Source organism: Leeuwenhoekiella marinoflava DSM 3653, assembly GCF_900129005.1.
GTDB classification, from domain to species: domain Bacteria; phylum Bacteroidota; class Bacteroidia; order Flavobacteriales; family Flavobacteriaceae; genus Leeuwenhoekiella; species Leeuwenhoekiella marinoflava.
Genome location: NZ_FQUN01000008.1, coordinates 1 through 57,671, shown reverse-complemented (window position 1 = coordinate 57,671; position 57,671 = coordinate 1). Strand labels below are relative to the sequence as shown.

The 57,671-nt window shown below is 35.9% G+C and carries 55 protein-coding genes; 37 read left to right on the top strand and 18 right to left on the bottom strand.

Going from position 1 to position 57,671, the window contains the following annotated elements:
* Window positions 1-284 precede the first annotated feature (284 nt).
* From BUB91_RS07680 to BUB91_RS07655, 6 genes are all read right to left on the bottom strand, one after another.
* Window positions 285-1,196 carry a helix-turn-helix domain-containing protein gene (locus tag BUB91_RS07680; RefSeq protein ID WP_073098656.1) on the bottom strand — a complete coding sequence of 304 codons (912 nt, stop codon included), beginning with the start codon at window positions 1,194-1,196 and terminating at the stop codon, window positions 285-287.
* Between the two features lie 125 nt (window positions 1,197-1,321).
* Window positions 1,322-2,245 carry an aldo/keto reductase gene (locus tag BUB91_RS07675; protein WP_449543906.1) on the bottom strand — a complete coding sequence of 308 codons (924 nt, stop codon included), beginning with the start codon at window positions 2,243-2,245 and terminating at the stop codon, window positions 1,322-1,324.
* Window positions 2,246-2,635: 390 nt separating this feature from the next.
* Entirely contained in the window at window positions 2,636-3,532 is an 897-nt protein-coding gene (locus BUB91_RS07670) for a helix-turn-helix domain-containing protein (RefSeq protein WP_073098654.1), read from the bottom strand.
* A gap of 37 nt (window positions 3,533-3,569) precedes the next feature.
* Window positions 3,570-4,556 carry an MBL fold metallo-hydrolase gene (locus BUB91_RS07665; RefSeq protein ID WP_073098653.1) on the bottom strand — a complete coding sequence of 329 codons (987 nt, stop codon included), beginning with the start codon at window positions 4,554-4,556 and terminating at the stop codon, window positions 3,570-3,572.
* Window positions 4,557-4,565: 9 nt separating this feature from the next.
* A complete protein-coding gene (locus tag BUB91_RS07660; protein WP_073098652.1) occupies window positions 4,566-5,531 on the bottom strand; it encodes an SDR family NAD(P)-dependent oxidoreductase in 966 nt (321 codons plus the stop codon).
* Window positions 5,532-5,928: 397 nt separating this feature from the next.
* A complete protein-coding gene (locus BUB91_RS07655; RefSeq protein ID WP_073098651.1) occupies window positions 5,929-6,936 on the bottom strand; it encodes a zinc-dependent alcohol dehydrogenase family protein in 1,008 nt (335 codons plus the stop codon).
* Between the two features lie 87 nt (window positions 6,937-7,023).
* Here BUB91_RS07655 and BUB91_RS07650 point away from each other — a divergent pair, with 87 nt between their 5' ends.
* From BUB91_RS07650 to BUB91_RS07480, 35 genes are all read left to right on the top strand, one after another.
* Entirely contained in the window at window positions 7,024-7,389 is a 366-nt protein-coding gene (locus BUB91_RS07650) for a winged helix-turn-helix transcriptional regulator (protein ID WP_073098650.1), read from the top strand.
* Between the two features lie 18 nt (window positions 7,390-7,407).
* Entirely contained in the window at window positions 7,408-7,530 is a 123-nt protein-coding gene (locus tag BUB91_RS21480; protein ID WP_262490540.1) for a hypothetical protein, read from the top strand.
* 737 nt (window positions 7,531-8,267) lie between these two features.
* A complete protein-coding gene (locus BUB91_RS07640) occupies window positions 8,268-9,074 on the top strand; it encodes an SDR family oxidoreductase (RefSeq protein ID WP_073098648.1) in 807 nt (268 codons plus the stop codon).
* Between the two features lie 155 nt (window positions 9,075-9,229).
* On the top strand, window positions 9,230-10,132 hold the full coding sequence (locus tag BUB91_RS07635) for a helix-turn-helix domain-containing protein (RefSeq protein ID WP_073098647.1): 903 nt from the start codon (window positions 9,230-9,232) through the stop codon (window positions 10,130-10,132).
* Between the two features lie 30 nt (window positions 10,133-10,162).
* Window positions 10,163-10,708 carry a DNA-3-methyladenine glycosylase I gene (locus BUB91_RS07630; RefSeq protein WP_073098646.1) on the top strand — a complete coding sequence of 182 codons (546 nt, stop codon included), beginning with the start codon at window positions 10,163-10,165 and terminating at the stop codon, window positions 10,706-10,708.
* A gap of 11 nt (window positions 10,709-10,719) precedes the next feature.
* On the top strand, window positions 10,720-11,055 hold the full coding sequence (locus tag BUB91_RS07625; RefSeq protein WP_073098645.1) for a nuclear transport factor 2 family protein: 336 nt from the start codon (window positions 10,720-10,722) through the stop codon (window positions 11,053-11,055).
* Window positions 11,056-11,123: 68 nt separating this feature from the next.
* Window positions 11,124-11,441, top strand: coding sequence for a MazG-like protein (locus tag BUB91_RS07620; protein WP_073098644.1), 318 nt, complete (start codon window positions 11,124-11,126; stop codon window positions 11,439-11,441).
* Window positions 11,442-11,443: 2 nt separating this feature from the next.
* Window positions 11,444-11,926 (top strand): hypothetical protein, encoded by a 483-nt coding sequence (locus tag BUB91_RS07615; RefSeq protein WP_073098643.1) that lies wholly within the window; start codon window positions 11,444-11,446, stop codon window positions 11,924-11,926.
* Between the two features lie 50 nt (window positions 11,927-11,976).
* On the top strand, window positions 11,977-12,555 hold the full coding sequence (locus BUB91_RS07610) for a TetR/AcrR family transcriptional regulator (protein ID WP_073098642.1): 579 nt from the start codon (window positions 11,977-11,979) through the stop codon (window positions 12,553-12,555).
* A 38-nt stretch (window positions 12,556-12,593) separates the two neighbouring features.
* Complete coding sequence (locus BUB91_RS07605) at window positions 12,594-13,223, top strand: hypothetical protein (RefSeq protein WP_073098641.1); 630 nt, start codon at window positions 12,594-12,596, stop codon at window positions 13,221-13,223.
* A 51-nt stretch (window positions 13,224-13,274) separates the two neighbouring features.
* Window positions 13,275-14,057: an SDR family oxidoreductase gene (locus BUB91_RS07600; RefSeq protein WP_073098640.1), complete on the top strand. Its 783-nt coding sequence runs from the start codon at window positions 13,275-13,277 to the stop codon at window positions 14,055-14,057.
* A gap of 115 nt (window positions 14,058-14,172) precedes the next feature.
* On the top strand, window positions 14,173-14,958 hold the full coding sequence (locus tag BUB91_RS07595) for an SDR family oxidoreductase (protein ID WP_073098639.1): 786 nt from the start codon (window positions 14,173-14,175) through the stop codon (window positions 14,956-14,958).
* Between the two features lie 77 nt (window positions 14,959-15,035).
* Window positions 15,036-16,040 carry a saccharopine dehydrogenase family protein gene (locus tag BUB91_RS07590; RefSeq protein ID WP_073098638.1) on the top strand — a complete coding sequence of 335 codons (1,005 nt, stop codon included), beginning with the start codon at window positions 15,036-15,038 and terminating at the stop codon, window positions 16,038-16,040.
* 26 nt (window positions 16,041-16,066) lie between these two features.
* The gene (locus BUB91_RS07585; RefSeq protein ID WP_073098637.1) at window positions 16,067-16,531 is read left to right on the top strand and encodes a nuclear transport factor 2 family protein; all 465 of its coding nucleotides are present in this window, start codon (window positions 16,067-16,069) and stop codon (window positions 16,529-16,531) included.
* Window positions 16,518-17,246, top strand: a complete 729-nt coding sequence (locus BUB91_RS07580) for an SDR family NAD(P)-dependent oxidoreductase (RefSeq protein ID WP_073098636.1) — start codon at window positions 16,518-16,520, stop codon at window positions 17,244-17,246. Before BUB91_RS07585 ends, BUB91_RS07580 begins: the two co-directional genes overlap by 14 nt.
* Before the next feature lie 158 nt (window positions 17,247-17,404).
* Window positions 17,405-18,001, top strand: coding sequence for a DUF2652 domain-containing protein (locus tag BUB91_RS07575; protein ID WP_073098635.1), 597 nt, complete (start codon window positions 17,405-17,407; stop codon window positions 17,999-18,001).
* A gap of 212 nt (window positions 18,002-18,213) precedes the next feature.
* Window positions 18,214-18,915, top strand: coding sequence for a helix-turn-helix domain-containing protein (locus tag BUB91_RS07570; RefSeq protein WP_128759332.1), 702 nt, complete (start codon window positions 18,214-18,216; stop codon window positions 18,913-18,915).
* 86 nt (window positions 18,916-19,001) lie between these two features.
* The gene (locus BUB91_RS07565) at window positions 19,002-19,472 is read left to right on the top strand and encodes a nuclear transport factor 2 family protein (RefSeq protein WP_073098633.1); all 471 of its coding nucleotides are present in this window, start codon (window positions 19,002-19,004) and stop codon (window positions 19,470-19,472) included.
* Window positions 19,473-19,527: 55 nt separating this feature from the next.
* Window positions 19,528-19,911 (top strand): VOC family protein, encoded by a 384-nt coding sequence (locus BUB91_RS07560; RefSeq protein ID WP_073098632.1) that lies wholly within the window; start codon window positions 19,528-19,530, stop codon window positions 19,909-19,911.
* A gap of 52 nt (window positions 19,912-19,963) precedes the next feature.
* Window positions 19,964-20,851 (top strand): SDR family oxidoreductase, encoded by an 888-nt coding sequence (locus BUB91_RS07555; protein WP_073098631.1) that lies wholly within the window; start codon window positions 19,964-19,966, stop codon window positions 20,849-20,851.
* A gap of 148 nt (window positions 20,852-20,999) precedes the next feature.
* Window positions 21,000-21,827 (top strand): alpha/beta hydrolase, encoded by an 828-nt coding sequence (locus tag BUB91_RS07550; RefSeq protein ID WP_073098630.1) that lies wholly within the window; start codon window positions 21,000-21,002, stop codon window positions 21,825-21,827.
* Window positions 21,828-21,830: 3 nt separating this feature from the next.
* Window positions 21,831-22,295, top strand: a complete 465-nt coding sequence (locus tag BUB91_RS07545) for a peroxiredoxin (protein ID WP_073098629.1) — start codon at window positions 21,831-21,833, stop codon at window positions 22,293-22,295.
* 64 nt (window positions 22,296-22,359) lie between these two features.
* Complete coding sequence (locus BUB91_RS07540; protein ID WP_073098628.1) at window positions 22,360-22,965, top strand: Crp/Fnr family transcriptional regulator; 606 nt, start codon at window positions 22,360-22,362, stop codon at window positions 22,963-22,965.
* A 1,106-nt stretch (window positions 22,966-24,071) separates the two neighbouring features.
* Window positions 24,072-24,641, top strand: a complete 570-nt coding sequence (locus BUB91_RS07535) for an RNA polymerase sigma-70 factor (RefSeq protein ID WP_073098627.1) — start codon at window positions 24,072-24,074, stop codon at window positions 24,639-24,641.
* Window positions 24,642-24,823: 182 nt separating this feature from the next.
* Window positions 24,824-25,972, top strand: a complete 1,149-nt coding sequence (locus BUB91_RS07530; protein WP_073098626.1) for a FecR family protein — start codon at window positions 24,824-24,826, stop codon at window positions 25,970-25,972.
* A 167-nt stretch (window positions 25,973-26,139) separates the two neighbouring features.
* Complete coding sequence (locus BUB91_RS07525) at window positions 26,140-29,484, top strand: SusC/RagA family TonB-linked outer membrane protein (RefSeq protein ID WP_073098625.1); 3,345 nt, start codon at window positions 26,140-26,142, stop codon at window positions 29,482-29,484.
* A 2-nt stretch (window positions 29,485-29,486) separates the two neighbouring features.
* Entirely contained in the window at window positions 29,487-30,962 is a 1,476-nt protein-coding gene (locus tag BUB91_RS07520; RefSeq protein WP_083557876.1) for a RagB/SusD family nutrient uptake outer membrane protein, read from the top strand.
* Window positions 30,963-31,013: 51 nt separating this feature from the next.
* On the top strand, window positions 31,014-31,748 hold the full coding sequence (locus BUB91_RS07515; protein ID WP_073098623.1) for a DUF4843 domain-containing protein: 735 nt from the start codon (window positions 31,014-31,016) through the stop codon (window positions 31,746-31,748).
* Window positions 31,749-31,792: 44 nt separating this feature from the next.
* The gene (locus tag BUB91_RS07510; RefSeq protein ID WP_073098622.1) at window positions 31,793-33,253 is read left to right on the top strand and encodes a PKD-like family lipoprotein; all 1,461 of its coding nucleotides are present in this window, start codon (window positions 31,793-31,795) and stop codon (window positions 33,251-33,253) included.
* A gap of 25 nt (window positions 33,254-33,278) precedes the next feature.
* Window positions 33,279-34,445 (top strand): TlpA disulfide reductase family protein, encoded by a 1,167-nt coding sequence (locus BUB91_RS07505; RefSeq protein ID WP_073098621.1) that lies wholly within the window; start codon window positions 33,279-33,281, stop codon window positions 34,443-34,445.
* A 246-nt stretch (window positions 34,446-34,691) separates the two neighbouring features.
* Window positions 34,692-36,191: a TlpA disulfide reductase family protein gene (locus tag BUB91_RS07500; protein WP_073098620.1), complete on the top strand. Its 1,500-nt coding sequence runs from the start codon at window positions 34,692-34,694 to the stop codon at window positions 36,189-36,191.
* Window positions 36,192-36,394: 203 nt separating this feature from the next.
* Window positions 36,395-38,359: a protein-disulfide reductase DsbD family protein gene (locus BUB91_RS07495; protein ID WP_073098619.1), complete on the top strand. Its 1,965-nt coding sequence runs from the start codon at window positions 36,395-36,397 to the stop codon at window positions 38,357-38,359.
* A 9-nt stretch (window positions 38,360-38,368) separates the two neighbouring features.
* Window positions 38,369-41,164, top strand: a complete 2,796-nt coding sequence (locus BUB91_RS07490; protein WP_073098618.1) for a M16 family metallopeptidase — start codon at window positions 38,369-38,371, stop codon at window positions 41,162-41,164.
* A 194-nt stretch (window positions 41,165-41,358) separates the two neighbouring features.
* Complete coding sequence (locus tag BUB91_RS07485; RefSeq protein WP_073098617.1) at window positions 41,359-42,840, top strand: aminotransferase class V-fold PLP-dependent enzyme; 1,482 nt, start codon at window positions 41,359-41,361, stop codon at window positions 42,838-42,840.
* Between the two features lie 362 nt (window positions 42,841-43,202).
* Window positions 43,203-43,499, top strand: a complete 297-nt coding sequence (locus tag BUB91_RS07480) for a hypothetical protein (protein ID WP_128759333.1) — start codon at window positions 43,203-43,205, stop codon at window positions 43,497-43,499.
* Window positions 43,500-43,710: 211 nt separating this feature from the next.
* On the opposite strand, the gene BUB91_RS07475 is transcribed toward BUB91_RS07480, so the two are convergent.
* The 4 genes from BUB91_RS07475 to BUB91_RS07460 form a co-directional block, all read right to left on the bottom strand.
* Complete coding sequence (locus BUB91_RS07475) at window positions 43,711-44,106, bottom strand: hypothetical protein (protein ID WP_073098615.1); 396 nt, start codon at window positions 44,104-44,106, stop codon at window positions 43,711-43,713.
* Between the two features lie 83 nt (window positions 44,107-44,189).
* Window positions 44,190-44,633 (bottom strand): hypothetical protein, encoded by a 444-nt coding sequence (locus tag BUB91_RS07470; protein ID WP_073098614.1) that lies wholly within the window; start codon window positions 44,631-44,633, stop codon window positions 44,190-44,192.
* Window positions 44,630-46,303 carry a hypothetical protein gene (locus tag BUB91_RS07465; protein ID WP_073098613.1) on the bottom strand — a complete coding sequence of 558 codons (1,674 nt, stop codon included), beginning with the start codon at window positions 46,301-46,303 and terminating at the stop codon, window positions 44,630-44,632. Before BUB91_RS07465 ends, BUB91_RS07470 begins: the two co-directional genes overlap by 4 nt.
* 259 nt (window positions 46,304-46,562) lie before the next feature.
* Window positions 46,563-47,030 (bottom strand): hypothetical protein, encoded by a 468-nt coding sequence (locus tag BUB91_RS07460; RefSeq protein ID WP_073098612.1) that lies wholly within the window; start codon window positions 47,028-47,030, stop codon window positions 46,563-46,565.
* 651 nt (window positions 47,031-47,681) lie between these two features.
* Between BUB91_RS07460 and BUB91_RS07455 the strand changes: the two genes are divergently transcribed.
* Window positions 47,682-47,990, top strand: a complete 309-nt coding sequence (locus tag BUB91_RS07455; protein WP_073098611.1) for a hypothetical protein — start codon at window positions 47,682-47,684, stop codon at window positions 47,988-47,990.
* 347 nt (window positions 47,991-48,337) lie between these two features.
* On the opposite strand, the gene BUB91_RS07445 is transcribed toward BUB91_RS07455, so the two are convergent.
* The 7 genes from BUB91_RS07445 to BUB91_RS07420 form a co-directional block, all read right to left on the bottom strand.
* Entirely contained in the window at window positions 48,338-49,069 is a 732-nt protein-coding gene (locus BUB91_RS07445) for an HNH endonuclease (protein ID WP_073098609.1), read from the bottom strand.
* A 264-nt stretch (window positions 49,070-49,333) separates the two neighbouring features.
* Complete coding sequence (locus BUB91_RS07440) at window positions 49,334-50,293, bottom strand: HaeIII family restriction endonuclease (protein ID WP_073098608.1); 960 nt, start codon at window positions 50,291-50,293, stop codon at window positions 49,334-49,336.
* 3 nt (window positions 50,294-50,296) lie between these two features.
* Window positions 50,297-51,346 (bottom strand): DNA cytosine methyltransferase, encoded by a 1,050-nt coding sequence (locus tag BUB91_RS07435; RefSeq protein WP_073098607.1) that lies wholly within the window; start codon window positions 51,344-51,346, stop codon window positions 50,297-50,299.
* The gene (locus BUB91_RS07430) at window positions 51,343-51,657 is read right to left on the bottom strand and encodes a helix-turn-helix domain-containing protein (protein ID WP_073098827.1); all 315 of its coding nucleotides are present in this window, start codon (window positions 51,655-51,657) and stop codon (window positions 51,343-51,345) included. The genes BUB91_RS07435 and BUB91_RS07430 overlap by 4 nt, the downstream gene beginning before the upstream one ends.
* Window positions 51,658-51,999: 342 nt before the next feature.
* Window positions 52,000-52,776 carry a toll/interleukin-1 receptor domain-containing protein gene (locus tag BUB91_RS07425; protein ID WP_073098606.1) on the bottom strand — a complete coding sequence of 259 codons (777 nt, stop codon included), beginning with the start codon at window positions 52,774-52,776 and terminating at the stop codon, window positions 52,000-52,002.
* Between the two features lie 654 nt (window positions 52,777-53,430).
* On the bottom strand, window positions 53,431-53,580 hold the full coding sequence (locus BUB91_RS20985; RefSeq protein WP_164917849.1) for a hypothetical protein: 150 nt from the start codon (window positions 53,578-53,580) through the stop codon (window positions 53,431-53,433).
* A 482-nt stretch (window positions 53,581-54,062) separates the two neighbouring features.
* On the bottom strand, window positions 54,063-54,695 hold the full coding sequence (locus BUB91_RS07420; RefSeq protein ID WP_073098605.1) for a LysE family translocator: 633 nt from the start codon (window positions 54,693-54,695) through the stop codon (window positions 54,063-54,065).
* A 2,148-nt stretch (window positions 54,696-56,843) separates the two neighbouring features.
* Here BUB91_RS07420 and BUB91_RS07410 point away from each other — a divergent pair.
* Entirely contained in the window at window positions 56,844-57,410 is a 567-nt protein-coding gene (locus BUB91_RS07410) for an AraC family ligand binding domain-containing protein (RefSeq protein WP_139250532.1), read from the top strand.
* A 31-nt stretch (window positions 57,411-57,441) separates the two neighbouring features.
* On the opposite strand, the gene BUB91_RS07405 is transcribed toward BUB91_RS07410, so the two are convergent.
* Window positions 57,442-57,671, bottom strand: a 230-nt coding sequence (locus tag BUB91_RS07405; RefSeq protein WP_175551003.1) for an ATP-binding protein, incomplete at its 5' end; no start/stop codon positions are given.

The following is a 57,671-nucleotide window of genomic DNA, read 5'->3' as shown; positions in this document are numbered from 1 at the left end:
AAGGGATACTATTTCAGTATCCTACTTTTTCTCAATTGTGTTTTTTATTTAAGAATTTTCATTCTTTTCTTGTTAAAACCATGAATAATGAAATATTTACAGCTGGTTCAATTTTTTTAGAGAGTTAAGTTGATGGGATTCGAACCTTATGGAGTAAACTATTTTAAGTCAAAATTGGTGCGATAAATAAGGTATATTGATTATATAAAAGTTGATTCAATCCTAAATGATTTCATAGATTTAATATATAAGGACTTTTTAAAAAAATTAAGATATAAGAACAATCAATTAAACCTTGCCCGAAACTCTAATGGACTTAATTCTGTTTTGGCTTTAAACAGTTTGTTGAAACTCTGTGAATGCTCGAAACCTAATTCGTAAGCAATTTCTGAAACGGAAAGATTGGTGGTTGATAATTTTTCTTTGGCTCTTTCTATAACCGCGTTCTGAATGTATTGTTGTGTGTTTAATCCTGTTAGTGAACGTAGCATATCGCTTAAATAGCGTTGAGATAATTTTAATTCGGTGCTGATATGTTTAACAGACGGTAAGCCATCTTGCAAACTATCTTTTTCAAAATAGTTATTTAAAAGTTTATCTAAAGAATTTATGATATCGTGATTGACTACTTTTCGTGTAATAAATTGCCTGTTGTAAAAACGATTACTGTAATTCAGAAGTAGTTCTATTTGTGAAACCAGGACATCTTGGCTAAAATTGTCAATATTGTTATCCAATTCGTTGGCTATTGAAGAAAATAGATTAGCTATAACCTCTTTTTCTTTTGCTGATAAACATAGGGCTTCAGTAACATTATAAGAGAAAAAGCCATATTGATTGATGGTTTTACCTAAAGGATAATTACGTATAAAGTCCGGATGGAAATACAAAGCGATTCCTTCATAGCTTTCTGCCTCTTCGGGTGAAAAAACAATTTGTTTTGGCTTCAAAAATGCCAATCCACCTTCTTCAAAATCGTAATGTCCCTGTCCGTATTTTAGGTGTCCTGTGAAGGTAGGTTTAAAGGAAATTTTATAAAAATCAAAACTCACTTTTTGCCCTCTTGGAAACACTTTAATCGGAACATTAGTGTAATCAACCAAAGTAACCAGTGGATGCAATGGTGCAGGAAGTCCCAATATTCGCGCAAGCTGCGATATACTTTTAATGGGGTTGATGTTCAACTGTTGTTGCATAGTTTATGAATTTAATCAATTTTATTTCGACAGAGGTAACCTTTCGTTTACCGTATAAAGTGTTGTGTGCAAAGTAATTAAATACTTTGCACACGCTTTATAGTTGCTTACACTTTTTTTGCTTATTATTTGTCTATTTGTTTTGCTAAAACTTTAGGATAGCGGTCTCCCACAAGTGTAATTGCACTTACTGTTTTGTTTATTAAGGCAAGCTCATCGACTGTTAATACAATATTTGTGCTTTCTATGTTTTCTTCTAAACGATGCAATTTTGTAGTCCCTGGAATTGGTGCCATCCAAGGCTTTTGAGCCAGAAGCCAAGCTAATGCTAATTGTCCTGTTGTAATATTTTTTTGATTGGCAATTTCTGAAAGTTCATCTACTAAAACCTGATTGGCTTTTCTATTTTCTTTGCTGAAACGAGGAATGATATTTCTGCGATCGATATCCTCTAATTTTGTGTCCGCATTTATTGCCCCAGTAAGAAAACCTTTGCCCAAAGGACTGAACGGAACGAAACCAATACCTAACTCTTCTAAAGTTGGTATGATTTCATTTTCGGGTTCACGCCAAAACAAAGAATATTCGCTTTGTAATGCTGTTACAGGTTGAATTGAATGTGCCTTCCGAATAGTTTTTGCACCAGCCTCCGATAAACCAAAATGTTTTACTTTCCCTTCTTGTATCAAGTCTTTTATTGTTCCTGCAACATCTTCTATTGGAACATTAGGGTCAACTCTATGCTGATAAAGTAAATCAATGTAATCTGTTTTTAATCTTTTTAAAGATGCTTCGGTTACTGCTCTGATAGTTTCAGGTCTACTGTCTAAACCTGCTGATGGTATGGCATCTTTAAAACCAAATTTTGTTGCGATAACTACATCTTTGCGTACTGTTTGAAATGCCTCGCCAAGAATTTCTTCGTTGGTGAAAGGACCATATGCTTCTGCTGTATCAAAAAATGTGATTCCTTTTTCAACTGCGTTGCGTAGCAGTGTTATTGCTTCTTTTTTCTCAATTCCTTTGCCGTAAGAAAAGTTTAAACCCATACAGCCAAAGCCTAATGCGGAAACTTCTAATCCACTACTTCCTAATTTTCTCTTTTGCATAATTACTATTAATTGTTTCTAAAATAAGTTCATTTTCAAGTACAAAATTCTTCAAAGTTATTCTATGAAATGTATCCGAATTGGTAGTTGTTGTAGTAAAATTGTAAGGGTTTAAGACATTATTGATTCCTTCAGTAGTTTGTTTTTAGCCTTGCTGCCAATGGCAAATTGTATATTACTTAGCGGATTACGGGGCGATTTGCTGTCTCCAAGGATAAAGACAATCCGGGCGAGAATCCGCATCACGTATTCTACTACAAAAGCTATATTATACACTGGAATTTTTATTCTCCGTTACCAGTAAGTAGGATAAAAAAACAGCAGATAATTCTAATTAAATGACTGCCGAAACTCTATTGGGGAGAGATTGGTTTTGGCCTTAAATAATTTACTAAATGACTGCAAGTGTTCAAAGCCCAATTCGTAAGCAATTTCCGAAATGGAAAGCTCTGTGGTAGACAGTTTTTCCTTGGCCTTTTCAATCAGCTTTTCATGGATGAGTTGTTGGGTAGAAAGTCCGGTCAAATTTTTTAGCAAGCTTCGTAGATAACTTTTAGAAACATTCAGCTTTTCAGAGATAAATTGTACGCTTGGCAGGCCTTTTGTTATTAAGTCTTCTTGATTAAAATAATCATTCAACAAGAATTCCAGTTGATCTAAAATTTGACAATTACTTCGCTCTCTTGTTAAAAATTGTCGGTGGTAAAACCGGTCGGAATAACTCAAAAGACTTTCAATCTGAGTGATGATAATCTGCTTGCTGAACTTGTCAATATTAGATTGGTATTCCGTTTTAATGTTGTGAATCATTCCTTCCAAAATACGTTCTTCTTTTTCTGAAAGAAACAAGGCTTCATTCACTGCATAATCAAAGAATTCATATGTGTTAATGGTATTTGCTAACGAAGTTCCCCAGATAAGATCCGGATGGATAAGCAAAGACCAACCTGTACTGTTACCATCAGGATTTTCTTCTCCTCTCAGAACCTGATTAGGAGCAACAAATATCATTAAACCTTCATCAAAATCATAGTGTTGTTGTCCATAATACAATTTATTTTGACAACCTCTTTTTAAGGAAATAGTATAGAAGTCAAATAGTACATTATGTACTTCAAGAGCTCCTACTGTAGCCAAATCAATGACACTAATCAGGGGATGTTCAGGTTGTGGCAATCCAAAAACCCGATGTGCTTCTGAAATTGTTTTTACTCTTAATGGCTTCATAGTTAAAAGTTTAATTTAGTTGGTTGTAAATTACAACCTAAAAGATAATTCTTTCTCCAATTTTCATCCATAAAATTTGCTCAAGTTCTTTCGAATGCTGCTTCTTTAAAACCTGTTCTGGATAGAAGACAGGTTCTTGACTTAAATCGAAAGTGCCATAATGCATAGGCATCCACCGTTTCGCTTTCAAATCTTTGAATGCTTTTAAGGCATCGGTTGGTCCGGTATGGGCGGAACTCATAAACCATTGTGGTTCATAGGCACCTACTCCAATCATCGCGATATCAATGTCATATTCATTGCCAATCTCAGAAAAATGGTTCTGATAACCACTATCACTGGCAAAATAAATATTTTTCCCCGAAACTTTATCTTGTACCATAAAAGAACCCCAAAGATTGATATTGGTATCCGTCAGCCAACGTCTTGACCAATGATGACTGGGTAAGTAATCGATATCTATTTCTTTGGAAGTCTCATAACGTTGATACCAACCCGCTTCCTGAATTTGGTTTTTGATGCTCCACTTTCTTAAAAGCTTGCCGATTTCTAATCCTGTTAAGATTATAGCTCCCGGATTATACTTACATACTTGAATAATACTTTTTTTATCAATATGATCACGATGATTATGTGATAAAAGAAGATAATCGACATTGTTTAATTCAGGAATATCAAATGGGACTTTTGTGTATCGTTTCAAAAATTTATTTGGTACAACAACCGGATCTATGAGTAAGCGGATTTCATTTAAATCGAAGATGAAAGAAGCATGTCCTAGTGGTATAATAGCATTTTGACTTTTGTTTGAAATATCTTCAACAGTTTGCCAAATTAAAGGAGATTTTTGCCCTTTTTTTAGTTTTGAAAGAGGGCTGGGATTGCGTAACATGCGCCATGCATCCCTAAATCCCTTGATATCATCACCGTGAATATTGGTATACAAACCTTTTTCATTTAGTTTATTTCCAGTCCATCCGGCTTTCACAAAGGATAAATTTGGATTGTGCTTCTTTAAAGCCATAATATTTCTTTAAAAATTCAAAATTGTTTCACTAGGTTTAATATGAATCAGCTTTTGAGTATCCTTCCAAAGTTTAGCTGCTCTTTTTTCGTCATATGATAACTTTGATGAAGGTCTTTCAATCAATTGACTATTATTGGCTTGAAAATATTTTCCAGAAGCAGTATCGTAAGCTGGTTCAACAGTAATTTTGGCCAATGATGCTCCTGAAAAGTCCGCTGTACTTTTTGTTATCCCCATTTGCTTCATCACCCAATTCATAAATGAAGTATTTGCTAACCATGCTACTAATGGAGGCATATTTCTTAAAAAACCTGTGCCAGGTGTTGCTCCAGGATCAAACGCAATAATAGTAATTGGAATATTAGCTTTTTTCAATCTCCGGTTCAATTCATAAGCATATTGTATGATATCCAGTTTTGAAGTAGCATACATTTTGCCTAAATTAATTGGTTTTTCACCATTCTTTCCGGTATTTGCCAAATCTACAGCTGTTGCTTTATCGGCCACACCCATCATTTTTCCATCCGCAGTGTCAGGATCGTGTGTTCCACTCGAAGTAAATACAATTCGCCCCTTTTTTGAAACTAGGTCTATTAACAATTCAACCAATAAAACATGTCCCAAATAATTGGTCGCGTAGGTGGTTTCGTATCCATCATCGGTATAGGTAACTTGCCCATTCAAACGCACTCCTGCATTACAAATAATTCCATTGAGAGATTCGATCTCCCCAGATTTTAGCATTTTCTTGCATTCGGAAACACCTGCTCTTACGGATGCAAAAGATGAAGTGTCCATTTTTAGTAAGTGAACTTTCACCTCATAATCGTTCTCTAATGCTTGTGAAAAGTCTTGCATTTTTTCCGGGCTTCTACCTGCCAAAATCAGGTTGCATTGATGCTTGGATGCCAATAGCCTAGAGCAGTACACCCCAAGTCCACTGTGTCCGCCTGTGATTAGTATTGTAGCCATGATATAACTGTTTTTATTTTCCGGGTAATTTTCCTGATGATGCAAAGTTGCTTCAACCTTTAAAAACAGATTTAGCCGAAACGACTTTTGTGTTAGTCAAAAGCTATTATGTGATTAACGAGATACAGAATTTACTGATACAATGGTTTAAACTTTAAATATAATTGGACAAAAAAGAGATTATTAATACTCTGTTAGTAGATAAAACTGCTTTTATCAGTTTTGAATCAATTATGAGAAATTTCAAGAAATGGACATACAAAGCAATAACTACTAAACCTTGATTCATGATGAATTAAGTTGTTCATAGTGTAGAAAAGTGTCTGAAGCTGATTGCAACAGACACTTATTTTCTTTTCAATTTTTATGACTTACAGATCATGATTGAAAAAGGATTTTAGTCTATCTCTAGTATCACTTTACCCACTTGACTGTTCTCTTCCATAAAACGATGGGCTTCACTCACTTTTGCTAAAGGAAATGTTTTGCTAATTGTTGGTGTTAAACTTCCTGAAGTTACTCCTTCTTCAATAAACGCTACTGCGGCCTTTACTTTATCTTTGACCATCAATAATTCGGTCATGTCAAAGCCACGGATAGTTAGCTTTTTAGAAAGTACCTCAATTGTTGACCAACTTGAATATTCTCGGCTTAGCGCACCGTAAACTATTAGTTGACCTGTTATCGCAGTGGCGGCAATCAGTTTTTCGAATTGAGAGCCACCAACAGCATCAAGTACAAGTTCCACACCGTTACCTGTTATGGAAAGTAATTCAGCCGTAATGTCTTGTTCACTGCTAATAATTACGTGCGATGCGCCAGCATCCAGAAGGGCTTTCTTCTTATGGCTTGAGGTAGTAATGGCTATTGGTATCCCGCCTATTTTTTTAACCGTTTGTATAATAGCCAAACCAGTGCTGCTCGAAGCTGCATTAATTGCAACATATTGCCCTTTTTTTAAACCTCCTACGTCCATTAGTAAGCCATAGGCAGCCAGATAACTAACCCATAAACCTGCCGCTTGCTGAAAGGACAATCTTTTGGGGTGTCTTTGAACAGCATAAGCGGGCAACAGTATTAGATTACCATAGGTGCCATAATCGTCATTTGAAAAAGCACCGATTACACTCACTTCATCGCCTGGAGACAAGTGCTGAACATCACTGCCAGTAGATTCCACTATCCCGGCTGCCTCAAATCCTATCTTTGAAGGGAAATTAGGTTTTTTGCTATATACACCCTGACGATAAGAAAGGTCAACTCGGTTCAATCCTATTGCTTTAACCAATATTCTTACCTCATTTGAAGCGGGAGCTGGAACATTGATATTTGTTAATTGCAGTACCTCTGGGCCACCAACTTGATTAAACATTACCATTTTTCCTGATTTTGTTTGCGTATCCATATATTGTTATTTTTCACAATAGTAATTTAAAATGGCTATTTTTACAGGTAAAGTGGTAAATGTGCGAAACATACAATAAAGTGCGTAATGGCTAAACTAAAAGAAAATTCAACTAATAATCATAACAGGAAATTAATGGCCGATTGTGATATGACCTATGCATTACAAATGATTGGGGGTAGATGGAAATTGCTGATTTTGACAAGTCTTAATAAAGGTCCTATACGCTATGGAGAGATAAAAAATAGCATTAGTCAGATTACTGAACGTATGCTAACTTTACAGCTCAAGGAGCTGGAACAAGACGGTTTAATTATTAGAACAATCTTTCCTGAGGTACCACCTAAAGTTGAATATGAATTGACGGAACTTGGTAAGGCATTAATTCCAATAGTTAAGGATTTAAGTGCCTGGGGTAGCTTTGTTCGTGCATACCACAAAGTAACATCATAAAATGCTCAAAAACTGCGTATGATCTACTGTGTGGATTATTCCGGTACTTATACTTTTCTTCGAGTATACGATGATCGATTACATTTATGGAATCCGGGAACACTGCCAGAAGAATTGACGATTTACAAACTAAAACAATAACATTCATCCTGTCCCCGAAATCGAAATATAGCCATTGCTTTTTTAAAGCTGGCTATATTGAATCTTGTGGGCGGGGAATAAACAAAATCATTGATGCCTTTAAAGAAGCTAGATTGCCTGTTAAGCTTTGTTATTTATAAAAGAGAATGGTCGGATTAATAATGAACAATACCAAGAACTTTTTGAAATCTCCAAAAGGATGGTGTCTTATGATTTAAAAATACTTGTTGATAGGAATTTTATAACCAAAATAGGTTCTACCGGAAAGGGAACCTACTATATTCTCCAAAGGGGCAATAAAGGGGCAAAATCACCTCTAAAGGGGCAATAAAGATGCAATTGCCCCAAAATGAACTGTTTAACCATTGATAAATAAGTGATTTGAATTTTTTCAAGCAGCCAATATATCAGCTAAAAGCTTTAAATCCTCTATTAATTGGTTCGAGTTTTGTACCATATCGTTCACAAAAGGGATACTATTTCAGTATCCCTTTTTAACTTAATTCTCGATTTTATTGAGAAATTCTTATTTTTTTCTTTTAAAACTGTAAATACTAACAAATTTACAACCGGTTCGATTTTTTTAGAGAGTTAACTTGATTGGATTCAAACCTTATTATTTTCTTATTATTTTATTTATTAAAACGTCAATAAGGAAACAACATCAACCAATTCAGAAACATTTTCACCTTAATATTGAATGACATTTGTGGTATAGAAATTTAAAAACTATCACAATGAAAACTATTTTTATTACAGGAGCCTCATCCGGCTTAGGAAAAGCAACCGCTAAATTATTTCAAGAAAAAGGATGGACAGTTATTGCAACGATGCGCAATCCGAAAAAAGAAACCGAACTTCGAGAGCTTAAAAATGTTCACTTATATCCTTTAGATGTCACTAATTCTCAGCAAATAACAGATACTATTTCGCAAATTCTTATACAATTCGAAGTGGATGTGGTTTTTAATAATGCGGGTTATGGTTTAGTAGGAGGATTTGAAGCGTATTCACAAGAAGATATTCAGCACCAAATCGAAACTAATCTTCTAGGAGTGCTTAAAGTGGCCCAGCCTTTTATCACCTATTTTAGAGAGAACAAAAAGAAAGGGATTCTCTTAACCACTACTTCAGCAGCAGGAATTGCAGCAAATCCTTTAGCTTCTGTTTACAGTGCAACCAAATTTGCATTGGAAGGCTGGAGTGAAGCTGTAAATTATGAGGTAAACCCATTTGGGATTCAATTAAAAACCATCGCACCCGGAGGAATGGCTACAGACTACGCGGGTCGTTCTTTAAATTATGTCCAAAAGGATGCTTATACCTCACTATGGAATAAAATGATTGCGGGTTTTGAAGATGGAAGTACTGAAGTCCATTTTTCTTCGGCAGAAGATGTGGCAAATGTAGTATATGAAGCTGCTACCGATAATAGTCCAAAATTACGTTATATAGTTGGGCCCGACGCGGAGAAGTTAGCCAATGACCGACAAAATTTAGGTCAACAAAAACAATTTGAACAGATCAGTAAATTGTATTACTAATAAACACCCTTTTTATTTCCAGATTTAATGCCTATGCTTCACTAAATTAAGTATGGAAAAATAATTTCAGAAAATAAAAGCAATGTTCATTTAATCCTAACCTTTTACCTTTATCTCTTTATTTTAGATATGGAAAAGTCTAAAAACCTATCATTATGACTCCATTTATTTTTAATTCCATTTCAGCGTTACATACAGCTTTAGGGGTATCTAAACCTTTGCATCCTTTAATAAGTTTGTTAGATTACGGAGACGTAAAGGCAGATGTATTAGAACTATCCAAAGGAATGGTTCTCAACTTCTATAAAATTTCTTTTAAAAAGAATTTTAAGGGGAAAATAAAATACGGGCAGGGTCATTACGATTTTGATGAAGGGAATCTTTCTTTTCACGCTCCGGGGCAATTGGTAAAAGTTCTGGAAGAGGAAGCAGATTATTCGGGAATTACGTTGCTTTTCCACCCCGATTTTATCCGCGGATATGCCTTGGCAAGTAAAATCAAAGAGTTTGGATTTTTCTCCTACGGATTAACGGAAGCACTTTATTTATCGGATAAGGAAAGAGCGATCATGATAGGTATTTTTAATACCATTGAAAATGAGCTGCAGGCTTCGATAGATAATTTTAGTCAGGATATTATGATATCGCAACTGGAGCAATTGCTTAATTATAGCAATCGTTTTTACAACCGACAATTCATTACCCGAAAACTTGTGAATACTGATCTTCTTGTTAAAATGGAAATGTATTTAGAGACGTATTTTAATACGAATAAAACACTGGAAAGCGGAATCCCTTCAGTTAATGATCTAGCAGAACATCTAAAGGTATCTTCCCGCTACCTTAGCGATATGCTTCGTGCACATACAGGAAAAAGTACGCAGTTTCATATTCAACAAAAATTAATAGATCACGCTAAATACTTACTGACGGCCACCGATCTTTCTGTAGCAGAAATTGCTTATCAGCTAGGCTTTGAACGGCCACAGTCGTTTAATAAACTATTCAAGCAGAAAACAGATCAAAGTCCGCTACAGTTTAAGAATTCCCTGAATTAACATCAGATAATAATTAAAATAAAAAAGAAAATGAGTTACTGCAATGTCATTGAAACAATGCCCGAGCCTAGAAAAAGCTTACATAAAAACTATCACGACAATCATTATGGCTTTCCTATCCACGATGATAATGAATTGTTTGGACGATTAATTATGGAAATTAATCAAGCCGGATTAAGCTGGGAAACCATTTTAAAGAAGGAAGAAAACTTCCGTAAAGCCTACGATGATTTTGATATTAAAACCATTGCTAATTACTCAGAAATGGATCGGAAACGATTACTTGCTGATGCTGGAATTATACGGAACAAACTAAAAGTAAATGCCGCTATTGTCAATGCGCAGGCAATTTTGGAATTACAAAAAGAATATGGTTCGTTCGAAAAATGGCTGGAACATCATCATCCCAAAAATTTACAGGAATGGATGAAACTCTTTAAAAAAACCTTCAAGTTTACCGGAGGGGAAATTGTCAATGAATTTTTAATGAGCATCGGCTATTTACCGGGAGCACACCAAGAAACCTGTCCTGTTCATCAACAAGTGTTAAGAGAAAAACCGATGTGGAATCAATAAAAAAAGAAAAAATGGATATCGATAAATTTATACAAAATTGGCTTCAGGCCAGCAATGATTTTGATACAGAAAGATATCTTGCAATGTTTCATACAGATGCAGTATTGGATGATCCTTCGGTGGGCAAAAAATTTATAGGTCACCAAGGAATTAAAAATTATTTTGAAAGCTATTTTATTGGCTACAATACGCAGACCCGATTGGTAAAGCTAAATAGGCAAGGTGATAGTACACACCTTGAAGTAACGTTTACCGGGGATTTTCCTGAAGGAAAAATTAGGGGCACATTTGATTTTATTTTTCAGAAAGGAAAAATTTCTTTCGTGAAGGCAGATCTGGTACAATGATTTTTAAGATATTTTTCTGAAACAGTTGTTTTAAAATAAATACCTTTGTACCCAATTAAGAATAAACAATGGGAAATTTAGATTTTAAAGCACTTAAAAAACGTTCGAAAGCAATTCGGGAATCGTATCATAAATTAGAAAAGGAATATCATCAAACACAGTGGAGCGTAGAAGAAGATGCTTTGGCTTTTTTAACCGATGCTGGTTTGGTAGGAAGAAACGTAATGTCGCAACAAGAACGTTGGCCAAAAACAAATTCTCAAGAGGAATTAGAACATAAATTGGGAGAATGTATTTGGTGGCTTAGTATCCTAGCTGATCGAAGTGGTATAGATATAGAAGAAGCTACAGAAAAGTTTTTAAGCAAAACGGAAAAAATATTTTAAAAATGAAAATCAAGAACATCTTAATCATAGTGGTTCTATTTGCGCTATGTTCGTGTAATTCCTCAAAAAAATCAAATGCTGAGGACAAGGACACAACGGATAACTCAGTACACACTATCATATCAACCAATAAAAGTATTTATATAAAAGACGAAGCTATTGAGCTTTCCTTGGAAGTTAAGAATACGGGCAATAAACCTTACACCTTTTTACCTTGGGGCACCCCTATAGAAAACAAATTTACAGGAGCTTGTCTCAAAGTTACCCACAATAATAAAAATATTGATTATACGGGAATTATGGTAAAACGGGTTTCGCCAACCGAAAAAGACTACATAACACTTGAATCAGGTGAAATAGCTGTTGGAAAAGTCAATTTACTTGACGGATATCATCTCGATGAAAATGGTGTTTATACCATTCAATTTGAAGAAAGGTATAATGGTTTACCTGAATCAAATACAATAAAAATAGAAATAAAATAATAGTAGTCCGATTGCAATAACCAGAGTAAATGAATTCTAAATAGAATATAATGGCTAGAAATGTAGAATTTGACGAAGAATTAGCGGTTTCCAGAGCAATGGATGTGTTTTGGAAAAAGGGCTATAATAGTACCAAAATGCGTGATTTGACGGAAGCTATGGGTATTAATAGTAGTAGCCTTTATAATACTATTGGAGACAAACATCAACTCTTTTTACGTTGTATTAAACATTACACGGAATCCAGGATGGAGGCTGCTACAAAACAAATGCGGCTGATCAAATCTCCATTAAAAGCAATTGAAAAATTCATTCAGTCTTCCGTATATACTATTACCAATGAGCCCAACAGTTGTCTGGCTATCAAAACAACATTTGAAGTAGCCACAGGTGACGAGAAAGTCCAGAAAATTATAAAAAGTGACAATGAGTTTACCTATAATCTTTTAATTGACCTGGTAAAAAAAGCAGTGGAGCAAAAGGAAATTACCGTAACTCAAGATGCTGAAATGCTAACCGATTATATCATTAACAATTTTACAGGTTGGCACGAATCTTTTATAATTCATCAAGACAAAAAACGCATTAAAAAAATGGCCGATTTTTTAGTGGCACAAATTAGCCAATAATTTTTCAGCTGTTATTCTGAAACAAACATTTCATAATTATGAGTGCTTTAAATTTAAAAGATACATACAAAAGCTATTATACTGCGAGTGAACAGCCGGAAGTAGTGGATATTCTGGAAGCTACCTATATTTCGATTCTTGGATCAGGAAGTCCGGGAACTGCTGTTTTCTACGAAAAGAAAAAAGCATTACTGGATTTCGTAGAAGATTTACAACAGCAGTATACGGGATCAGACAAAGCATTTATTAGTAATATCGTCGAAATTTTCTATTGGTTTGACGAAGCGGAAACAGGGTTTGTGGATATAGGGAATTTTTATACGACTGTAGATCTGGACTTGCTTCATTACCGGATCGCTATCCGTACTCCGGAGTATATTTCAGATAAAAACATTCAAGAGACAATTCATCTTTCTAAGACAAATCCATTTGCGAATGATTTTAAACTTTTCAAGTATACCGCAGGAAAGAGTGTACAAGTCTTACATTTAGGGCCTTTTGCCGGAGAATTGAAAACACTCCCCATATTGCAGCATTTCGCTACAGAAAAAGGACTTAAAAAATCGGGAATGCACCACGAGATTCATTTGGTGAATTTTGAATCTGGCCAAAGCCAGGATCATCTTAAAACTATTCTGCGTGATCCCGTTGTAAAGAATAAACAATAATTTTTTTAATTAAATCTGAAACATTTGTTTTAGATAAAAAACTCAATAGTAATGGATAAACAAACAGAACAACTTAACGGCAAAATAGCTTTAGTAACAGGTGGTACCAAAGGTATCGGAAAAGCAATTGCAAATAAATTGTCCTCCGCTGGAGCAACAGTTATCGTAACAGCACGAAAACCATCCGAAGAAAAAAGTGAACACCATTTCATTGCAGCAGATTTAACTAATAGCGATGATATTGTAAAACTCACCCGCCAACTAAGTAATGAATTTGGTACACCCGATATTTTGATAAACAATGTAGGTGGTACATCCTCGCCGGCTGGAGGTTTCCAGATGCTCAGCGATGAAGACTGGAATAAGGATATTGAACTCAACCTACTCGCCTCTATTAGACTGGATAAAGCAATAATTCCTCAAATGCTTGAAAAAAAATCCGGTGCCGTGATCCATATTTCTTCGTTAAACGGCAAAATACCCTTGTACCAGTCCAATTTCTCCTACGGGGTGATGAAATCAGCCTTAAATGCTTACAGTAAAACGCTTGCCAATGAAGTTGCTAAAAATGGAATTCGAGTAAACACCGTATCCCCAGGAATGGTACGAACAACTGCGATGGAAACATTTTTGAAGGGTTTTGCGGAATCTATTGGAAAAACTGTTGAGGAAGCTGCACAACAAATTATGGATGGTTTGGGAGGTGTTCCTTTGAACCGTCTAGCCGAGCCGGAAGAAATTGCCAATATGGTTGCCTTTTTGGTATCAGATGATGCAGGTTATATCACCGGAGCCAATATGCTTGTAGACGGAGGGACTTATCCAGCGGTGTAATTAGATTTAAATCTAAAACAAATGTTACAAAATATGACTATTTATAAAAGTAAACTTATAGAGCAATGTGATGTAGAAGAAATTTTTACTGCTCAAATAATTAATTGAAGTTAAAATGGAAAAATTAGAAAACGAATTAACAGGAAAAATAGCCTTGGTAACCGGTGGAACTAAAGGAATAGGCAAAGCCATTGCCGACCGATTGTTAGAAGCAGGTGCAAATGTGATTGTAATCGCTCGAAACCATCCTGGAGATGAAAATTTGAAGCATCATTTCATTTCCGCAGATCTAACTATTTCAAGTGAAACCGATAAACTGGTCAAAGAAATCAGTGAAAAATTCGGGACAATTGATATTCTGGTCAATAATATGGGAGGCTCTAACAGTCCGTCAGGAGGTTTTGCTGTGTTATCCGATGAAGATTGGGAACGTGATTTACAACTAAATTTACAGTCTTCTGTTCGGATTGACAGGGCAATTCTTCCGCAAATGGTAGCAAAGAAGAGCGGAGTTATTGTCCATATTTCCTCAATAACCGGAGCTCTGCCGGTATATGAATCTCTAGGTGCTTACGCGGTGGCTAAAGGCGCCTTGAATAACTATAGTAAAAGTCTTTCGAAAGAATTTACGCCACAAGGTATACGTGTCGCAGCGGTTTCTCCAGGAATGGTAAGAACAGATACAATGGATAATTACTTACAATCTTTATCTGATACGATGGGAATAACTGTAGAACAAGCAACCCAAAATTTGATGAGCAGCCTTGGTGGAGTTCCGATGGGTAGAATGGCTCTTCCTGAAGAAATAGCAGAACTGGTAGGCTTTTTAGTTTCTCCAAGAGCATCCTACATCACCGGTGTAAATTACATAATCGATGGAGGTGCAAATCCTTCTGTATAAAGTTAAGATACAGCAAATAGAAGAGCTGATTTATTCAACTCTTCTTGTTTTTAAATGAACTAAAATTTCAAATGACTATGAATACTCAAAAAAGCAAACTGCTCATTTATGGAGCATCTGGATATACAGGAAAAATAATTGCAGCCAGGGCGAAAGAATTAACCCTTGACTTCGAAATTGCAGGCAGGGATGCCGTAAAAACCCAAGAGCTTGCAAAACAGTTAAATGTTCCCTTTCACGTATTTACTGTTGATGATGAGAATGCTTGGAAAAAGGTCTTAGAAAACAAGCAAGTTTTGATCAATGCAGCAGGTCCGTTTAAATTCACAGCTCAACAAGCGATGAATGCTTGTTTAAATGCTGGAGTACATTACCTGGATATTAGTGCTGAACTGGATACGTACAGACTAGCAGAATCACTCGATGGCAAAGCTAAAGAGGCAGGTATTCAGTTAATGTCTGGAGCTGGACTTTTTGTAAGCTATGACGCCTTAGCTGTTCATTTAGCAAAATTGGTGGAGCAACCCCAACAATTAAAAATTGGTTTTCAGCATTATGGAGGTTTTTCCAAAGGCTCGGTGCTCAGCAGTAAAAATATTACAGATTTAGGAGTCTTGATACGAAAAGATGATCAAATTATTCAAAATGATAACCCAGAACCAAAAGTATTCTCATTCGGAAAGAAACAGTTAGAATGTTTACCTACTCCTTTAGGAGGCATTATTTTAACTTATAAATCCACACGAATTCCCAACATAGAGGAATACTTCTCTCTGAAACTTCCCGCGTCAGATATACCAGATTTAAATCCAGAAAACCTACCTGACGGACCAACACAAGAAGAACGTGCTTCAGGAAGAAATGCTCTTTCTGCGGAAGTTACCGGCATAGATGGTAACGTGGTGAAAGCCTGGATTGATGCTCCTTCGGGCTATGATCTCACCCCACTCTCGGTAGTGGCAGTAGCAAGTCGCATTTTGAATGATGATTTTAAAGTAGGCTATCAATCGCCCGGATCTGCTTACGGAGAAGATATTATAAAAGACATTCCGGATACTCGGTTAATAGACCTAATTAATTAACTATAAAACACATTAAAACTAGAATTATGAGTAACGAACAAGAAATTTTAAATCTAATAGCACGGTACACCCATTTTTTAGATAAAGGTGATTTTGATGGCATAGGCAATTTATTTGCTGAGGGAAAAATTATTAGTACCGGCAGCAGTATGGAAGGAAAAGAAGGTATTTCAAAAAAACTGACCGAAGACCTTCAGGTATATTCAGATGGTACCACCCGAACAGCTCACGTTACCACGAATACCGTTTTGGATATTCAGGAGGGAAAAGATCAAGCGTCAGCAGTTTCGTACCTAACGATATACCAACAGGATGATGAACGCGATTTTCCCTTACAACCGATAATGATAGGAAAATACCACGATACCTTTAAACGTAAAAATGGGAAATGGCATTTTTCAGTGCGCGAAGTAGTCATCACTCTTACCGGAGATCTTTCTCACCACGCTAAGCCGGAAATTATGAAATATGTAGAAAATGGACAGCAATAAAAAAGTATTCATAACCGGTGCCAATAAGGGCATCGGTTTTGCCACTACAAAATTATTTGCCGAAAAAGGCTATCAGGTTTGGATGGGTGTTCGCAATATGGAACGCGGAGCAAAAGCACATCAATTACTAAAGGAACAAAATCTTGATGTGCATTTAGTGCAGATTGATATTTCTAATGATGAAAGCGTAGCCGAAGCTGCTAATTATTTAGGACAACATATAAAGCAACTGGATATTTTAATTAACAATGCGGGCCTTGCCCAGGATTTATCCGTTTCCCCGAGCGAGGAATCGCTTTCCGCAATTAAAAAGCAATACGAAGTCAACACTTTTGGACCGGTTCGGGTTACCCAAGCTTTATTGCCTTTACTTAAAAAAGCTCCTAAAGCCAGCATCATTATGCTCAGTAGCATTGTGGGTTCTTTGACACTTTCCAGTGATGAAAGTATAATTTATGGTCAAGTTAATTTTGCAGGATATTCCAGTTCTAAAACAGCTTTAAACGCTTTAATAGTTGCTTTTGCAAAAGAATTAAAGCCTTATGGAATACCAGTTATCGCCATAGAGCCTGGACATATTAAAACAGATTTAAATGGAAATACCGGAACAGAAACACCAGCAAGTGCAGCAAAATTAATAGCCAAATATGCTTTATCTGGCGATATATCAAATACTGGAAAGTTTTTCGGTCCCAATGGTATTTTACCCTGGTAACTTACTTGAAGTTTCAAAAAAGAAGAGATCGTTTCAAACAATTCTTTTAATTCTAGTTCAACTGTATTTGTTTAAACGGAAACAGATTATGAGAATTTGGAAACTTAAACCGAAGTAATCTTTACCAAATTTATCAAATAATAAAAAACACAAGAGTTATGACTACAAATGCAAAAGGAATCGTTTTTATTGTTGATATCAGTGGCTATTCTAAGTTTATAAATCAAATTGATGCTTCCAATGGTATCCGGATTATAAGTCGCTTATTTCATAGCATTATTGATCAAAACCACTTAGAATTTAAAATCTCGGAAATCGAAGGTGATGCTATTTTATTCTATCGGTTCGGAGCTCCGGTTTCATCAAAAGAAATCCTTAGCCAATTTAAAGCGATGCTTTCCAGCTTCGAGCAACAAATCAAAGACTTGCAAACATCATATCCCATAGTTTCCGGTTTGGGTTTAAAAGCCATTGTTCATTATGGTAAAATGAGTGAATATGCCATTCAAAACTTCTATAAATTATTTGGTAGAATTTTAGTGGATGCACATAGATTACTAAAAAATAATATTCCCGAAAACACCTATGTGCTTATCACAAAAGAGTATATGGATTCTTTGAAGGAGAGTGGAATAAAAAACACTATTTCTTGTGGTTACCAGCAATGTGAGCTCTACGATGTAGGAAGTCTATGTTACACCTATTTTCCGTTTAAGACTGAAGAACAGCTATCCAAAAATCTCAAAGTCGCCTAATTTTTTAAAACTCGTCGAATAAAATCAGCACAGATGCATAAAAAAAACCACTTATATATTCTAATACCCAAGAAATTGAACCTAATTATAAATTTAATGTCATACAAGTTCCCGCCTATGAACAAAGTTATGCCTGTAAGTCATATAATAGAAAAGGGATATACAAAATAAGTTTACATCGTGGACATAATAAGGTGTATTATGCTGATAAAATGATTGAATTTAAAGAATATGCTATTCTTTTTTCTCGTCCAAATATGGTCTACCGCTTTGAGCAAATCGGTAATCAATATCCGGGTTATTTATGTGTTTTTACGGATGAGTTTTTTGACCAATTTGTAACTATTAAAAATTATCCCCTTTTCAATCCGGAAATAGCTCCATTGATGGAGATTACCGCATCCCAAATGGAGTCTTTTACCCGAATTTTTCAGGAAATGACACAAGAAATGACACTAGACTTCAGCTATAAGTATGACATGTTAAGAACCAAGATTCTTCAACTGGTATTAGATGCGCTAAAACTCCGTCCATCCCCAGATCTTTCAACTAGGAAACCCAATAGTGCCAACCGTATTACGGCCTATTTTACTGAATTACTCGAAGGTCAATTCCCTATTGCCGACCAATCTTACAGAATGATTTTGAGGAATCCTCAAGAATTTGCTGATGAGTTGTCTGTGCATGTAAATCACCTTAACCGCTCTCTAAAGCAGGTTACAGATAAAACCACAACACAACATATTGCTGATAGGATGATTAAGGAAGCAAAAACTCTCCTTCAGGATACCGAATGGAATATAATGGAAATAGCTTGGTCTCTTCGTTTTGAAGACCTTTCCCATTTTATCAAATTTTTTAAAAAAAATGTAAAGTCAACCCCAAGTGTATTTAGAAAAAATTTAGTTGTTTGATTTTGCCTTATTTCCGCTTGAATATGACCACTGCTACAGTCCGCTAATTCGGAAATTTGTACAGTAAATTTTAAAATATATTTATAATGGAAAATCAAATAAAAACTAGTAATGAAACCGCAGATAAACTTGCGGTAATGGATGCCCTTTATCGATTTGCTGCAGGCATTGACCAACGTGACAAGGATCTCCTTATGTCAGCTTTTGCAGAAGATGCCATATCCGATTTTCGACCAGCCGGAAAAAAAGCTGGTTTTGAATATCCTGTGCTGGAAGGTCGTGAAACGATTGTCTCTGCCTTAAGAGGATCCTTAACCAACCTTGACACCACGCATTCCGTAAGTAATCCGCGTGTAAAAATTGATGGAAACAAGGCGACACTAGACGCATTAGTGGAAGCACAACATGTGCCATCGAACGATCCTACACGTCACTATCTAATGAAAAATCAATACGAAATAGAAATGATAAAGCAAGATGAGTTGTGGGTCATTAAACACGTCGTAATCGATAATGTTTGGCGTACAGGTGATCCTAATGTTCTTGCAGGTATATAACTTAAACTATGGCTCTGACGACTATTATTAAATTCTGAAACATTTGTTACATAATATGAACACTAAAATAAAGTTAAAGCCGGGCATAAATCACATTGAATTTTGGGTATCAGATATCTCTAGATCCATAAAATTCTATACTAGTTTTTTGCCCCTTATTGGCTGGGAACAGATTAGCAATAGTTCTTTTTCAGACGGAAAGATGGTAATCTACTTTGTAGAAATGAAAGGAATTGATAAAACAAAATCTCTTGGAGTAAGGCACCTCTGTTTTCAGGCAACAGAAAAGGATCAAGTAAATAAAGTATATGAGATATTGAAGACTATTCAAACCAAAATAATCCGTGGACCACTCTTTATGCCTTATTCTGAAGCTTACTATACTGTTGACTTCTATGATCCTGATGGACAGGTGTTGGAAGTAGCACACACACCATAAAAATTGAGTTTACATTAATATTTAGTACAAATGGAAAATGAATTTAAAAAATATGAATACTAAAATATTAGTAACAGGGGCTTCCGGAAATTTGGGAGCTCTGGTAGTAGCCTCATTATTACAAAAAACAGAGGCCAACAACATAGCAGTGATGTTGAGAAACGCCAAAGATGCAGAAGCGTTTATCAGTAAAGAAATAGAAGTACGTATGGCGAATTACGATAATACAGAATCAATGGCTGATGCTTTTAAAGGGATTGATAAACTGTACTTTGTTTCAGGCTCCGACCTTGAAGCCCGTTTGGTTCAGCATAAAAATATTGTAGCTGCAGCAAAAGTAGCAAAAGTAGGACATATAGTATATACCAGTTTTTCAAGAAAAGATGGGACCGTTAACCATACCTTGTCTACACTTGCACAAGGACATTTAATTGCCGAAGAAGCGATTATGAACTCAGGGATACCGTATACATTCTTACTAAATAATTATTACATGGAAGTGATCCCGTTATTTGTTGGTAAAAACATCCTTACCAGCCAAACGATTTATTTTCCAGCACAACAGGGTAAGAGTGGGTTTATAGCTCGAAAGGACATAGCAGAGCTTTCTGCAGAAATATTAACTACTGCTGGACATGAAAATAAAGTCTATGAAGCTAGCGGAGAAGAAGCATACACGTTTGATGAAATAGCGCAACTTATTTCTGATGTGAGTGGCATTAAAATTAGTTATATATCACCATCAGAAGTAGATTTCGAAAAAGCACTTAAGGAATATAAGGTTCCAAAAGCCGGTATCGATATAAGCATTTTATCAGCGAGGGCTATCCTAAAAGGTGAATTTGAAAAGACATCGGGTACTTTTCAAAAAATTACTGGTCATAGACCGACAAGCTTGAGTAAATTTTTACGTGAAACTTATGGAGTCAATACTCACTAATCGTTCTTATAGTGAGTGTATTTCCAAAAGTACTTTTCTTTTAAGTCTTCCAACCCAACTGAAAAAAAGTTAGGTGCATTTCACTTAAGTGAAAAATAATCTGCTCGTACCCCACTAATTTTGACCTGAATTAAAAAAATAAATAGTTATGAAAATTGTTAAAAATTTATTCCTAGTATTAGCAATGGTATTTAGTCTTATTTCCTGCTCTGATGATGATGATAATTCGTCTTTGGAAGTGAATCCTTCTACCCTTGTTTTGGTACACGGGGCCTGGCAATCGGCTTTTGTTTGGGATCAGGTAAAAACCGAATTGGAAAAGCAAGGAAACACCGTGATTGCAGTAGAATTATTGGGTCACGGCGAAGATAATACCCCGGTTTCTGACATTACTTTTAAAGGATATGTAGATCAGGTAAAAGCTGTAATTGTAGGTTTGGATACTCCAGTAGTTCTGGTTGGTCACAGTTTAGGCGGTGCCGTAATTACGCAAACGGCCAGTGAAATCCCGCAACAAATTGAAAAATTGGTTTATGTAGCCGGATTTATTCCTAAAAATGGGAAAAGTGTTTTAGATTATTCTGCATTGGATACCGAATCTTTATTACCTACTGCTTTGGAATTTTCTGCAGATGGAAGTACTGCTGCAATTTCTAATCCTGAAATAAATATTCCGGAAATTTTCTGCCAATACGGATCGGATGAAGACATAGATATTTTAGTGGAAAAGCTAAAACCAGAACCTGTAGGAGCCTTAGCAACACCTCTAGATTATAAAATGGATGATTATAATGCTATCGCAAAGAAATATTACCTATTTACTAAAGAAGATCACGCCATTACGTATCCCTTTCAGCAAGCAATGGCATCGGAAGCAGGTATTACCAACACCTTTGAAATAACTTCCGGGCATAGTCCCTTTGTTTCCAAACCTGCAGAACTACTTCAAATATTTGATACGATCTTAACTAATTAATTTATGGGACTTTTCAGTAAACAAAAAGGGTTAGAAGTTGGAGAGGTTATCCCCCCTTTTCAATTACAAGATCAAGATGGAAAATGGGTAAAACTCCCCAATACTATTCAGCAAAAAGGAGCGGTTATTTATTTCTATCCCAAAGATGAAAGCGGAGTATGTACAAAAGAGGCCTGTGCTTTTCGAGATAGCTTTGAAAGCTTTTCTGATGCAGGATTTGAAGTTTTCGGAGTAAATAATGGTAGCGTTGAAAGTCATAAAAAATTTCAGCAACACCATAGGTTACCTTTCACTTTATTGAGTGATCCGAGGAATGAAGTCCTCAAAATGTTTGATATAAAAAATGTATTATTTTTAACAGGTAGAGAGACTTTTGTAGTAGACAAAAAAGGCAAGGTTCTTCATAAGTTTAGGAGTTTTCTGAATGGTGAAAAACACATTCAGGAAGCTTTAGCAGTGCTAAAATAGGTTTAATTACAAAGGGCTTACCTATTTAATTTAATAGGCAAGCCCTTTTTTTATTTACAAAAACATGGAGACGTATAAAACTTTATTATACCAGCACTTAAAGGAATTCTCAGGGTTAACCGAATTAGATTTTGAAGAGGGAGAAAAATTCTGGCACTCAAGGTCTATTAAGAAAGGAGATTTCTTCAATACAAAAGGAATCGTATGTAAAGAACTAGGCTATATTACCAAAGGTATTTTCCGTATCTATCATTACGATGATCTGACCCAAAAAGAAACGAATGTCTTTTTCTTTTCCGAAAATCAATTCTTGATTTCCTTTCACAGTTTTATCCGTCAATATCCTTGCTCATATTACGTAGAAGCGTTGGAGGATTCGGAGTTTATAGCTATACGTTACGACCATTTGCAAGACTTGTATAGCAAATCTAAAGGCTGGGAGAAAATGGGAAGAAAACTAGCAGAGCATCATTATGAGTATTCTCAATTGCGTATGGAATCCTTGTTATTTTTAACTCCAGAAAAACGCTATGTGCATCTATTAGAAAAACATCAGGATATTACAGAAAGAATTCCCCTTTATCATATCTCATCTTATTTAGGGATTAAAAATCCTTCGTTAAGCAGGATTAGAAAACGAATGAATGAAAGATATAAACTACTAAACTAAGTAGTACAATGAGGATAATTGTTCCAAAACTTTTCATCTTCACAATTACAATTAGTGAAATTAAGAAAGAGGGGCAATATGGGGCACAAAGAGGACATAAAATTACTGATTACAAATACATCGCTCATTATCAATAGTTTTGAAAGACCCCATAGCTGATTAAGCAGCCAGTATATCTGCTAAAAGCTTTAAATCTTCTATTAATTGGTTCGAGTTTTGTACCATTGGGGGGCACTAAATAGCCATTTAATTGGCTTTAAAAACCACGCATTTTTATTAAATGATTGGCTTATAAACTTTTCAGGTTTCATTTGATTTGAGATGATTTCACCTTAACGGGTAGCAATCTGGTAACGTAAAACGTAACCGGGAGCAATTTTTACTACCGAAAATAAGTTTACTCATGTTTTGGTAAAATTGGATTTGACTTTGGTAACAAGCAAGTTTAATTTAAATCAAAGGTTATGCGAACTGCAGAGGCATTTTCTACTCAATTCTGGACTGATACTCGAAAAACGAAAGATGATGAGGTGCTTATCTACGCACGTATCACCATGGCCCCAAAAAACTTCGTATTCGTCTCAAGAGAAATTACCTCTGGAGCTTTGGGATTCTAAGAATAACAGAATGCTGGTTAATTCATCTTAGCTAAGCAAATGAATCAATACCTTGAACTGGCTAAATCTCAATTGTATCAAAGTTATATGGAGTTGAAAGGAGCTGGAAAGTTGCTTACGGCTCAAATTGTAAGCTTCCCCAGACTAGAACTATAAGTTCATTTGTGACTTGGAGGCTTTCTTGCACCAGTATTACTCTAAAGATCATCTAAGAGTTGTTGAGCCATAATACGGTGATGAAGCACATTCAGCGACTGCGCAAAATGATACGACTGGCTTCCACCGTGATGAATTGGAAAGTGCCAACATTACTATTTAAAAAAAAATTATAGTATTTTCAAAAACACTAGTGTCAAATAAGAATACTAACTATAAACAAAGCTTAAAATATCAAATTCATTATATGTCTTAGATGGTATTGTAATTGTTATGGCATTTTTATCGGTTATTATTTTTTTTATTAATTTAACATTTTGTTAATATGATGAAATGAAAGCGTCCAAACTAGAAAATGAATTGATTCAAGATCTTAAATCTGGGGATAAAAGAGCTTTGACAACTTTATATAATGAATATTGGAAGCCGCTTTATCTGTCATCGTATAATCTCTTAAGAGATAAAGAAACTTGTGAAGAAATAATTCAAGATGTTTTTATCGATATCTGGAATAGAAGGGCAGACTTGCAAATAAAGATATCTCTTAAGAGTTACCTGTATTCTTGTGTGAGGTATAAAGTTTTCTCTGAATTCCGGAAAAATAAAGTTCTTAGGATTGAACTTTTTGAAAATTTGGAAGAGCGTATAAATAGGAATACTCCAGAATCTGAAATCCTGCATAAAGAACTCAAGAAACAAATTAAATTGGTTGTTGATAATCTTCCTGATAAATGCAGAAGAGTGTATAAGTTGAGTAGAAACGAACAGTTGACTCATAAAGAAATTTCAGAACAACTCAATATTTCTACCAAAACCGTTGAAAATCACATTACCAATGCTCTCAATGCGCTACGTGCGTCATTGGGAATATGCAGCACGCTGTTGTTCTTTTCTACCCTATAATTTATTCCTTTAAAATTTTATTGTTAGTCGTTAGCTTTAATAGCTGAGGATTATTTGTTAAAAATAGTTATAGATCAACTTTTAATTGTGTTAAAATTGAAAATAGTTGAATTTCTTTTAGGGGGTGTCTCTTCTTTTCGACACTTCATACATAAAGGCACCAAAATCTTAAAGATTAAATCATGTACAAGTACGAGTTTCAGGCTTTGATAAAAAAGTATCTCGACGGCGATATTAGCGTTAATGAGCTTAAGAGACTCGTGAACTATTACGAAAGTTTTCAGAAAAACAATGAATGGGTTGAAGAATTAGGTTCAGAAGAGGTTCTAAAAAACAAAATGCTGATTAGCATTCTCGAGTCTATAGAAACCGAAACAAACGTTAAGAGCATTCCTTTTTATAGAAAATCGTTTTTTAAGTATGCAGTAGCAGCCTCTCTTGTTTTGTTTTTTGGAATTAGTTTTTTCTATACTCGAGAAGGGCTCAATTCTGAAAAATCGGTAGTAAATAATTCTATTGTAGTAGGTACAGATAAAGCAACATTGACTCTGGGTGATGGATCTAATGTTGTTCTCAATAAAGGGGAAACCTTCCAATCCGGAGCTGCAAAAAGTAACGGTAAAGAATTGGTATATAGCAAGAGGCCTAAAAAAGAAACAACATCAATTTTATATAACTATTTAACAATTCCAAGAGGGGGGCAGTTTAGTGTAGCATTATCTGATGGATCAAAGATATGGTTAAACTCAGACTCACAGCTAAAGTATCCTGAACATTTTATAGAAGGGGAAACTCGTAAAGTAGAATTAATTTACGGAGAAGCTTATTTTGATATTTCACCTAGTATAGAAAATCAGAATACACGATTTATTGTAGGTACAGGTAAACAGGAAGTTGAGGTTTTGGGGACTGAGTTCAATATTAAAGCCTATAAAGATGAATCTAATATATACACCACATTGCTCGAGGGTTCAATAGTATTAAATAACGACTTGCTTAAGAAAAAGGAAAAATTAATTCCCGGGCAACAAGCAATACTTAATAAATCAACTAATGATATTGTAGTAGTAGCAGTTGAAACTAAGTATGAAATAGCTTGGAAAAATGGCCTGTTTAGTTTTAAAAATAAAAGTTTAAAAGACATCATGGGAGTCTTGTCAAGATGGTATGATGTGGATGTGCAATTTGCAGATGAAGAATTAAAAGCTGTAAAATTTAATGGTCAGCTGCGTAAAAATCAAGAATTAGAAAGCATTCTAGAATTAATTAAAAACACAAATTTTATTGATGCCTATGAGATAAAAAATGACTCTATCCTACTCAGAAGTTAAAAAAATAAAAAGGAGGTAAAGCTCACACTCGCCAAAGTAAAAGACTCTATCCTCCTTTAGTTTAATCACTAGTTAAGAATCTTAACTAATTAACAACATGCAAATTTATGGCAATTAAATTAACTAATGCCCTATGCATTAATCTAAAAGTGCATATTAAAATTCTCATGAAAAGCCTAATCTTTTTATTTTGGTCAACTGTTTTCAGTTTTAGTCCAAATGTAATCTTATCTCAAAATGCTAAAATTGTTGTAGAATCAGATAAAACTATTTCTGTAGATGAAGTATTTGACTTGATAATGAGTCAGACTGACTATATATTTATTTATCAGTCAGAGATGTTTAAGAATTATCCTGAAGTTTATTTGAAGAAGGGAAGAATAAAAGTTTCTGAACTTTTAAAGGCTTGCATAACATCGAATAATCTTGATTTTTCAGTATCTAATACGAATACTATAATCATCAATAAGTCTTCAAACCTGCAGCAATTCAAAAAGCAACAAATTGAAGTTTCAGGGATTGTAACAGACAAAAGTGGAGTGCCTCTGCCGGGGGCAAGCATTTTAATTAAAGGTACTTCTAAAGGTACAATGAGCGATATGGATGGTAGGTATAGCTTAGATAATGTGCCAGAAAATGCAGTATTGGTATTCTCTTTTTTTGGTTTTAAACCTCAAGAAATACCCCTAGAGGGCAAAAATCTTTTAAATGTAATACTCGAAGAAAGTGTTGAGAGTTTACAAGAAGTTGTTATAACAGGACTTTTTGAACGTTCTGAACAGACATACACTGGTTCAGCTGTTTCTATTGACCGTGATCAACTCCAATCAGTAGATAATGATAATTTATTAAGTGCTATTCAGGTTTTAGAACCATCCTTTCAATTAACTGAAAATATAAACTTAGGGTCAGATCCTAACTCTTTACCCAATGTGGTCATACGAGGTGGTAATAGCCTACCAGACATTGCTTCATCGGGTAATGGCGATATTTTTGATTATACCAGTAATCCCAATGTCCCACTATTCATTTTGAATGGCTTTGAAGTAAGCCTTCAGCGGATTAACGATTTAAATATGAATCGTGTAAATAGTGTAACTATTTTAAAAGATGCAGCAGCGACTGCATTATACGGTTCTAGAGCAGCAAATGGTATTGTTGTGATAGAAACCATTGTCCCTAAAGATGGAAACTTTAGAGTGAGTTATAGTGGAGCACTTACCCTAGAGAATCCAGATCTTAGTAGTTACGACCTGCTAAATGCAGAACAAAAACTTGAACTGGAGCAAGCTGCTGGGATTTACAACAGCAATTTTCCATACTATAGAGAAGAGAATGATTATCTTTATAATCAACGATTGGCAGCAGCACGAGGAGGTGTGGATACAGATTGGCTTGTATTACCTACTCGAAATGGTTTAGGCACCCAGCATAACGTGTATATAGATGGTGGATCTTCAGATAATGTGCTGTATGGTATTGGTTTAAATTATCAGAATGCCAGTGGAGCAATGGAAGGATCTAGTCGTAGAAACACTTCTATAAACAGTTATCTTTCCTACAGGGTCAAAGATTTGCGTTTTCGTAATGAATTTATTGTAGCCTTTAATCGAGGAGCCAATTCCTCTTATGGTTCTTTTAGTGAATATGCTCGTATGAATCCTTATTGGGCTCCATATGATGCATTGGGGAATATTAAGTATAATTTGGAGCATATAACATCGCCAAATAGGGATGCTATACTGAATACACAAGTTAACCCTATATATAATACTACTCTTAATACAATAGATGAATCTTCTTATCGAAATTTCACGAATAACTTTGTAACAGAATGGAAAGCTACCAATTGGTTGCGTTTCACAGGAAGGTTCTCGTATCAAGTTCAAAATGACGAGAGTGATGATTTTAGACCTGCACAGCATACCGATTTTGCAGATGTTCCTTTAGAGCGTTTTTACGAACGTGGCGAATACATAAAGGGGTATGGCATGATGAAAAGATTAGATGGATCTTTAATAGGAAACATTAACAAATCTTTTGACGATCATGTACTGTATGCCTCTTTGGGGATGAACATATTAGAGACAAAATACTCACAAGAGCAATTTACCGTTCAGGGATTTCCTAATGCACGTTTAGATCAGTTGTTGGCAGGTAACAGATATCCGGAAGATGAAGGGCCAACTGGTAGTGAAAGTATAAACCGAACAGCCGGATACTTCGCTAACGGAGGATATGCCTACGATAATAGATATTTTGCAGATGCTTCGTATAGATTGGACGGTTCTTCACAATTTGGTAAAAACCAGCGTTTTGCCCCATTTTGGTCTTTAGGTGCCGGTTGGAATATTCATGAAGAAGCTGTTATGGAGCATGTAGATTTTGTAGATCGTTTAAAACTACGTTATTCATACGGTTACACTGGATCTCAAAATTTTCCGAGCTACATGGGGATTACTACTAGTGAATATTATACAGATCAGAATTACAGGTATAATATAGGAACATACTTGCTAGGCTATGGTAATGAAAACCTTAAATGGCAACGAACAGCTAAAAGTAATTTCGGGTTAGATACGGAGTTTTTTAATAGACGTCTAAGCCTTACGCTCGATTATTTTGTTGAAAAAACGCAAGGGAGTGTAATTAGTGTAACTACAGCACCTTCTTCAGGGTTCTCCTCCTATAATGAGAATATAGGAGATGTGATCAATAAAGGTTGGGAACTGAAGAGTAGATATACGCTTTTCAGGGATAGTAAATCAAGAAATCAGATCTCTCTGTTTTTAAATGCGTTTCACGTAAAGGGTACTATTGAAGCGATATCCAATTCTTTGGAGGAGCTTAACGAAACAAATGCCAATGCGCTTTCTTCAAGTCCATTAACTCGTTATGTAGAGGGGCGTTCAACTACAGCTATTTGGGCAGTGCCTTCTTTAGGAATAGATCCTTCTACAGGTCGTGAAGTATACTTAACCCGGGATGGGAATTATACAACAGTGTATAATCCAGCTGATCAAGTGGTGGCAGGGGATAGTCGTTCTGATGTGGAAGGCTCCTTTGGTACTAATATAGAATATAATGGTATAGGTGTAAACCTGTTTTTCGGATTTAGAATAGGAGGGCAAACCTACAATCAAACTTTAGTAGACCGTGTAGAAGGTGCAGATCTTAATTTTAATGTTGATCAAAGAGTGTATGATGAGCGTTGGAGGGAGCCTGGGGATGAGACTTTCTTTAAAGGGATTATTGATCCAGAAGGTTTTTCTATAACCTCAACCACCTATGCAAGCTCCAGGTTTGTGCAGGACTACAATTGGTTAAGCCTCAATAATGCTTCCATATACTATAGATTACCAGAGAAATTAAACAAAACTTTAGGTTTACAGAATACCAAAATCACTTTGTTTACCGGTGATGTATTCTTTCTATCTTCTGTAAGAAGAGAGCGAGGCCTTGATTATCCTTACAGTCGCTCTTTTACATTACAACTTCAAACCTCATTTTAAATATGAAACGAATAATAAGATTATTTAAATCAATAAGATTTGAGTACCAATTACTAATGGTATTTGCGGCATCACTACTCTTTTGTTCTTGTGAAGATTATCTGGATGTGAGTCCTTCTTCTGAAGTAAAGGAAGAAGAACTTTTTTCAGATGAGCAGGGATATAAAGATGCGCTTTATGGAGTATATCAGAAAATATCAGAGAATACAGTGTATGGTGAAAATCTAACACTGGGTTTTTTAGATGTTTTGGCGCAACAATATGATACCCGTTCATCAGGTCATCTCTTTTTTGAAACGGGTCTTTACCAGTATCAGGATATTGATGTAGAATTAAGAATAGCAGAGATATGGAGCAATATGTATACTGCAATAGCTCAAATCAATTTTATATTGAAGGATATAGATGACAACAGAAGTGTTTTTTCATCTGAGCAACTGTATAATATAGTGAAGGGAGAAGCTTTAGGATTAAGGGCGTTACTTCATTTTGATTTAGTTCGAATGTTTGGCAGCTCTCCAGTGACCTCTAGTGGTACATCTGCGATTCCTTATAGGGATGAGTTTTCAATTAAAAACGTAGCGCGTCTTAGTACAGATGAAGTTTTGGCCAGGTGTGAGCAAGACCTGCTTCAATCGGAAACACTATTATCTGTATATCCTGAAATGGATGAAATACGCAACCCAGAAGGTGAATTAGGGGGAGCTGATAATTTTCTCGCATTTCGTCAAAACAGGTTTAATTATTGGGCAGTCAAAGGGCTACTGGCTCGTTTATACCTTTATAAAAATGACAAACCTAATGCTCTTATTTATGCAAATGAAGTGATTAACAGTGGCAATTTTAGGTTTATGACCCAAGGCGAATTCAATACTACCGGCGAATTCAATGATCGGACCTTTAGTTACGAGCATGTTTTTTCGCTTAATGTTAATGAACTGCGTCTAACTTCTGATGACTATTTTCGAATCAGTGCTACTAATTCAGGAAGCTTTAATGAAAAGTTAATTGTTCCGGAAGATAAAGTAGAGACTATTTACGAAGTCTCATCAGGTTACGGGAGTGATCCCCGCTATGACAAATTATGGCAATATAGCCAATCGGTTTTGATGCATGCCAAGTTTTGGCAAGAAGATATAATGTCACCTTTAATAAGCAATTTAATGCCGCTCATACGCTTGAGCGAGATGTATTATATAGCTGCTGAAAGTGAACCGGATATACCTGCTGCCGTAGCGTATCTGAATAAAGTTCGGAATGCTCGGTTTATTCCAGAGTTGCCAACTACCATCGATGCGGCCACTCTTGATAATGAGATTTTTAAAGAATATAGAAAAGAGTTTATGAGTGAAGGACAACTCTTCTTTTATTATAAACGAAAAAATTCTGAGAACATAATTGATTCACAGATTTCCCCAATAACAAACGAGGAGTATGTTTTACCGCTACCAGTTCGTGAAATTGAGTTCGGAAATTAATTTGGGATTGGATTAAAATAATAAATAATTAGTAATACTAAATTTTACTACATGAATAAGACAATATATTATTTGATAGTGTTAGTGTGTTTTGTTAGTGGGATGTCTATAATTTCATGTTCTGATAGTGAAGAACTGATGTTTAATCTCGAAAAACCAGGTGTTTATTTTTACAAATCTGCAGGAAATGAATATACAGATAGTTTGAATTATTCTTTTGTGATATCAGCTGCATCAGTCATCAAAGACACACTTGATCAGGAACTTCGGGTTCGTATTATGGGGCAAGCAGCTTCTTATGACCGTGAAATAAATCTAATTGTAGAAGATTCTTCAACAGCTGTACAAGGAGAGCATTTTGATTTGCCCGATGCTGTGATTATGCCTGCTAATGCATTTGAGGTGTATGTACCTATCTACCTTTATCGTACGGAAGATTTGAAAGAAAGTGTGAAAAGAGCTTATTTTACTCTGAAAGATTCAGAAGACTTCATTGTAGGGTATCAAGATAATCAACAGCATATTATAACAGTTACTGATAAATTGACACGTCCTAACGATTGGAATGGTGGTCTTACAGATCTTTTTTACGGTGTTTATTCTGTAAGAAAACACGAATTTATGGTGCAAACTTTAGGTACAACTTCCATCACGATGGGAACGGGGGCTGCCATATCGCAAATGATGTCGTTTCAACAGCAAATGTTGGTCGCTTTGGCCAAATATAAAACTGAAAATGGATCTATGATTGATGAGAATGGCAATGAGGTAACATTCCCAAACTAATCCCGAATTTATTAATTCCATGAAGACAATTTAATTAAAAACATATGAAACGAATAACTATACTTTTCCTTTTTACCATTTTCACGGTATTATATTATAGTTGTGTAGAGGATAACGATAATGTATATGACAACTCAAATTTTAATAGTGTCAATGTCATTGTTGACACTACCGAGGTGCCTAGTTCAGTACTACAATTTGATACTCTGTATATTAACCCAGTGATTTCTCAAAGCCAACAGACTGATGAATCTAACCTCACTTATGAGTGGACCGTTCGCACAGATGAACAGTTTATTAATGCTCCAATTGACACGGTAGTTACCACTATTTCTACGGATAGAAACCTTGCTTATGAGGTGACTTTAACAACTGGGGATAAGAAATTTGCTTTAAGGGTGACCGACGAAAATACGGGGGTTACCTCAGTTGGGTATTTTTATGTCAACGTACAGAATCAGTTTAGCGAAGGATGGCTCGTTCTCGAAGAGAAAGATGGGCAAGGGGATCTTTCGATTATCCTTCCAGACGGAGCAACATTTCGTGATATTTACTCTAGTATTAACCCTGAAGCGCCTTTAGAAATCCCTTTACGGCAATTGGTGGTTACTAATTTTTCTTATGGAGTGGACGAAATTACCATTCTATCTGAAAATAGTGGCATTCAGTTGGATTACAGTGAGTTATTAAAATTATTTAATCTTGAGGATTTGTTTTGGAATCTCCCATCTGTGTTGGATCCTGAGTACCATGTTTGGCATGGAGCTTCTAATGGATGGATTATAAATGGTGGTCAGATTCACCTTCAGGTGCGTGGCGGATTTCCAGGAGATAAAAAGTACGGTTCAGCTATGGCCTTTCCCAATGGTGTGGGGAATGATTATTATGCTGCTCCTTTTGTTGCACAGGGAACTTCACCATATCCTGCAGTTGTATATGATAATCAGGGGCAGTACTTTACATACCTGGCAGATGGCTTGTCCCCTCTTTTGAAAAATTTTCCTCCTGCACCAGCAGGTGCTCCTTTTGATATGAATAATGTAGGCCTCGAGATGGTATATATGGAAACGGGAAATGAACAATACTTAATCAATGCGGTCTTGAAAGCTGAAAGTGAAGAATATTATATGCTTCAGTTTCGGGCTAATTTATCTGAGCCAGCACAAACTTATAAGATGATGACAAGTGCTACAGATATTTCGAGCAATACGGTATTTAAGAACTCAAAGACCTTAGACCGTATGTATTACAGTGTTGGAAATCAGATTTACCTGTATGATATCCCTTCAGGTTTAATTGTGGGCAGCCCTTTTTCCTTACCTAATGGAGAAACAATTACACACCTGGAAATTAATGCAACTGCACCCTCGGTTTTGATGGTAGCCACTTGGAATGGTGATGAAGGGCACGTATATAAACTCAATATGGCAGGAACAGGAGCGCTATCCCTTATTGAAAGTTTTAGTGGTTTTGGTGAAATCATTGATATGGATTATAAAGACTAACTTTTTTATATTAAAAACAATAAAAATGCAAAACAAATTTAATTGGTTAATTATATTAATTGCTTTAACGGCTATACAGTGTAAGAATACAGAAACATCTGAAATAGATACTACCCAACATACAGATCGGTACCAAATAAAGGGTACCGTGAGTGATATTCAAGACGGTGTTATGTATTTAGAAGAAGTTGACCGTTTAGAAGGAATCGAAGCGCAAATAGATTCGGCCCTTATAAAAGATGGAAATTTCACTTTTGAGGGTCGCATCGACGAGCCAAGAATGTTTAGAATAAAGACAGCAGATTCAACACCGTCTTCTCTATACTTTATATTATCTAATGAACAAATAACAGTTACCGGGATAAAAGATTCTCTATATAAAGCAAAGGTATCAGGAGCTACGGTTAATGCCGTCTATAGGGATTATTATGACAATAGTTTTGAAACAGTACGTGAAAAGGCAGGCCATGTGTATGCATATTCTGATTCCTTAACAAAAGGAGGTAAGGTTAAACTTGGTAAAGTACAGCGCCAGGAGATGGATCAGAAATGGGAAGAACTATCAGCATTTAATGATAGTATTACAGAGGTTTTTATTAGAACTCATAAAAATAGCCTAGCTACACCTCTGATTATCAAGGAACGCTATATTCAATATCCTAATCCTGAAAAGGCGCGAGAATTCTACGATATGTTAGATACTGTTTCTAAATCTTCTTATTATGGTTTTAAGCTAGCTGATGCATTAAAAGGATTAGAAGCTGTTGCTGTAAACAGTCCAGCCCCTGCAATTGATAATCAAGTTAATCTTGATGGTGAACTTATTGGTTTGGGGGATTATAAAGGGAAATACGTATTAGTAGATTTTTGGGCAAGTTGGTGTGCCCCATGTAGAAAAGAAAATCCAAACGTCAAATCAGCATATGATGTTTATCATCCAAAGGGACTTGAGATATTAGCGATTTCTTTAGACGATAAAAAAAATCTTTGGGAAAAGGCTATTGAAGCAGATAATTTACCTTGGGCGCACGTTTCTGATTTAAAAGGTTTTAAAAATGAGGCTGCTCAAGCATACTCAGTAAGTTCAATACCTCAGAATTTTTTAATAAATCCTGACGGAATTATAATCGCGACCAATTTAAGAGAAGAGGGATTACATACCAAGTTGAAAGAGGTTTTTGGCGAATTATAATTTTCGCAAAATTCCTTTAGAAGAAGTTGCTTGTAGTGCTTTGGGAGTAATCTCATAGCAGTTCTCAAAAAATATTCTAATTGAGCTAAATCATAATTAGGTATGAAATCTAATCCTGCTAAGCAGGGTGGGGTGTTAGTCTATACCTTCTATTAGTCTTAAGCTTTTAAACCGTTTTAAACAAAAGGTGATTCTTCTTGTATTCTCTACTATTATATTGAGGACTCATTCAAATTAATAAATGCAATGAAAATATATACAGTTAGATTTAGTACAGCAGTACTTGGTGTGTTGCTCTTTGTTTCTTGTGAGCATGAGCAAAAGGAATTTTCAAGTGAGAATTTTTCAGAAGAACAAGTAAAAACGCGTATTGATTCCTTGCTGAATCAGAAAACCAAAGCGGATACGACTCAAGTTGCTATGTTGCTAAATTCCTTAAAGGATGATAAAAAGGAACACTATGTGAATCTCGCTAGAACTTATTACTACAGATTAGGTGATCAAAAAATGGCAGATTCGATTAATGATCAGTTAACGACCAAATTTCCTCAAGGTATACAGGCGCGCCAGCTTGCTGCAACTAAGATTTATGAGGCAGAAACAACATTAGAGAAAGAGGAACTGTATACCACTTGGATAAAGAATTTCCCTCCTGAGGATTTTCCAAATGATCTAATAATAGGTGATTATGTGGTTAGTAATATAGCTTCAGCATATGCAAAGGAAAAAAAATATCGTAAAGCAATTGAGTTCACTGAGAACTTAAAAGAACCTTTTTGGGAGTCCAGCGGACTTTACCCAGTAATAAATATCTTTTATTCAACTGAAAATTATGAAGGTGCAGAAGCGTTAATGAAACGCGCCATCGCCAGTAGTAAAGTCTACGTAAACACTACCGATGATAATACAGAAAAGGCCCGCTTTGCAAGGCAAGTTTATTACGACTTATTACCCTTATATGCAAAAATATTATCGAAACAAGAAAAGGAAGTTGAAGCTTTAGCTGTTTTTGAAGAAAATTATGACAGTATGCAAAGCGTATCGGCAGAAAATAGCTTCTTATATGCAAAACTGTTACTGGATAAGGGGCAGGAGGATAAAGCTTTGGAAATATTAGAAAGTGTAGTTAAACTAGGGCAATCTAATGAAGAAGTAGATGATTTATTTAAGACTCTGTTTTTGAAAAACAAGGGTGATTCTGTAGCTTATATAAAATTTATCAAAGAGCTTAAAGAAATACGTTTAGCAGATTTAAAAGAGAAATTGGAAGCAGATATGGTTAGAGAAAAAGCCCCTGAATTTTCTCTTTTGGATTTTGATGGCACTCGCGTTAAGCTAAGCGATTATAAAGATAAAATTGTGATTTTAGACTTTTGGGCCACATGGTGTGCACCGTGCAAAAAATCGTTCCCTGCAATGCAAATGGCAATAAATAAGTTTAAAGACGATAATGATGTTGTATTTCTATTTATTCATACTTGGGAAAGAGACGATAATCCTACACAAGCAGCAAAGGACTATATAACTTCAAATAATTATGACTTTAAAGTTTTAATGGATTTGAAAGATCCAAAAACAAAGCTTAATGAAGCTGTTTCCGTGTATGGGGTTCAAGGTATCCCCGCAAAATTTGTTATTGATGCCAACGGATTTATACGTTTTAAATTAAGTGGTTTTACAGGAGGTAATGAAATGGCAGTAGATGAGATGAGTATGATGGTTGACTTGATTAAATCAGAAAGTTAAAAATGTCATTAGAATTATCCAGAATTAGTTTTTCGAGAACTTTTAGTGAATTTAATGGAAATGTAGAATATTTGATAAGAACTATCATTTCAGTATATGCGTTTAAAAGCTCCTATTTAAAAGAATTACCTCCCTATTGTTTAACAGTTTTAATCCTTAAACACTAGCTATAGCAGACTAGTGTATTATAAATAGAAATGTAAATGAAGAAGTATTTTATTGCCGTATTTTTTTTAACAGTCACCCTTGTAAATGCTCAAATTTTTGATCCGGTAAACTTTGTCAATGAAGTACACCCCATAGGAGAAGACTCTTATGAAATTTTAATAACCGCCAATATAGAAAATGGCTGGCATTTGTATTCTCAAAATGTGGAAGAAGGTGGACCTATCCCAACGACTTTCAGTTTTGATAGTGCAGCGGGTATAGCGTTAATAGGTGATGTTGAAGAGCCCAAAGGTCAGGTCGTTGATGATCCGGTTTTTGAAATGCGCATTAAGTTTTTTGAAGGTCGTGCTGTTTTTAAACAGCGTATAAAATTGACAGATCTTTCAATACAAACCCTTGATTTCTCTGTGGAGTATATGGTCTGTAATGATACCCAATGCCTTCCCCCTGAAACAAAAAATTACACGGTATCCTTAACAGAAAAACCTGAATTAGTTCGTGAAGAAACTAAACTAGCAGCTGAAGGAGATTTTATTGAAATTTCAGACTCAGAAGAAAACACAGAAGCCTTAAAAAATAATCAAGATCTTTGGACAATTTTTATCCTCAGTTTTCTGGGAGGTTTTGCAGCATTGCTTACTCCGTGTGTGTTTCCAATGATCCCAATGACGGTAAGCTTTTTTACCAAGCAGAGTAAAAATCGGGCAAGTGGGATTAAAAACGCGTTGCTTTACGGGATTTTTATTATTGTGATCTATGTCGTTTTAGGCTCTGTGGTAACTGCTGTTTTTGGCGCAGATGCGCTCAACGCCCTATCAACAAATGTGGTGTTCAATCTGGTCTTTTTTGGTCTGCTGGTTTTCTTTGCATTTTCATTTCTAGGAGCTTTTGAAATCATGCTGCCCAATTCCTGGGCAAACAAGATCGATTCTCAGGCAGACCGCGGTGGTTTACTAGGAATATTCTTTATGGCGCTGGCACTTGCTATTGTTTCTTTTTCCTGTACCGGCCCTATTGTAGGGACGCTGCTAGTAGAAGCGGCTTCAAAAGGAGGTATCGCACCCATTGTAGGTATGCTGGGCTTCTCATCTGCAATTGCCTTGCCGTTTGCCTTATTTGCAGCCTTTCCGGGTTGGTTAAACTCTTTGCCTAAATCCGGTGGCTGGCTCAATACGGTCAAGGTGGTTTTAGGGTTTCTGGAACTGGCATTAGCCTTTAAATTCTTGAGTAATGCTGATCTGGTTTTGCAATTGCACCTCTTAGAGCGTGAAACGTTTTTAGCTATATGGATCGCAGTGTTTGGTGGACTGGCTCTGTATTTATTTGGTAAAATTACCCTTCCGCATGATAGTCCGTTGCCTCATATTTCGGTAGGACGATTGAGTCTGGGGCTTCTCATATTGGCGTTCGTGGTGTATCTGATCCCCGGTCTTTGGGGCGCTCCTCTGCAATGGATCAGTGGTTTCCCACCTCCTATGCAGTATAGTGAATCTCCTTACGGGGTAGGTAATACTAAAGGAAGTATGGGTACTGCCGCAGAACTTCCCCCCAATGCAGAACTAGGGCCTTTAGATCTTATTACGTTTAAAGATTATTCGGCAGGTATGGCCTACGCCAAAAAGCAGCACAAACCGGTGATGCTAGATTTTACCGGGTATGCCTGTGTAAACTGCCGCAAGATGGAAGAAAGGGTGTGGCCAGACCCCAAAATCGTACAGATCTTAAAGAATGACCTGGTATTGATTTCCCTGTATGTTGACGATAAAAAAGACCTGCCGGAACGTGAACAATATGTTTCAGAAACTACCGGAAAAAAAATAAAGACCGTAGGCAACAAATGGAGTGACTTTCAGATAAAACATTATAAGGCCAATGCTCAGCCGTATTATGTGCTGATTGATAACAATGGAGAAAAGCTCAATGCGCCTACAGCTTATGACCCTGATATTGATTCGTATTTAAGCTGGTTGAAGGAAGGCATCAAAAATTATAAAAACTAAATATAAACGATGATACGATTAAAACCTAGTTTACAGATCCTTTTTGTACTTCTAAGCATCTCTCTGAGTGCTCAAAACGTGTCCGATACTCCCGTAAGTCCAGAAAATCTGGCTAGTGGTGTTTTAGAAAACGGGATGCATTATTATGTGTTACACAATGCGGAGCCGAAAGACCGGGTGTCTTTTTACTTTGCACAGAATGTAGGTTCTGTTTTAGAAAACGACAACCAGCAAGGTCTGGCTCATTTTTTAGAACATATGGCTTTCAACGGAACCCAGAACTTTGAGGATAAGGGGATGCTGGAATACCTGGAGAAGAATGGAATGAAATTCGGTTCTGAAATCAATGCGTTTACCAGCTTTGATGAGACGGTTTACAACATCAATCAGGTACCTGTTACCAATGAGAAATTATTAGATTCTGTATTACTTGTTTTACATGACTGGTCAGGCTATCTATCCTTAACCGATGCCGAAATAGATAATGAGCGTGGGGTGATTAATGAAGAGTGGCGTACTCGTAATACCGCAGGTTTTAGAGCCAATTCAAAAATCTGGCTGGACGGTTATTTAAAAGGCTCAAAGTACAGTAAACGAATGCCTATAGGCTTGATGGATGTCGTAAACAACTTTGAATACGATGAACTGCGGGATTACTATAAAAGATGGTACAGACCAGATCAGCAAGCTGTAGTTGTAGTTGGCGATGTTGATGTAAAAGAGCTAGAGGCTAAAATCAAGAAGGTGTTTTCTTCTATTCCATTAAAAAAGGATTTGCCAGAGCGCCCTGTTTTTGATTTACCCATCACAGCAGATTTGGTGTATATCAATTCAACAGATAAAGAACTGGGAGAACCTTCCCTTCAATATTTTGTCAAGCGTAATCCGTTAGATTTAAGTGTGGTTGAAAAGATTAAAGAAGACATGATCGGCAGCTTTGCTTCCTATATTTTAAACAATCGTTTTTCTGAATTGGTTTTGGCAGAAAACTGTCCGGTATTGGGTGTAAGTTTTGGAGTGCAGGAATTTGTACGCCCTTTAGAGGTACTCAACCTTAATGCGCGTCCTAAAAAAGACAGTTTACTTAGCGGACTTAGCTATATAGTGACCGAGTACAAGCGTTTTGCTGAATTTGGCGCAACAACGGGGGAGTTAACCAGAGCTAAAGCAGCTTTTAAAACAAATCTTGAGTCCTCAAAAGCCAATATTGCAAAGCGTAGTAATGACAGTTATGCTGCAGAAATCTATGGGGATTTTTTTGAGAAGGAGCCGGTAACCGATTATGCCTGGACGTTAGATTATCGATTAAGCCTTTTAGACCTCATTACAAATGAATCTATTCTAAACTATTTGTCCCGTTTTGATGGAGATCAGGGTAGAGGAGTGGGCATCACCGGTTCTGATACAAATACCTATCCCAATCAAGGAGAATTAGAAGCTGCTCTTGCCGAAGTGAATTCGCAAAAACTAACAGCTTTTGAAGAAACCGGATCTGAAAAAAAGCTTATAAACACAACCTTAGCAGGAAGTAAGGTTATCAAAACGGAAGCTGTTGAAGGTATTGACGCACAGCTGTACACATTAGCAAACGGACTTAAACTAGCACTTTATCCTACCGATTTTGATAAAGAGCAGGTATTTATGACGGCGTTCAGCCCGGGAGGTAGTTCATTACTTTCCGTAGAAGAATTGCCAAATACGTTTATCGCCTCCTATCTGGTTGGTCAATCAGGACTTGGTGATTTAAATAAAATTGAGCTTCAAAAATTACTTGCCGGGACAGAGACTTCTCTAGGTGTTTCTATAAATAGCTATAGTGAGAACCTTAGCGGAAGTAGTAAAACAAAAGACTTGGAGACTTTGTTTAAGCAAGTCTATCTGCAGTTTACTGCGCCACGTTTTGATGCGCAGGCTTTTGCTATTTTAAAGCAAAATATGGCAACCAACTTAATCGCTAAACAGAAAAATGTATCCAGTGACTTTCAGGATTCACTTCAAAAAGCAGCTTCAGGCAACAGTGAGCGCAGCATCTTGTTTGATCAGAAACTTGTTGATGCTATTAGTCTTGAGGGAGCAGAGCAACTATACCGCGATCGTATATCAAATGCCGGTGACTTTACCTTTGTGTTCGTAGGTGATTTTGATGAGAAGCAAGTATTAGCGTTAGCCACAAAATATCTGGGCAGTATCCCGGGTACTACCGAAACAGAAACGGCTGTGAACCACAATATGGTCCCTGCTAAAGGGAAGACCACTGTGCATTTAACCAAGGAAATGGAAACTCCTCAAGCAAGCGTTAATGTTATGTTTACTGGGGATATGGAATATTCTAAGAAGAACAACCTGAAGCTTTATGTACTTTCGCAACTTCTTGATAAGCGGTATATGGAGCGTATTCGTGAGGAAGAGGGCGGTTCATACGGTGTTCGGGTAGGTGGTTCTGTAAGCTGGGTACCTATCGAAAACTATAATTTAAGCGTGAGTTTTAACTGCAATCCAGATAAAGCAGACGATCTGTTAAAGATTGTATATGCTGAATTGAAAAAAATGGAAACCAGTATTGATGCTGAGGAGTTAGCAGAAATAAAAAGCAATTACAAGAAAGGTGTTTCAGAAAACCAACGCAACAACAGCTATTGGTTGAGTACTATCGCTAATAACCTTGAAAAAGGAATGCCGGTTTCTGACCAGGCAAGTAGTATCGCTTTAATTGAAAGTATCACGGCAGACGATCTTATGGCAACGGCAAAATTGATCAATAGTGATCCGGCTATTGTTGAGGGGGAGTTGATGCCTGCAGAATAATACAGTATTGGCTTAAAACCTTTTTTTGTTTAGAGAAAAGCAGCATATCATTGATTTTATTTATTTGAATTAGCCTTTAAATAAAGACTTTTAATTTGTGTTGATTTAAGTTGAAGGGTCTAAATCATAAATTTAGGCCCTTTTAATGTACTACAGGAAAAACTTTTAAGGAAGGCTTTCTCGAAAATTTATCTATGAATACACAAGAACAAACCACAACCAGTCTGGAAACCTATTTTGAGTATTACCGAAAAAATACCATTGGGGTGAATCATCAGTTTGAATCGGTCTATGGGACCCAAAATTTGCTCTATGCAGATTGGATCGCCAGCGGAAGGTTATACCAACCTATAGAAGCTATTATCTGTAAAAAAATAGGTCCGTTAATGGCCAATACGCATTCGTTTTCCAGTGAGAGCGGTAAAGCTTCTACCTATGCGTATCACGAGGCACGAACGATCATTAAGCAGCACGTAAATGCAGGAAGCGATGATGTGTTGATCACTACCGGAACGGGGATGACGGGTGCCCTGGCTAAGTTGCATCGTATTATGGGGTTAAGACCTAAAGGCTCTATATCAGCTTCTGCAGAGCGCCCTGTGGTTTTTATCAGCCATATGGAGCACCATTCTAATCAGGTATCCTGGATGTCTCTAGATGTTGATGTGGTACTTCTGGAGCCTAATGAGCAGTTGCAGGTCTGTCCTAAAATCCTTGAGAACCAACTTAAAAAATATGCTGACCGGAACGTAAAAATCGGTTCGTTTACGGGATGCTCTAATGTAACCGGGGCTATTACACCTTTTTACAAGCTTGCAGCGCTTATGCACCAATACAACGGACTCTGCTTCGTAGATTTTGCGGCTTCGGCACCTTATGAAACTATGAATATGCACCCAGAGAATCCGGATCAGCAACTAGATGCGATTTTCTTTTCACCCCATAAATTTCTAGGAGGTCCGGGGACCTGTGGTGTTTTGGTTTACGATAAAAAGCTACACAAAAATACCATTCCCGATACCCCGGGTGGGGGTAATGTAAAATGGACCAATCCGTGGGGTGAATATGGGTATCACGCAGCTTTAGAAACCCGTGAAGACGGTGGTACTCCAGGAATCTTACAAGTCATTCGTACCGCTTTGTGTATAAAACTTAAAGAACAAATGAATCCTGAAAAGATGAAAGCACGCGAGCACGAACTGCTGGAGTTATTTTACAATCAGGTTTCTGATTTACCAGAAGTTGAATTGCTGTGTAACCGAAATGATGACCGTATAGGTTGCGTTTCTTTTAATATAACCGGATTGCACTACAATCTCGTGGTGCGTTTGCTTAACGACCGCTTTGGAATACAAACCCGTGGCGGTTGGTCCTGTGCAAGCAGTTTGGCCCATTACCTTTTTCAGATAAAGCCCGAAGAGTCAAAAGTCTTGATGAGAAATATAGAAAACCAGAAACTCACCGATAAACCGGGCTGGATTCGTGTTTCCCTACATCCTATTATGACCGATGCAGAGGTGATTTATATAATAGATGCACTAAAAGAAATTATTAAAAATCAGAGGGAGTGGGCTTCTGAGTACACCTACAATCCCGTGACTAATGAATTTGATAGTCATAAACAGGATGACAGCCTTTTACAGCAGCGTATGAAAACTTTTTTTATTGATTTATAAAACACTTTTCAAGCTTTTGTGACCTCTCAACTGGTTAATTACTAAATGGGTAGAAGTCTTTGTGGAGAAAGTTTATATGATTGTCCCTTATTCTACCCCAAATTTGAAGTGAGTTGGCAGCATCACTGCAAAATAGCCCGATACGTCTGGAAGGGAATCCTCCCCCAACCCCTCCCAAGGAGGGGAGAAGTTTCAATCCTAGTTTTTAATTGGATGTGTCTGGAAGCGCTCTAATTTGCCAGTTTTCTCCGTCGTGCCAGGTTTTTAGTCGGCTGCATACCTTGTAAATACTCTTGTTATAAAAGAGTTAATGAACTTAAAACAATTCTGTATATTTGTTAATCATTTAAATTCAGATGGTTATGAATTGGGAAGAATACGATTTATACGAGGAGCTACCTTTTCACGATGAATTTCGTGAAGAGGTTCTTGACAAATTACTGAAACTGCATCGTCAGTTAATTTTAATTGAGAATCTTGATGGCGTATCAAGAATGCCATTTTTAAGAAATGTAGTGGAGCTTCGTCATTTCTTTTGGGATATAGGAGAATATCTACACGAAAATGAAGATCTTTTCTATATACACGCTAAGCTTGAAAAGCTGATGGAAGAAATTAAGATTTCTGTGCCCTTATCTAAAAGAACGAGAACTCATTAAATGCACATAAATAGAAGGGCATCCTTGCCGTTCCCATAGCGTTAGTATACCGTTACCCTGCTTTTGCTATGCTCTATCCCCGGGTGAAACGTGGGTGAATGGAGTTCTGGGGATGTTTAAAATGGAATTTTTCAGACAGATTTCAAATTACACTCTCTTAAAAAGCGTTGCAATGTGATTACAATTAAAGACTATTCTCTAAGTTGAGAATTTAATAGACTATTATATCATAATTATTAATTAACCATTTGTCTTCCCTGAGAGTCAAACATCCTTTAAATTCAATATTTTCAATAGAATAAAAAATCGAAAAATAGATATTATCACCTTGGCAATCAAAGTTTTTAATTTCTAAATAATTCCTATCCTTAATATCAATTTTGTTCTTGAATAAAACCTGTTTACTATTAATGTAGATCTTTGAATTCTCACTAAAGTATTTATTTTTCAATAAAATATAAGGAGATCTTTCTTTTATTTCAGGATGCAAATAATTATTAAATTCCTCGAAATTCAATATAACCTGAATAGCTTTTATCTTATCTGATTGAATATTAGATGGGATAAAATGAAAAAATAAACAACAAATAATAATAGTGAATTTCATAATCAATTATTTTTCTAATATTAAATCTGCATTTAAGCGAAAAACAGTTTGTCCATAAATGTCAAGATAGATTAAATAGATGCTCATCTAATTCTAGGTCTATTTTCTTCAATCCAATTTTCTAAATCGCCTATTTCATATTTAACAAATAACAGCCAGTTAGTTGTATGAGTTAAACCTAATTTTATAAGTTGTTCTACATACCAATTTTCGTTACCAAAAATCAAAAAATCGTAAAAATGATCAAATTCTGAATTGATATCCCATAGGGTATCTATTTCCTGTAAAATTTTTTTGACGGGTATTTTTTTATTGTTCAAGTCAGGTTTTTTCACCCAATCATAGATGTTTAATATCTCTAAATCAAACAATATTTCTAAAGTGTCAAAAACTTTTTCTCTAGCTTCCTGTAAATGATATTGCTTTGAAGAATATCCTAGCATTCCTAGAAGTTCATGTAAATATTCAAATGAATGTGGGCATAATAAATTCATATTATGAGGCTGAAATAATTCCTTTCTATTCATAAAGAAAATTTTATAACTTTTATCTCATCGAACATTAGAGGAAAATTTAAATCAATTGTCGCAGGAAAACCAGAAGATGAAACAGTCCTGAATGTTATAAAATTACCATTGCCCATAGCTGCTCTTTGAACACCTGGAGCTACTTCTACGACTTCAATAGCATTTTTAGTTAAAGAAGTAAAAAATGCTTGAGCTTTAGCAACTGGGGAAGACGTTGAAATTATTCTCACATTTACTTGATTACCCTGTACTCCAAGTTTAGAAAACACCAAAATTAATTCCGTAAGTCTATCATTTATTAAAATAAGTTCTAAAGGTATTCTACTTAACAATGGAATAGCAACACCTAATGAGGTTTCGACCAGAGCATACTCTATGAAAGGTAGTGCAGCCTCGGCAAGGGGTATGGTGACGGCCCTAAAATATTTTCTTATAAGGTTATTTTGCTGATCCACGACAAGTTTATATATATCATGAACTTCACCTATGTTCATTGTATCAAACTCGGACAGCAAACTTTCTACATAGGCAGCAATGATTTCATCATCAGGATCACCAAAAAGCCTCAAAAACTTAGTCATTCTTCTTATTCGAGACTTATAATCAAAGATATTTGGTAATTCATACACTGTATCCGAGAAGTTATAAGTCATTGCTGCAGTTGCTTCTTTAGCAAATGTCTTAGCATCGCCAGAATGAGGATAAGACTCCAAAAAATCTTTTATAGCTTCTGCATCTGTAGTATTTTCGTCTAGCCATAATAGTTCATCATAAGAAAGAGCACTATCTAAAAGATCATTTATCTCATTAGCCAGAATAACTTCCTCGCAGTCCTCGGTTTGACAAGGAGGGGGTAATGATATACCTGTATCAACTGATCCGTCCCCATCTCCGTTTCCACCGCCACCAGGACCGCTTGTTCCTGAACCCCCAGGACCAGGACCAGGACCAGCTCCTCCTCCTCCGCAATTACCATCCTCAATGAGACGAATTATGTACGTGGAGTATGGGCCAGCACCTTTTCTATCACAATCATAATATTCACCTTCCCCAGAATGTGCACCCGAGTAACAATCATGTTCAATCTCTTCGATCACATACTCTCTTCCATTATTACAGAGCTTATTAATACTTGGTATTTCAGGAGTCTCTATTTCCTCATAACCAACCATTTCAAATTGTTGACTATCATCAAACATTCCCTTTTTAAAAAAATATTTAACGAGGTAAACTCTATAATATGTACTATCAAGATGCCTTGAGAGGATAAGATTTTCTGCAATATACTTATTGCTTACACCTTCTCGTTCTATATAAAATGTATAAGACTCGGTTCGTTTTTTAGAAGACGAAACATAGGTTACTCTATCGGTAAAAATGGAAAAACTGCTAGATTTTTTAGAGCCATTATCTCTTTGCTTTTTTAAAACACGTTTCATTCCTTTTATCAGCAAATTGTTTTTTGACACAAAATCAAAATCCTTATGTAACATTTTGAAATCAGAAGAATCATCAACGATATTAGTTGTAATTTCTGGGATATTAGCAGTTACCTCTGGACTCAGATTTGAGCTATCATCACTTGAACATTTCGAGAGCAGGAAAACGAGCGAGATAAGACTTAAAAAGGTAAACATCTTAGTAGATGAAAAAAGTATTTTTTTATTCATGAAATGATTTTTTTGAGGAAAAATACTAATATCCTAAGGAATATTAATGCTTCTCTTATAAATGAGCAGCTAAGAAAAAATAGAGGGATGAGACGTTAAGTAACGTCTGTTATGAGTGTTTTTCATTTAGCACATTGTAAATAAGTAGTATAATAAAAAAGTTGAATTCGTTTCAATAAATCTCCCCATCACTGATTCGACCCTACCTGAGAGCGGTTTAGGGGTGAAACTCCCCTTTACCTACTCGACTGGCAAATCGTTATTTTTTCCTTTTTCTTAATTCGTCTATCCAACTTTCAGTTTCTGCAATCAATTCAGGTTTACTCTTGTCCGTTCTTAGTGGAATTGGATAGGACTCAAGATTCAAAGGTCTTGTTCCCAAACACTGCGAATACAAATAGAATGCTTTTTCATTTTTCATTGTCCGTTTGAGATAGAATAAGTATTCTCCTTTGTTGTCTGGGAAAAATGAAGACCCATCAAATACTCCGTCTTCTGTCGTGATTGTACCATAAATTATTTCGGTCTCGATTTTTCCTTTCAGAGTTTCAGTTACTTCAATTTGATAATTCGTCCCTGTCTTTATTACGTTTCCAATTACTACTAAATCACTCCATTCGTAGCTTTCGTTGTCCAACTCTTTTAGCTCATATTCAGGACATTCACAAGCCAATGATTTGATTGAAATTGTCAGTAGTAGAATTAATGTCGTTATTGTCGTCTTCATAATGTTTGCCAACTTGTTATATCAACCCAAATATACTCGTTTATCAAAGCTATTGGCAGGTAATCAGCACGTTTTATTACTAATGGTCAATACCTTATAGGTGAGCCCCAGTTTAGATTTTATACCAAAATAGAGCAATAAACACAGTTTGTAACCCGACGCGATTTCTACCCATCCACCTCATTATAAAGCCCATTTTGCTCCCCGGCAACTGCCAGTTTACGTGCAGGCATCGTCGTTGTGCTACCACACTGCTACCACACTGCTACCACAGTGCAACCACAGTGCAACCACACTCCAACCACATTTTACCACAGATTTTGTGGTTGAATACGGTTTCAATGTGGTTAGATGGTAGTAGCACCTAGAATGATCTCTAAACGATGCGCTAAGTAAACTGGAACTCAACCAGGAGGGGGGATGTGTAGGCTATGGAATATGGGTAGTATTTGCCTTGTAATTTGGGGCCAGGTGGCACGGTTAGACCGAAACGGCTGGCATATTAGTCCGAAATAACGACAGGGTAACCGCTTTTAGGCATCCCACTAAGCTTTGAGTGGTTTAGTTCTGGTTAAAGTCACGTAGAATACGGAATTCCTTAAAAATTAGATTTTAATCTTCAATACCTTTATCATAAAACGATTATAAACTATGGAAGATCAAGAGCGATACCGGGATTATGTAGCACAATTAATCTCCCGGAGGGAAGAACTGGAAGTACAATTTGATGCATTTTTGCTTGCACCCAGCGACCAGAAACCTGACACACTGCGTTGTTTTGCAAAACGGAATGCATGGATTCAAGTTTTTGAACAGGAATATGGATCTCAGGCCATAGCCGGCTTGGAATTAAACCCGCTTTATGAAAGTTGCGCGTATAGTGATTATGTGCTCCAATTTATCAGACTTCATAAGTTCTGTACTAACGTGATTGGGCTTTATCCCAGGGACATGGAGTAGAGAACTGTTGGAAACAAGTATATCTCATTCAATCCAAAATGGTATACTGCTTGTGCAAATCATTTTAGAACCTTAATCCAAGAGCACATTAAAGAACACTCATGAAGTCTTTTTTTAGCATACTATATCTACCCTTAAGCGCTGATTTGCAGGAAAAAATCAGTGTGGGGTTATTTATGTTCAATGAGCAGGTAAAGATTTTCAAATTCTCAGAAGAGAAACTACAGCTGCTCAAAGGATTTTTATCTTCGCAACGCTATGGCCATCTTAAAAGTTATTTAACTCATTTAAAAAATGATATTGATCCCGGAGTATAGTAGTAGTCAAAGAATAACCGGAAAGGTAATCTAATTTACCGATCTCATAATGTTTTTTAGTTCTGAAACTGTATAGGCGGGCTTTCGCTTATGTAGCATAGCATGACAATTGGGACAGACAGGAATTAAGTCTTTTTTTGGATCTACAGTGTATTTTTTCCCAATTGTTGCAATATCTATCACGTGATGTACGTGAATAAAATCCTGACCTAATTCACCATACGCATTTTTAAAATTAAAATCACAAACCTGACAGGTGAAACCATAATGTTCGATACACTCTTGTCTGGCCAATTGATTTCTTTCATAACTATTTACAATGACTTGTCTAGTTAGACCTTCGGAATACTCCTTTTTAAGTTCGACTTCATCAGGATATACGGTTGCAACCAAGTTATCTTTGATATAATTAAAGTACATATCATAAATTTCTCGTCCTTTTATTACTGAAGCACCCGAGGTATTTTCGTAATACTCTATATGTGCTTTAAGAGAAAGTAAAGCTGATCTTAAACCCTGTGCTCCCTGTTGTTTGAAAATTTCATGAAGATAATAGTTCGTTGCATAGGCGTTTATTGTTCGTGTATATAATTTGCCTTGCATCATTTTTGAATATGCATAAATATAATCAAGACTAGAACTTCTTTTTAAGCCGATTTGTTCTAATTGATTAGCTCCTTCTGAGACAGACACTTCGTTCAAGTATACCTTCTTGGCAATCTCAAAGGCTGTCTGTATTTGATTTCTTGTATTTTTACCCATTCAATTTGGGGTAGTGTATCACTAAATTTATTATCAATTTAAAACTAGACAGCCTGAGTCATTAAATCATCGTGCTTTTTATCTATGGACTTCATTAATTTTTTGAAAGAATACTCGGAAAATTTATCTTTCAAAATACAATCGTCAGGTATGGTTTCATACTTGACCAAATATTCATATAAATCTAAGCCTCCCTGTTAGATTTCTATATTTTTAAAATGGCTGCTAACAGCTTCTCCTTATGCTTTTAAATTTTCTATAATATTATGCTATAAAAATATGATTTGTAAATAAAGTATGTGGTGCACTAACCAGATTAATATCAAATTTTAATGATGGTTCAACCCTTGAACTTGCATTGTGAATTCTAAACGATATTTGCCAACCTTCGTTTAAGGAAACCAATAATGTCGTGTTGGAATTGTCTTGGTAAACTATTTCTATTAGTCTTGAGGGTAATTTCAATTTGGGTATTTTAGCTTTCGGCTTTACGTTTTCAAATGGTAAGTTTAAAGTACCGCTTAAATTGTAGGCTTGTATCTCTACCTTTTTATTTCCTTTGATTACTTTATAAAAATCTTCATTCCCTATCAAATATTGTACAAGATTTTCCGCTACGATGCTGGGATTTTCCTTGTCAAGTCTCAAAAGTTCTTTTCTGAAAGCATCTAAAATTGGAATGTAAACGACCTGATGCATATTTTCAATCGAAGTCCATTTTGTTGATTTGTCTGAAGCTTTTAGATCTGTCAACATATCAAAAACTGGTTTGATTTCATCAAAATAGTTTTGTGAACAGGGCACTCCCAACCACTTATTACCAAAATCTATATTTAAAGACAAACGCGAATGTTTAACGGCTCTGTGATTGTTCTTAGCTGAAATACCTATCTCCCATTTTTGTAAAGAACGGATTAGGAGAACATCTCTAACATCTCCTGTTTGACCTGCCTGATCACTTACAATTTCAAGAACTAAAACATCCTCTTTATTTATGGCATTTGAAAGTCGAGGCTCAATGTCTATTAAGAAATTTATGGCTGCACTTGCTGTAATTCTAAAAGTCTCTTGTTCTTTTTCCACGAAACTATCAAAACAGCCTTTAGCATTTTGATAAGGCTCATTTTCTGTAATAGAAACGCTTGTGATTTTGTTTAAACGTTCATAAAATTCTAAAAGCAAAGCATATTCAAACGCTTTTCCGTTAATTGTTTGACTAGCCATACTTTATGATAATGTGTTTTCTAACTCTAATTGTTTCTTGCTGATTTTAGTAGGTTGTTTTTCTGCTTCTTCGATTTGAGTCTTTATACTCAAAGCCATATGTTTTGCAAGATTAACAGGAACAGCATTACCTATCATTTTATATCCCGCAGCAATATGATTATAATGAAATGTGAAGTTATCTGGAAAAGTCTGTATTCTTGCGCATTCACGAACACTTAATCTTCTATACAGATGTTCTTTACCCTTTACAAACTGACGAACATTTTGTTCTATAAACTTCATTTTTGGTGCTTGTGGATGAAGGGGAGCATGTCTACCTCCCGCTTGAATGGTAAATGATTGTTGATCCCAAGTTCTAACACGATTTCTCGACATAAACATCGAGGAAAATCCACCAATCATATACTCGTGATTTGGAACTTTACAATTTTCTCTATTTGTTTTGTTACCATCTTTAGCAGGTACAACATTGCTTTTTAAATCTAAAATCGCCTGTTCAAGCGTAATTTTATCTTTTAACGGTTTTGGAAACTGGAATTTAAAATTTAAGTCTTTGCGTATGCCCACAAAAAAGACTCTTTTTCTGTCTTGGGGTACGTCAAAATCAGAAGCATTAAGCATCTGAAATGACAACTCATAACCTACTCCAGCATTTTGAAACATTTCTTTTATGTTTTTTAAAGCTTCGCTATGTCTTCCCAACAACATACCGCTCACGTTTTCTGCAAGAAAGAATTTTGGTTGTTTTGCTTCTAATATTCTTATGAAATCAAAAAAGAGTTGTCCTCTTTTATCGTTTATCCCACGTAGAGAACCTGCTTCGCTCCAACTTTGACAAGGTGGTCCGCCAATTATTCCGTCACACTCTGGAACTTCGTCAGCAGGAATATCTACAATACTCCTTTTATCAAGAATGGTTTTAGGATGATTCTTCTCGTAAGTCTCCCAAATATCTTTATCATACTCATTGGCCCAAATAACATCAAAATTTGCTTTTTGGAACCCTAAATCAAGACCGCCTGCGCCTGCAAAAAACGATACTATTTTCATAATGCTTTTTCCTTTAAAGTTCTTCTATATTCTGCTTTTTCCTCTGCAACTTGTAAAAGCTGCTTGGTGCAGTTTGTTTCGTAAATATGTTTCCCGATTTGGTCGGTAACATATTCATTCCTTAATTCTGTGAGGTCGAGTTTGAAGATTTCGGCAAGTTTCGGTAATCGCTTTTCATCAAAGTCTCGTTTTCCGTTCTCAATTTTGCTCAAGTTGGCAGAGTCTAAATTCAATTTAGCAGCAAGTTGAGTTAGAGTCAGTTCATTCTTGTTCCTTAAAAGCCGGATGTATTCTCCAAATGTAGTATTCATAAGACTTGTCATTTATTGACAAATTTATAAAAATTAATAGAATATTTAATTCCACCATACATATTTTTTTCACCCTTTTGATTATTTAGCGTAACATTTATGGATTGACACAAAGACCGAAAATGTATAGTGTGCAACTGGTCAGTACGAAACCCAAATCATTTATTGACATTAATTATGTTACAACAGTAATTTTTGATTGCATTGCGCCAAGCATTGCAGATTATCTTTTTTCACATTTAGTTTCCAATTATACTTGCAAATTTTTGGTCACCTAATATTGGTGAGAATCGCGGAGTCGTGACAAAAAGCGAAGGGCGTATACTTAATTTTCAACTGTACTTACTCTTCAAGGATTTTTCTTGTTTGCCTTACTAAATTCACAAATAGTTCTTCCTTTTCGTTCAAATCCATTTTACTTACTGGTCTACTTGGGGGATTCATGGCTTGAAATTGATTTAAATCATCAAACTCCTCAAATAAGCAAGGCTTTAAAACTATTGTTAAAATCACAGCACCTTCTTTTTCAGCAGCTTCTAGTAATGGAGGAAGTTCATCTGTAGATATGAAATCTGAGCCTAAAAAATCAGTACTAACTAATAATATAGCAACTTTCGTTTCATCAATTGCCTTCTTAATTTCCTCTTTCCATTTTTGACCTGGTTTTATTTTTGAATCATCCCAAAAGTCAATAAGATTTTTAAAAGGCTTGAAGTGTCTTTGAATTTCTGTTAAATATTCTTTGTCAAAATGACTATAACTAACAAAAACCTTTGCCCTTTTTTTTTCTTTCTTGTTAGAATATCTTTGATGTACAACCGTAGGTAAAGTTCCTAACTCTTGTTTTAAATAGAATAAAACTCTTTCGGCTTGTTTTTCTTGTTGACAATCTGGATCTGCTTTTCCACTGTGTGCTTTTTTTCTATGTAATTCTAAATTCTCTGTTATTAAATTGTTCAGTTCATCTAAGAATATTGCTTTAAATTCAGAAGAGTAAAAGTCATACAATCTGCTCTTTAAATTCCGAAGTACATCTGATGATTCAGCATATGGATTGTTAATATTAGAATTTTCATAATATTCCAGAGCTTCCTCTCTAATTATCTTCTCTTCATTCATGATTTTAAATTATTGCCAATGGTAGTCTGTCTCAAAACTATTTAGTTAATGCTTAAAAGTAGTTGAAGTGGCTGCGATTTCCAATAAGAAAAGATAATGGATCCTTTTTCTTTTTGCGGAATAGTCTAGTCTTTTGGGTATAATCCCTACCGCTATCCTTGCCGTTCCCATAGCGTTAGTATACCGTTACCCTGCTTTTGCTATGCTTTATCCCCGGGTGAAACGTGGGTGAACCTTGGGTGAATGGAGTTCTGGGGATGTTTAAAATGGAATTTTTGCAGCACGGCTTGTTTGCGGCAGGTAATTTGGTAAGCTACTCTTAAAGATCCAACTTTTCAATTAAAAAAGGAGTATATCCTACTATGTTGGTTAAGCGAAGGTATATTCGCTTTGTAAAGGACTCAGGATCAACCTCGTAGCATATCAAACTCTATGGTGTAAATGTAGGGTATTTATAAGGCCTTGTCAAGAGGTATAACTTTTAAGAGTAACTGGATTTTAGCTAGCAGTAATGACTCATACACTCCTTATTTGCCGGAGCGTTAGGGTTCCTGTTATAAAACGGGACAGGCTGTACCGACTGCAGGATCTGGAATTTTTTGGTCGCATTCGTGAAAGCCAATTATTAATCCTCTTCTTCTCGAATGCATAAAATTAACTTGCGTATTGCTTAGTCAATTTACCTTTTTCGGTATGTATTCCTGTTCTTATTAAGAATTTTTCTGATTCTTTTTTTGAGGCTGTAATTTTATCTGCATATTTTTTAAATGCTTTTAGTAATTCTTTTTGTTCCTCTTTATTCATAACCCTTAAATTTATCTTTATAAAGATAATCAAATTTTGAATTTAAAGCTTTATGCTTATTGACAAGCCATATTATGCCCAAGGTGTTCTATCAACCTTAAATATACATATCCCTCAAAATTTACGGGATATCAATCCTTTAGCGGTTTGTATATAAAAATAGCCCTTTGTTTGAGATGTAATTTACAGAATCCTATAATCCCCCGGATTTAAACTAAAAAAAAGGGATAAATCTCTTAAAACACCTTTTGGTACAATCCTATTTCTACCAAATTACCCATAACGAAAGTATGTCTAAAAAAATTATTTAGATATTGCTTAAAAGTTGTTGATTTTGAAATTAATCCATTTAAATATATATAATTACATGTCTAATAGTCTAAAAAGATAGCTAGTTCAGGCAACACGGCGTTCATGCAGGGTTCCCGATCTGCAACGGTACAGGCTGTACCGACTGCACGAACGCTAGTTATTGGCAACAGTTATTTTTTCATTAAGGCAAGTTTTATTCCAAGAGCGACAAAAATTCCGCCGGTTATTTTGTCTAACCACATTTTCATTTTATAACTTTTTCTAATTCGGTCAGATAATTTTGAAGCAAATAGAGCTAAAATTAAGCACCAAATTGTTCCAGTTAGTAAGAATGTAATTCCTAGAATTAAAAAAGGGAGTGAACTTTTTACATAATTTGGGTCAATAAATTGAGGTAAAAACGCAAGAAAAAATAATGCTACTTTCGGATTCAAAATATTGGTCATAATTCCCGAGAAGTATATCTTTTTGTAATTCGCAGTTTCGTTTTCGTTGTTCAATTCAAATTTTCCATCTGTTTTCTTAAAGATTGTTTTAAGTCCTAAAAAAATTAAGTAACCAGCTCCCAAATACTTAATAATTTCAAAAGCCATTGCAGATTTGGCGAGTATAATCGATAATCCTAATGTCGCAAAAATGATATGAAAAATTGCTCCTGTTGATATTCCCAAAGCTGATAAAATTCCTGCTTTTTTTCCTTGAGCAATACTTCGTCCAAGGATATACATTGTATCGGCTCCTGGTGTTAAATTCAAAATCAATCCAGCTATTAAAAAAGCCTCAAAGTTTATTATTCCGAACATGATTTTCTTGGTTTGGTTTTAATTGTTGCTGACGTGTTTGGCTATGGTTTCGTTGCGGAAAAATCCGCAGGATTCTTTCCTGCAGTGACCCCAAGGTAGCAAATATGCAGGAATTTCCGAGATGAAATTTTGCCGTAATGAACTATAGCCGGTGTGTGTAGCTTTTTATTTTTTAAACTTCTCAATCTAATGTTTTTAGATAATCCACTATTTCATTCGAAACCTTAATTATTTCTTTTGTATCAAGACAAAAGAACAGGAACATGAATAGAAGTTATAGGTTCTATAGGGTGTTCTGTTCATTTTCTTTGCTCGCGTCATTCTCATTTTCACGGGAGCTCGTGAACCTCCTAAAGTCGGTTTGTTCAAGAAACTCCTACGTCGTTTTAAGACTTAAGGTTCTCTTGGAACAGTGCATTTGGCTCCCTGCGGTCGTCGGATGCAGAAAAGAAAAGAGCCCCTCGCTTCGGAATTTTTCGCTCGATGATCGAGATCAAATTTTGAAGAGCTGGTTTTGAATCCTAGACTTAGTCTTGTAGCGAGTATTGTACTCCCTTCAAAAGCCGTTTTACAGTCGAAAACCGTCTTGTCAGCTCCGCGTCGCTACCGCTCCTGTCCTTCGGAGCTGCCTGTGCCTATTCTGAACCGAGGGAATTTATAATTCGTTTACCCTTCGGGTTGAATACTACCAATTTAAAAAAGTGCTTGTAAAACGCCAGTATCGGCCTACAAGAAGGTATCGTGAAATTTGAAGAGAGCGGAACGTAGCAGGCGGTTCTGTTTGAGGGCGCGATAGCGGCCGAGTTAAGCGCATGCAGTGCAGTGAACGAAAAATTTAGATACCGTCTTGTGAGCCTTGATTTTTTGTTTCTTTTGTATCAAGACAAAAGAACAGGAAGATGAATAGAAGTTCTAGTTTCTATATCATGTTTTGTTCATTTTCTTTACTCAAGAGACTCCTACGTCGTTTTAAGACTAAAGGTTCTCTTGGAACAGTGCATTCCTCTCCCTGCGGTCGTCGGATGCAGAAAAGAAAAGAGCCCCTCGCTTCGAAATTTTTCGCTCGATAATCGAGGTTAAATTTTCCTGAGTTTCTTTTGAAATCAAGCCTTTCGCATTTTAATTAATTTGGGTTGGCCTCAAAAGTAATTTCAAGGGCGAAAACCGTCTTGTCAGCTCCGCGTCGCTATCGCTCCTGTCCTTCGGAACGCCCTGCGCCTATTCTGAACCGAGGGAAGGGCATTCGTTTAACCCTTTGGGTATGAGTAATTTTTAATAGAATGGTAAAACGGCCTACTTTTTAGATCTGTAGTAAAACAAGTAAATACCGTAGCGTTGGATTTGGAGCTTGCATCCGACAAGTGTAATGAGAGGAATGCACAGGCGCAGCGGTTTGCCATCCGCAGGATAAGGGATTTGCGTAGTTTTCAAGGATGTAAAAATAAGCCTTGATTTTTTGGTTTCCAGCCGCATCAACTCGCTCAAAGACATGCTTTGCCGTATCAAGGCAAAAGAACAGGAGGATGAATAGGAGTTATAGGTTCTTTTATATCTGGATGTTTATTGTTAACGAGACTTCTCGATACATTGGCTTTCGGCTCAGGCCTCAATCCAATACTCGAAATGACATGCTCGATACTATTTTTTCGAGCTCTGGCTCTCAAAAATCGAAGTGACACTCCAGATACGTATGCTTTCGGCTTAAGCCTCATTCCAATACTCGAAGTGTCATGCTCGATACTATTTTTCGAACTTGTGCTCTTAAAAATCACTCCTATACTCAACCGTAGCAATTGTTAATAAAATCTTAAATTTTCACTTTTCAAAACCCGTTTTCATACTCTCTTCATACACTATCCTAGGGGATGCCTAGGGGTTGACTGGGAGTTGCCCTACTTTAGAGCTAAATTTGACCCGTCCTTGACCTTGAATAGTTATACAGATTAATAAATTCTGTTATAACTATACTTTTTGGTTTCTACATCCTGAAAGGATTATACCGTCTTGATGGGATTATAGGATTCTGTGAACTACTTCTAAGACAAATGTCTATTTTTATAAACACAACGCTAAAGTGTTGACATCCCATAAATCTTTAGGTCTTACTTAAGTCTATATTTTATGTTGATATAACAAGTTAGGCAACATTTGAAGAAAACTAAACTGACAAGAATGTTATTCGATGATTTAGAATACATAAGTATAGAGAACCAAACGACCGATTTTCCAAAACATTTTCATGAAACGTTTTGTATTTCGCTTATATACAGTGGAATTGAGCAAATTAATTTTGACAACCAAAATCTTTTTAGCGAAAAAGGCAGCATTTCAATTACCAATCCTTATGAAATACATTCCAACCCTTTGATAGACAAAAAAACTTGTTTGAAATTTGACACAATCTACCTTTCAAATGACTTAATGAAGTACTTGCTCAACGGGAAAAGCATTACATTTTTAAATCGAAAAATCAATAGTGAAAAAGCAAATCTATTGTTCGTGAAACTCAAGAATGCTATGAACACTAGGAATCCTGAAATCATTGAATGTTCCCTAAAAGAATTTGTAAATACACTAAAATTCCACTCTCAGGAAAATGAAACGGAATATATCAAACAGCATATTAAGGGTTTTGATGACATAAACTGCTACATAGTGGATAAGCCGGTCAAAGTGAACCACGTTCGCCGGATGAAAGTGAGCATAGCAAACTAAGTACTGGAAGTCGATTCCTTTGTGGTTAAATTTACTCTTTATTTTTCAGTTTTTTTCTCATGGATTCTCCTTTGATATCGATCCTGTGGGCGGTGTGTACCAATCGATCTAATATAGCATCGGCAATGGTTTGCTCTCCTATAATGTCGTGCCAGGCTTCGACAGGTAATTGAGAGGCGATTATAGTTGACTTTTTTCCGTGTCTGTCTTCGATGATCTCCATAAAAGAGTGTCTGTTTATGTTGTCCAGACCTTTAAGAC

Coding starts and splice junctions, on each gene's coding strand:
- BUB91_RS07505 (WP_073098621.1), top strand. CDS start 33,279: ATGCAAAACAAATTTAATTGGTTAATTATATTAATTGCTTTAACGGCT.
- BUB91_RS07590 (WP_073098638.1), top strand. CDS start 15,036: ATGAATACTCAAAAAAGCAAACTGCTCATTTATGGAGCATCTGGATAT.
- BUB91_RS07460 (WP_073098612.1), bottom strand. CDS start 47,030: ATGAAGACGACAATAACGACATTAATTCTACTACTGACAATTTCAATC.
- BUB91_RS07640 (WP_073098648.1), top strand. CDS start 8,268: ATGAAAACTATTTTTATTACAGGAGCCTCATCCGGCTTAGGAAAAGCA.
- BUB91_RS07425 (WP_073098606.1), bottom strand. CDS start 52,776: ATGAATGAAGAGAAGATAATTAGAGAGGAAGCTCTGGAATATTATGAA.
- BUB91_RS07490 (WP_073098618.1), top strand. CDS start 38,369: ATGATACGATTAAAACCTAGTTTACAGATCCTTTTTGTACTTCTAAGC.
- BUB91_RS07620 (WP_073098644.1), top strand. CDS start 11,124: ATGGGAAATTTAGATTTTAAAGCACTTAAAAAACGTTCGAAAGCAATT.
- BUB91_RS07455 (WP_073098611.1), top strand. CDS start 47,682: ATGGAAGATCAAGAGCGATACCGGGATTATGTAGCACAATTAATCTCC.
- BUB91_RS07575 (WP_073098635.1), top strand. CDS start 17,405: ATGACTACAAATGCAAAAGGAATCGTTTTTATTGTTGATATCAGTGGC.
- BUB91_RS07655 (WP_073098651.1), bottom strand. CDS start 6,936: ATGGATACGCAAACAAAATCAGGAAAAATGGTAATGTTTAATCAAGTT.
- BUB91_RS07540 (WP_073098628.1), top strand. CDS start 22,360: ATGGAGACGTATAAAACTTTATTATACCAGCACTTAAAGGAATTCTCA.
- BUB91_RS07570 (WP_128759332.1), top strand. CDS start 18,214: ATGATTGAATTTAAAGAATATGCTATTCTTTTTTCTCGTCCAAATATG.
- BUB91_RS07420 (WP_073098605.1), bottom strand. CDS start 54,695: ATGTTCGGAATAATAAACTTTGAGGCTTTTTTAATAGCTGGATTGATT.
- BUB91_RS07485 (WP_073098617.1), top strand. CDS start 41,359: ATGAATACACAAGAACAAACCACAACCAGTCTGGAAACCTATTTTGAG.
- BUB91_RS07465 (WP_073098613.1), bottom strand. CDS start 46,303: ATGAATAAAAAAATACTTTTTTCATCTACTAAGATGTTTACCTTTTTA.
- BUB91_RS07565 (WP_073098633.1), top strand. CDS start 19,002: ATGGAAAATCAAATAAAAACTAGTAATGAAACCGCAGATAAACTTGCG.
- BUB91_RS07585 (WP_073098637.1), top strand. CDS start 16,067: ATGAGTAACGAACAAGAAATTTTAAATCTAATAGCACGGTACACCCAT.
- BUB91_RS21480 (WP_262490540.1), top strand. CDS start 7,408: ATGATCTACTGTGTGGATTATTCCGGTACTTATACTTTTCTTCGAGTA.
- BUB91_RS07670 (WP_073098654.1), bottom strand. CDS start 3,532: ATGAAGCCATTAAGAGTAAAAACAATTTCAGAAGCACATCGGGTTTTT.
- BUB91_RS07595 (WP_073098639.1), top strand. CDS start 14,173: ATGGAAAAATTAGAAAACGAATTAACAGGAAAAATAGCCTTGGTAACC.
- BUB91_RS07510 (WP_073098622.1), top strand. CDS start 31,793: ATGAAACGAATAACTATACTTTTCCTTTTTACCATTTTCACGGTATTA.
- BUB91_RS07430 (WP_073098827.1), bottom strand. CDS start 51,657: ATGAATACTACATTTGGAGAATACATCCGGCTTTTAAGGAACAAGAAT.
- BUB91_RS07525 (WP_073098625.1), top strand. CDS start 26,140: ATGAAAAGCCTAATCTTTTTATTTTGGTCAACTGTTTTCAGTTTTAGT.
- BUB91_RS07435 (WP_073098607.1), bottom strand. CDS start 51,346: ATGAAAATAGTATCGTTTTTTGCAGGCGCAGGCGGTCTTGATTTAGGG.
- BUB91_RS07475 (WP_073098615.1), bottom strand. CDS start 44,106: ATGAAATTCACTATTATTATTTGTTGTTTATTTTTTCATTTTATCCCA.
- BUB91_RS07440 (WP_073098608.1), bottom strand. CDS start 50,293: ATGGCTAGTCAAACAATTAACGGAAAAGCGTTTGAATATGCTTTGCTT.
- BUB91_RS07605 (WP_073098641.1), top strand. CDS start 12,594: ATGAGTGCTTTAAATTTAAAAGATACATACAAAAGCTATTATACTGCG.
- BUB91_RS07520 (WP_083557876.1), top strand. CDS start 29,487: ATGAAACGAATAATAAGATTATTTAAATCAATAAGATTTGAGTACCAA.
- BUB91_RS07550 (WP_073098630.1), top strand. CDS start 21,000: ATGAAAATTGTTAAAAATTTATTCCTAGTATTAGCAATGGTATTTAGT.
- BUB91_RS07650 (WP_073098650.1), top strand. CDS start 7,024: ATGGCTAAACTAAAAGAAAATTCAACTAATAATCATAACAGGAAATTA.
- BUB91_RS07555 (WP_073098631.1), top strand. CDS start 19,964: ATGAATACTAAAATATTAGTAACAGGGGCTTCCGGAAATTTGGGAGCT.
- BUB91_RS07610 (WP_073098642.1), top strand. CDS start 11,977: ATGGCTAGAAATGTAGAATTTGACGAAGAATTAGCGGTTTCCAGAGCA.
- BUB91_RS07545 (WP_073098629.1), top strand. CDS start 21,831: ATGGGACTTTTCAGTAAACAAAAAGGGTTAGAAGTTGGAGAGGTTATC.
- BUB91_RS07530 (WP_073098626.1), top strand. CDS start 24,824: ATGTACAAGTACGAGTTTCAGGCTTTGATAAAAAAGTATCTCGACGGC.
- BUB91_RS07600 (WP_073098640.1), top strand. CDS start 13,275: ATGGATAAACAAACAGAACAACTTAACGGCAAAATAGCTTTAGTAACA.
- BUB91_RS07635 (WP_073098647.1), top strand. CDS start 9,230: ATGACTCCATTTATTTTTAATTCCATTTCAGCGTTACATACAGCTTTA.
- BUB91_RS20985 (WP_164917849.1), bottom strand. CDS start 53,580: ATGAATAAAGAGGAACAAAAAGAATTACTAAAAGCATTTAAAAAATAT.
- BUB91_RS07445 (WP_073098609.1), bottom strand. CDS start 49,069: ATGGGTAAAAATACAAGAAATCAAATACAGACAGCCTTTGAGATTGCC.
- BUB91_RS07625 (WP_073098645.1), top strand. CDS start 10,720: ATGGATATCGATAAATTTATACAAAATTGGCTTCAGGCCAGCAATGAT.
- BUB91_RS07630 (WP_073098646.1), top strand. CDS start 10,163: ATGAGTTACTGCAATGTCATTGAAACAATGCCCGAGCCTAGAAAAAGC.
- BUB91_RS07615 (WP_073098643.1), top strand. CDS start 11,444: ATGAAAATCAAGAACATCTTAATCATAGTGGTTCTATTTGCGCTATGT.
- BUB91_RS07665 (WP_073098653.1), bottom strand. CDS start 4,556: ATGGCTTTAAAGAAGCACAATCCAAATTTATCCTTTGTGAAAGCCGGA.
- BUB91_RS07470 (WP_073098614.1), bottom strand. CDS start 44,633: ATGAATAGAAAGGAATTATTTCAGCCTCATAATATGAATTTATTATGC.
- BUB91_RS07480 (WP_128759333.1), top strand. CDS start 43,203: ATGAATTGGGAAGAATACGATTTATACGAGGAGCTACCTTTTCACGAT.
- BUB91_RS07500 (WP_073098620.1), top strand. CDS start 34,692: ATGAAAATATATACAGTTAGATTTAGTACAGCAGTACTTGGTGTGTTG.
- BUB91_RS07495 (WP_073098619.1), top strand. CDS start 36,395: ATGAAGAAGTATTTTATTGCCGTATTTTTTTTAACAGTCACCCTTGTA.
- BUB91_RS07515 (WP_073098623.1), top strand. CDS start 31,014: ATGAATAAGACAATATATTATTTGATAGTGTTAGTGTGTTTTGTTAGT.
- BUB91_RS07535 (WP_073098627.1), top strand. CDS start 24,072: ATGAAAGCGTCCAAACTAGAAAATGAATTGATTCAAGATCTTAAATCT.
- BUB91_RS07660 (WP_073098652.1), bottom strand. CDS start 5,531: ATGGCTACAATACTAATCACAGGCGGACACAGTGGACTTGGGGTGTAC.
- BUB91_RS07675 (WP_449543906.1), bottom strand. CDS start 2,245: ATGGGTTTAAACTTTTCTTACGGCAAAGGAATTGAGAAAAAAGAAGCA.
- BUB91_RS07560 (WP_073098632.1), top strand. CDS start 19,528: ATGAACACTAAAATAAAGTTAAAGCCGGGCATAAATCACATTGAATTT.
- BUB91_RS07580 (WP_073098636.1), top strand. CDS start 16,518: ATGGACAGCAATAAAAAAGTATTCATAACCGGTGCCAATAAGGGCATC.
- BUB91_RS07680 (WP_073098656.1), bottom strand. CDS start 1,196: ATGCAACAACAGTTGAACATCAACCCCATTAAAAGTATATCGCAGCTT.